Source organism: Lentzea sp. (assembly GCF_035525475.1).
Taxonomy (GTDB): domain Bacteria; phylum Actinomycetota; class Actinomycetes; order Mycobacteriales; family Pseudonocardiaceae; genus Lentzea.
In genome coordinates, this window is the sequence record NZ_DATLEC010000045.1 from 57,672 (window position 1) to 113,798 (window position 56,127).

The 56,127-nt window shown below is 69.7% G+C and carries 57 protein-coding genes (2 of these 57 running past the window's edge); 18 read left to right on the top strand and 39 right to left on the bottom strand.

Annotation, left to right across the window (positions count from 1 at the left end; translation table 11 throughout):
• Together gltB and dctA are read right to left on the bottom strand one after the other, a co-directional pair.
• Positions 1–3,090 carry the 5' portion of a glutamate synthase large subunit gene (gltB, locus tag VM306_RS07425; protein WP_325512313.1) on the bottom strand. 1,434 nt of this gene lie to the left of the window's left edge, so only the first 3,090 of its 4,524 coding nucleotides appear in the window; its start codon is at positions 3,088–3,090; its stop codon lies off the left edge, out of view.
• 537 nt (positions 3,091–3,627) lie between these two features.
• Positions 3,628–4,980 (bottom strand): C4-dicarboxylate transporter DctA, encoded by a 1,353-nt coding sequence (dctA, locus tag VM306_RS07430; RefSeq protein ID WP_325512315.1) that lies wholly within the window; start codon positions 4,978–4,980, stop codon positions 3,628–3,630.
• Between the two features lie 110 nt (positions 4,981–5,090).
• On the opposite strand from dctA, the gene VM306_RS07435 reads away from it, so the two are divergent.
• Positions 5,091–5,990, top strand: coding sequence for a TAXI family TRAP transporter solute-binding subunit (locus tag VM306_RS07435; RefSeq protein WP_325512317.1), 900 nt, complete (start codon positions 5,091–5,093; stop codon positions 5,988–5,990).
• Here the strand turns inward: VM306_RS07435 and VM306_RS07440 are convergent.
• Genes VM306_RS07440 through lgt form a run of 3 tightly spaced genes read right to left on the bottom strand, consistent with a single transcriptional unit; the run spans position 5,959 to position 9,040 of the window.
• Positions 5,959–7,332, bottom strand: a complete 1,374-nt coding sequence (locus VM306_RS07440) for a HAMP domain-containing sensor histidine kinase (RefSeq protein WP_325512319.1) — start codon at positions 7,330–7,332, stop codon at positions 5,959–5,961. The genes VM306_RS07435 and VM306_RS07440 overlap by 32 nt on opposite strands.
• 49 nt (positions 7,333–7,381) lie before the next feature.
• Positions 7,382–8,044, bottom strand: coding sequence for a response regulator transcription factor (locus VM306_RS07445; protein ID WP_325512321.1), 663 nt, complete (start codon positions 8,042–8,044; stop codon positions 7,382–7,384).
• A 3-nt stretch (positions 8,045–8,047) separates the two neighbouring features.
• A complete protein-coding gene (lgt, locus tag VM306_RS07450; protein ID WP_414672342.1) occupies positions 8,048–9,040 on the bottom strand; it encodes a prolipoprotein diacylglyceryl transferase in 993 nt (330 codons plus the stop codon).
• A gap of 177 nt (positions 9,041–9,217) precedes the next feature.
• Between lgt and VM306_RS07455 the strand changes: the two genes are divergently transcribed.
• Positions 9,218–10,366, top strand: coding sequence for an FAD-dependent monooxygenase (locus VM306_RS07455; protein ID WP_325512325.1), 1,149 nt, complete (start codon positions 9,218–9,220; stop codon positions 10,364–10,366).
• Here the strand turns inward: VM306_RS07455 and VM306_RS07460 are convergent.
• The 6 genes from VM306_RS07460 to VM306_RS07485 form a co-directional block, all read right to left on the bottom strand.
• Complete coding sequence (locus VM306_RS07460; RefSeq protein ID WP_325512327.1) at positions 10,363–10,923, bottom strand: Uma2 family endonuclease; 561 nt, start codon at positions 10,921–10,923, stop codon at positions 10,363–10,365. The genes VM306_RS07455 and VM306_RS07460 overlap by 4 nt on opposite strands.
• A gap of 249 nt (positions 10,924–11,172) precedes the next feature.
• Positions 11,173–11,961 carry a tryptophan synthase subunit alpha gene (gene trpA, locus VM306_RS07465; protein WP_414672343.1) on the bottom strand — a complete coding sequence of 263 codons (789 nt, stop codon included), beginning with the start codon at positions 11,959–11,961 and terminating at the stop codon, positions 11,173–11,175.
• A complete protein-coding gene (gene trpB, locus VM306_RS07470) occupies positions 11,961–13,181 on the bottom strand; it encodes a tryptophan synthase subunit beta (protein ID WP_325512330.1) in 1,221 nt (406 codons plus the stop codon). Before trpB ends, trpA begins: the two co-directional genes overlap by 1 nt.
• A 35-nt stretch (positions 13,182–13,216) precedes the next feature.
• A complete protein-coding gene (trpC, locus tag VM306_RS07475; RefSeq protein ID WP_325512332.1) occupies positions 13,217–14,026 on the bottom strand; it encodes an indole-3-glycerol phosphate synthase TrpC in 810 nt (269 codons plus the stop codon).
• 132 nt (positions 14,027–14,158) lie between these two features.
• On the bottom strand, positions 14,159–14,560 hold the full coding sequence (locus VM306_RS07480) for a hypothetical protein (protein ID WP_325512334.1): 402 nt from the start codon (positions 14,558–14,560) through the stop codon (positions 14,159–14,161).
• The gene (locus VM306_RS07485) at positions 14,550–16,088 is read right to left on the bottom strand and encodes an anthranilate synthase component I (protein ID WP_325512336.1); all 1,539 of its coding nucleotides are present in this window, start codon (positions 16,086–16,088) and stop codon (positions 14,550–14,552) included. The genes VM306_RS07480 and VM306_RS07485 overlap by 11 nt, the downstream gene beginning before the upstream one ends.
• Before the next feature lie 38 nt (positions 16,089–16,126).
• Here VM306_RS07485 and VM306_RS07490 point away from each other — a divergent pair, with 38 nt between their 5' ends.
• Positions 16,127–16,738 (top strand): TetR/AcrR family transcriptional regulator, encoded by a 612-nt coding sequence (locus tag VM306_RS07490; RefSeq protein ID WP_325512338.1) that lies wholly within the window; start codon positions 16,127–16,129, stop codon positions 16,736–16,738.
• Between the two features lie 3 nt (positions 16,739–16,741).
• On the opposite strand, the gene hisI is transcribed toward VM306_RS07490, so the two are convergent.
• The 3 genes from hisI to hisF are packed head-to-tail and all read right to left on the bottom strand — an operon-like array spanning position 16,742 to position 18,203.
• Positions 16,742–17,092, bottom strand: a complete 351-nt coding sequence (gene hisI / locus VM306_RS07495; protein ID WP_325512340.1) for a phosphoribosyl-AMP cyclohydrolase — start codon at positions 17,090–17,092, stop codon at positions 16,742–16,744.
• Positions 17,089–17,448: a hypothetical protein gene (locus VM306_RS07500; RefSeq protein ID WP_325512342.1), complete on the bottom strand. Its 360-nt coding sequence runs from the start codon at positions 17,446–17,448 to the stop codon at positions 17,089–17,091. The genes hisI and VM306_RS07500 overlap by 4 nt, the downstream gene beginning before the upstream one ends.
• Positions 17,445–18,203 carry an imidazole glycerol phosphate synthase subunit HisF gene (gene hisF / locus VM306_RS07505; RefSeq protein WP_325512344.1) on the bottom strand — a complete coding sequence of 253 codons (759 nt, stop codon included), beginning with the start codon at positions 18,201–18,203 and terminating at the stop codon, positions 17,445–17,447. The genes VM306_RS07500 and hisF overlap by 4 nt, the downstream gene beginning before the upstream one ends.
• A 45-nt stretch (positions 18,204–18,248) precedes the next feature.
• Between hisF and VM306_RS07510 the strand changes: the two genes are divergently transcribed.
• Together VM306_RS07510 and VM306_RS07515 are read left to right on the top strand one after the other, a co-directional pair.
• Entirely contained in the window at positions 18,249–18,629 is a 381-nt protein-coding gene (locus VM306_RS07510) for a PPOX class F420-dependent oxidoreductase (protein WP_325512346.1), read from the top strand.
• 313 nt (positions 18,630–18,942) lie between these two features.
• On the top strand, positions 18,943–19,644 hold the full coding sequence (locus VM306_RS07515) for a Clp protease N-terminal domain-containing protein (RefSeq protein ID WP_325512348.1): 702 nt from the start codon (positions 18,943–18,945) through the stop codon (positions 19,642–19,644).
• Here VM306_RS07515 and priA read toward each other — a convergent pair.
• The 5 genes from priA to VM306_RS07540 form a co-directional block, all read right to left on the bottom strand.
• Complete coding sequence (priA, locus tag VM306_RS07520) at positions 19,610–20,341, bottom strand: bifunctional 1-(5-phosphoribosyl)-5-((5-phosphoribosylamino)methylideneamino)imidazole-4-carboxamide isomerase/phosphoribosylanthranilate isomerase PriA (RefSeq protein ID WP_325512350.1); 732 nt, start codon at positions 20,339–20,341, stop codon at positions 19,610–19,612. The genes VM306_RS07515 and priA overlap by 35 nt on opposite strands.
• Positions 20,342–20,513: 172 nt before the next feature.
• The gene (hisH, locus tag VM306_RS07525) at positions 20,514–21,149 is read right to left on the bottom strand and encodes an imidazole glycerol phosphate synthase subunit HisH (RefSeq protein ID WP_325512352.1); all 636 of its coding nucleotides are present in this window, start codon (positions 21,147–21,149) and stop codon (positions 20,514–20,516) included.
• Between the two features lie 10 nt (positions 21,150–21,159).
• Complete coding sequence (locus VM306_RS07530; protein WP_325512354.1) at positions 21,160–21,972, bottom strand: hypothetical protein; 813 nt, start codon at positions 21,970–21,972, stop codon at positions 21,160–21,162.
• A gap of 194 nt (positions 21,973–22,166) precedes the next feature.
• Complete coding sequence (locus VM306_RS07535) at positions 22,167–23,060, bottom strand: transketolase family protein (protein WP_325512357.1); 894 nt, start codon at positions 23,058–23,060, stop codon at positions 22,167–22,169.
• 1 nt (position 23,061) lies between these two features.
• On the bottom strand, positions 23,062–23,721 hold the full coding sequence (locus VM306_RS07540; RefSeq protein WP_325512359.1) for a thiamine pyrophosphate-dependent enzyme: 660 nt from the start codon (positions 23,719–23,721) through the stop codon (positions 23,062–23,064).
• 73 nt (positions 23,722–23,794) lie between these two features.
• Here VM306_RS07540 and soxR point away from each other — a divergent pair, with 73 nt between their 5' ends.
• Positions 23,795–24,241, top strand: a complete 447-nt coding sequence (gene soxR, locus VM306_RS07545; protein WP_414672345.1) for a redox-sensitive transcriptional activator SoxR — start codon at positions 23,795–23,797, stop codon at positions 24,239–24,241.
• Here soxR and VM306_RS07550 read toward each other — a convergent pair.
• The gene (locus tag VM306_RS07550; RefSeq protein ID WP_325512363.1) at positions 24,185–25,060 is read right to left on the bottom strand and encodes an alpha/beta hydrolase; all 876 of its coding nucleotides are present in this window, start codon (positions 25,058–25,060) and stop codon (positions 24,185–24,187) included. The genes soxR and VM306_RS07550 overlap by 57 nt on opposite strands.
• A gap of 511 nt (positions 25,061–25,571) precedes the next feature.
• On the opposite strand from VM306_RS07550, the gene VM306_RS07555 reads away from it, so the two are divergent.
• Positions 25,572–26,093: an RNA 2'-phosphotransferase gene (locus VM306_RS07555; protein ID WP_325512433.1), complete on the top strand. Its 522-nt coding sequence runs from the start codon at positions 25,572–25,574 to the stop codon at positions 26,091–26,093.
• On the opposite strand, the gene VM306_RS07560 is transcribed toward VM306_RS07555, so the two are convergent.
• From VM306_RS07560 to hisD, 5 genes are read right to left on the bottom strand one after another with little or no spacing between them, the layout of a single operon-like run.
• Positions 26,090–28,714, bottom strand: coding sequence for a WD40 repeat domain-containing protein (locus tag VM306_RS07560; RefSeq protein WP_325512365.1), 2,625 nt, complete (start codon positions 28,712–28,714; stop codon positions 26,090–26,092). The two genes, VM306_RS07555 and VM306_RS07560, sit on opposite strands and share 4 nt — an antisense overlap.
• Before the next feature lie 24 nt (positions 28,715–28,738).
• On the bottom strand, positions 28,739–28,894 hold the full coding sequence (locus VM306_RS07565; protein ID WP_325512367.1) for a hypothetical protein: 156 nt from the start codon (positions 28,892–28,894) through the stop codon (positions 28,739–28,741).
• On the bottom strand, positions 28,895–29,494 hold the full coding sequence (gene hisB, locus VM306_RS07570) for an imidazoleglycerol-phosphate dehydratase HisB (RefSeq protein WP_325512369.1): 600 nt from the start codon (positions 29,492–29,494) through the stop codon (positions 28,895–28,897). It lies immediately after the preceding gene.
• Entirely contained in the window at positions 29,491–30,597 is a 1,107-nt protein-coding gene (locus VM306_RS07575) for a histidinol-phosphate transaminase (RefSeq protein ID WP_325512371.1), read from the bottom strand. The genes hisB and VM306_RS07575 overlap by 4 nt, the downstream gene beginning before the upstream one ends.
• Entirely contained in the window at positions 30,594–31,910 is a 1,317-nt protein-coding gene (hisD, locus tag VM306_RS07580; protein WP_325512373.1) for a histidinol dehydrogenase, read from the bottom strand. Before hisD ends, VM306_RS07575 begins: the two co-directional genes overlap by 4 nt.
• 131 nt (positions 31,911–32,041) lie before the next feature.
• Between hisD and VM306_RS07585 the strand changes: the two genes are divergently transcribed.
• Positions 32,042–33,337 (top strand): M14 family metallopeptidase, encoded by a 1,296-nt coding sequence (locus tag VM306_RS07585; protein ID WP_414672344.1) that lies wholly within the window; start codon positions 32,042–32,044, stop codon positions 33,335–33,337.
• Here the strand turns inward: VM306_RS07585 and VM306_RS07590 are convergent.
• On the bottom strand, positions 33,321–34,442 hold the full coding sequence (locus VM306_RS07590; protein ID WP_325512375.1) for an aminotransferase class V-fold PLP-dependent enzyme: 1,122 nt from the start codon (positions 34,440–34,442) through the stop codon (positions 33,321–33,323). The genes VM306_RS07585 and VM306_RS07590 overlap by 17 nt on opposite strands.
• 34 nt (positions 34,443–34,476) lie before the next feature.
• Between VM306_RS07590 and VM306_RS07595 the strand changes: the two genes are divergently transcribed.
• Positions 34,477–34,968, top strand: coding sequence for a hypothetical protein (locus VM306_RS07595; RefSeq protein WP_325512377.1), 492 nt, complete (start codon positions 34,477–34,479; stop codon positions 34,966–34,968).
• 4 nt (positions 34,969–34,972) lie between these two features.
• Here VM306_RS07595 and VM306_RS07600 read toward each other — a convergent pair whose 3' ends face one another.
• On the bottom strand, positions 34,973–36,475 hold the full coding sequence (locus VM306_RS07600; RefSeq protein ID WP_325512379.1) for an ABC transporter substrate-binding protein: 1,503 nt from the start codon (positions 36,473–36,475) through the stop codon (positions 34,973–34,975).
• Positions 36,476–36,500: 25 nt separating this feature from the next.
• On the opposite strand from VM306_RS07600, the gene VM306_RS07605 reads away from it, so the two are divergent.
• Entirely contained in the window at positions 36,501–37,280 is a 780-nt protein-coding gene (locus VM306_RS07605; protein WP_325512381.1) for a carbon-nitrogen hydrolase family protein, read from the top strand.
• A gap of 23 nt (positions 37,281–37,303) precedes the next feature.
• Entirely contained in the window at positions 37,304–37,732 is a 429-nt protein-coding gene (locus tag VM306_RS07610) for a hypothetical protein (RefSeq protein ID WP_325512383.1), read from the top strand.
• Here VM306_RS07610 and nadC read toward each other — a convergent pair.
• Genes nadC through nadA form a run of 3 tightly spaced genes read right to left on the bottom strand, consistent with a single transcriptional unit; the run spans position 37,703 to position 41,171 of the window.
• Positions 37,703–38,542, bottom strand: coding sequence for a carboxylating nicotinate-nucleotide diphosphorylase (gene nadC, locus VM306_RS07615; protein ID WP_325512385.1), 840 nt, complete (start codon positions 38,540–38,542; stop codon positions 37,703–37,705). The genes VM306_RS07610 and nadC overlap by 30 nt on opposite strands.
• Complete coding sequence (locus VM306_RS07620) at positions 38,539–40,152, bottom strand: L-aspartate oxidase (protein WP_325512387.1); 1,614 nt, start codon at positions 40,150–40,152, stop codon at positions 38,539–38,541. Before VM306_RS07620 ends, nadC begins: the two co-directional genes overlap by 4 nt.
• Entirely contained in the window at positions 40,152–41,171 is a 1,020-nt protein-coding gene (gene nadA, locus VM306_RS07625; protein ID WP_325512389.1) for a quinolinate synthase NadA, read from the bottom strand. Before nadA ends, VM306_RS07620 begins: the two co-directional genes overlap by 1 nt.
• Before the next feature lie 64 nt (positions 41,172–41,235).
• Between nadA and VM306_RS07630 the strand changes: the two genes are divergently transcribed.
• The 4 genes from VM306_RS07630 (at position 41,236) to VM306_RS07645 (ending at position 44,926) form a co-directional block, all read left to right on the top strand.
• Entirely contained in the window at positions 41,236–41,940 is a 705-nt protein-coding gene (locus VM306_RS07630) for an NUDIX hydrolase (protein ID WP_325512391.1), read from the top strand.
• A gap of 10 nt (positions 41,941–41,950) precedes the next feature.
• Positions 41,951–42,631: an LON peptidase substrate-binding domain-containing protein gene (locus VM306_RS07635; protein ID WP_325512393.1), complete on the top strand. Its 681-nt coding sequence runs from the start codon at positions 41,951–41,953 to the stop codon at positions 42,629–42,631.
• Positions 42,632–42,962: 331 nt separating this feature from the next.
• Positions 42,963–44,207: an MFS transporter gene (locus VM306_RS07640; RefSeq protein ID WP_325512395.1), complete on the top strand. Its 1,245-nt coding sequence runs from the start codon at positions 42,963–42,965 to the stop codon at positions 44,205–44,207.
• Positions 44,204–44,926 (top strand): putative hydro-lyase, encoded by a 723-nt coding sequence (locus VM306_RS07645; RefSeq protein WP_325512397.1) that lies wholly within the window; start codon positions 44,204–44,206, stop codon positions 44,924–44,926. Before VM306_RS07640 ends, VM306_RS07645 begins: the two co-directional genes overlap by 4 nt.
• A gap of 33 nt (positions 44,927–44,959) precedes the next feature.
• On the opposite strand, the gene VM306_RS07650 is transcribed toward VM306_RS07645, so the two are convergent.
• The 4 genes from VM306_RS07650 to bioD all read right to left on the bottom strand — a co-directional run bounded on the left by VM306_RS07650 (position 44,960) and on the right by bioD (position 47,570).
• Complete coding sequence (locus VM306_RS07650) at positions 44,960–45,550, bottom strand: DUF2567 domain-containing protein (RefSeq protein ID WP_325512399.1); 591 nt, start codon at positions 45,548–45,550, stop codon at positions 44,960–44,962.
• 13 nt (positions 45,551–45,563) lie between these two features.
• Entirely contained in the window at positions 45,564–45,752 is a 189-nt protein-coding gene (locus VM306_RS07655) for a hypothetical protein (RefSeq protein ID WP_325512401.1), read from the bottom strand.
• A gap of 11 nt (positions 45,753–45,763) precedes the next feature.
• Positions 45,764–46,780, bottom strand: a complete 1,017-nt coding sequence (gene bioB, locus VM306_RS07660; protein ID WP_325512403.1) for a biotin synthase BioB — start codon at positions 46,778–46,780, stop codon at positions 45,764–45,766.
• 70 nt (positions 46,781–46,850) lie between these two features.
• The gene (gene bioD / locus VM306_RS07665) at positions 46,851–47,570 is read right to left on the bottom strand and encodes a dethiobiotin synthase (RefSeq protein WP_325512405.1); all 720 of its coding nucleotides are present in this window, start codon (positions 47,568–47,570) and stop codon (positions 46,851–46,853) included.
• 36 nt (positions 47,571–47,606) lie between these two features.
• On the opposite strand from bioD, the gene VM306_RS07670 reads away from it, so the two are divergent.
• Positions 47,607–47,849 carry a glutaredoxin family protein gene (locus VM306_RS07670; protein ID WP_325512407.1) on the top strand — a complete coding sequence of 81 codons (243 nt, stop codon included), beginning with the start codon at positions 47,607–47,609 and terminating at the stop codon, positions 47,847–47,849.
• On the opposite strand, the gene VM306_RS07675 is transcribed toward VM306_RS07670, so the two are convergent.
• From VM306_RS07675 to VM306_RS07685, 3 genes are all read right to left on the bottom strand, one after another.
• On the bottom strand, positions 47,822–49,024 hold the full coding sequence (locus VM306_RS07675) for an adenosylmethionine--8-amino-7-oxononanoate transaminase (RefSeq protein WP_325512437.1): 1,203 nt from the start codon (positions 49,022–49,024) through the stop codon (positions 47,822–47,824). The two genes, VM306_RS07670 and VM306_RS07675, sit on opposite strands and share 28 nt — an antisense overlap.
• 64 nt (positions 49,025–49,088) lie before the next feature.
• Entirely contained in the window at positions 49,089–50,294 is a 1,206-nt protein-coding gene (locus tag VM306_RS07680; RefSeq protein WP_325512409.1) for a cytochrome P450, read from the bottom strand.
• Entirely contained in the window at positions 50,291–50,848 is a 558-nt protein-coding gene (locus VM306_RS07685; RefSeq protein ID WP_325512411.1) for a hypothetical protein, read from the bottom strand. Before VM306_RS07685 ends, VM306_RS07680 begins: the two co-directional genes overlap by 4 nt.
• On the opposite strand from VM306_RS07685, the gene VM306_RS07690 reads away from it, so the two are divergent.
• Entirely contained in the window at positions 50,835–50,945 is a 111-nt protein-coding gene (locus VM306_RS07690; protein WP_325512414.1) for a hypothetical protein, read from the top strand. The genes VM306_RS07685 and VM306_RS07690 overlap by 14 nt on opposite strands.
• Here VM306_RS07690 and dnaE read toward each other — a convergent pair.
• Positions 50,942–54,454 carry a DNA polymerase III subunit alpha gene (gene dnaE, locus VM306_RS07695; RefSeq protein ID WP_414672346.1) on the bottom strand — a complete coding sequence of 1,171 codons (3,513 nt, stop codon included), beginning with the start codon at positions 54,452–54,454 and terminating at the stop codon, positions 50,942–50,944. The two genes, VM306_RS07690 and dnaE, sit on opposite strands and share 4 nt — an antisense overlap.
• A 258-nt stretch (positions 54,455–54,712) precedes the next feature.
• On the opposite strand from dnaE, the gene VM306_RS07700 reads away from it, so the two are divergent.
• On the top strand, positions 54,713–55,555 hold the full coding sequence (locus tag VM306_RS07700; protein WP_325512418.1) for an AsnC family protein: 843 nt from the start codon (positions 54,713–54,715) through the stop codon (positions 55,553–55,555).
• Here VM306_RS07700 and VM306_RS07705 read toward each other — a convergent pair.
• On the bottom strand, positions 55,542–56,127 hold the 3' portion of the coding sequence (locus VM306_RS07705) for an inositol monophosphatase family protein (protein WP_325512420.1). The gene runs 185 nt beyond the window's last position; 586 of the gene's 771 nt are visible here — the last part of the coding sequence; the start codon falls outside the window, past its right edge; its stop codon occupies positions 55,542–55,544. The genes VM306_RS07700 and VM306_RS07705 overlap by 14 nt on opposite strands.

The window sequence follows — 56,127 nt, forward strand, 5'->3', positions numbered from 1 at the left end:
CGCGACCGTGCCGACACCGATCGACGAGACGAGCTTCACGTGAACCCGCGCCTGCTCGTTCGCGTTCTTCAGATCGTGGATGAGCTGCGCCAGGTCCTCGATCGAGTAGATGTCGTGGTGCGGCGGCGGCGAGATCAGGCCGACGCCCGGCGTGGAGTGCCGGGTGCGCGCGACCCACGGGTAGACCTTGAAGCCGGGCAGCTGGCCGCCCTCGCCGGGCTTCGCGCCCTGCGCCATCTTGATCTGGATGTCCGTGGAGTTCACGAGGTACTCGCTCGTGACGCCGAACCGTCCACTCGCGACCTGCTTGACCGCGGAACGCCGTTCCGGGTCGTACAGGCGCTCGCGGTCCTCGCCGCCCTCACCGCTGTTGGAACGACCGCCCAGGCGGTTCATCGCGATGGCGAGCGTCTCGTGCGCCTCGGCCGAGATCGAGCCGTACGACATGGCGCCGGTGTTGAAGCGCTTGACGATCGAGCTCACGGGCTCGACCTCGTCGATCGGGATCGGCGTGCGGCCCTCGGTGCGGAACTTGAACAGGCCGCGCAGCGTGCCGCCCTGCCGCGCGATGCGCTCGACCTCCGCCGTGTACTGGCGGAAGACGTCCTCCTTGCGCGTCTTCGTGGCGTGCTGCAGCAGGAACACCGTCTCCGGCGTGAACAGGTGCAGCTCGCCCTCGCGGCGGTAGGAGTACTCGCCACCGACCTCGAGACGGCGGTGCGCGCGGTCGGTCGGGTTGTCCGGGAACGCGCGGCGGTGGCGCAGCGCGACCTCCTCGGCCAGCACGTCCAGGTGCACGCCGCCGAGCTTGGACTGCGTGCCGGTGAAGTACTCGTCGAGCAGGTCGTTCGACAGGCCGACCGCCTCGAAGATCTGCGCCGCGGTGTAGGCGCCGACCGTCGAGATGCCCATCTTGGACATGATCTTCAGGACGCCCTTGACGAGCGCCTTGACGTAGTTGCGGATCGCCTTGTGCGCGGGGACGCCGGTGATGGCGCCCTGGCTGATCAGGTCCTCGATCGTCTCGAACGCGAGGTACGGGTTCACCGCGGCGGCGCCGTAGCTCAGCAGTGCGGCGACGTGGTGGACCTCGCGGCAGTCGCCGGACTCGACGACGAGCGCGACGCGCAGGCGTTCCTTGGTGCGCACCAGGTGGTGATGCACCGCGGAGACCAGCAGCAGCGACGGGATCGGCGCCATCCGGTGGTCGGAGTCGCGGTCGCTCAGCACCAGCGTGCGAGCGCCGTTCGCGATGGCCTCCGACGCCTCGCGGCGCACGCGCTCGATCGCGGCGGTGAGCGCCTCGCCGCCACCGTCCACCTCGTACAGTCCGGACAGGACGGTGCAGGCGAAGCCCGGCAGGTCGCCGTCGTCGTTGATGTGGATGAGCTTGGCGAGCTCGTCGTTGTCGATGACCGGGTAGTCGAGCGTCACGTGGCGGCACGAGACGGGGCCTGGGTCGAGCAGGTTCTGCTCAGGGCCCATCACGCGCTTGACGGACGTGACGATCTCCTCGCGGATCGCGTCCAGCGGCGGGTTCGTGACCTGCGCGAAGTTCTGCACGAAGTAGTCGTAGAGCAGCCGGGAGCGCTGGCTGAGCGCCGCGACCGGGGTGTCCGTGCCCATGGACGCGAGCGGCTCCATGCCCGAGATCGACATGGGCGTGAGCAGGATCCGCAGCTCCTCCTCGGTGTAGCCGAAGGTGAGCTGGCGGCGCACGACCGACTCGTGGCTCTGCACGACGTGCTCGCGGTCCTGCAGGTCGGCCAGGTCGAGCAGGCCGGCGTGCAGCCACTCGTCGTAGGGCTGCTCCGACGCGAGGGTCGACTTGAACTCCTCGTCGTCGATGATCCGGCCCTCGGTGGTGTCCACCAGGAACATGCGGCCGGGCTGCAGACGGCCCTTCGCGACCACCTGGTCGGACGGCACGTCGAGCACACCGGTCTCGGACGCCAGCACGACGCGGCCGTCGGCGGTCTGCCACCAGCGGGCGGGCCGCAGGCCGTTGCGGTCGAGCACCGCGCCCACGATCTCGCCGTCGGTGAACGTGACGCAGGCCGGGCCGTCCCACGGCTCCATCAGCGAGGCGTGGAACTGGTAGAACGCACGGCGCTTCGGGTCCATCGTGGCGTGGTTCTCCCACGCCTCCGGGATCATCATCAGCACCGCGTGCGGCAGGCTGCGGCCGCCGAGGTGCAGCAGCTCCAGCACCTCGTCGAACGACGCCGAGTCCGAGCCGTCCGGGTTGCAGATCGGGAACAGCCGGGCGAGGTCGCCGGAGATGACCTCGCTGTCCAGCAACGCCTCGCGGGCCCGCATGCGGTTGCGGTTGCCGCGGACGGTGTTGATCTCACCGTTGTGCGCGACGAAGCGGAACGGGTGCGCGAGCGGCCACGACGGGAACGTGTTCGTCGAGAAACGGCTGTGCACCAACGCGATCGCCGTGTAGAGGCGCTCGTCGTGCAGGTCGGGGAAGAACGCCGGCAGCTGCTCGGTCGTCAGCATTCCCTTGTAGACGATCGTGCGCGCCGACAGGGACGGGAAGTAGACGCTGCCCTCGTGCTCCACCCGCTTGCGCAGGCAGAAGGCCAGGCGGTCCAGGGCGATCCCCGCCTCGTCACGCGTGCCCTTCACGAACAGCTGTGCGAAGTGCGGCGCCACCGACATCGCGGTCGGGCCGACGCCGGCCTTCTCCGGCTCGACCGGGACGTCGCGCCAGCCCAGCACGACGAGGTCCTCCTCCTCGGCGATGCGCTCGATCTGCCGCATCGCGTCAGCGCGTTCCTCGTCCTCGTACGGCAGGAAGGCGATGCCCGCCGCGTACTGCCCGCGCTCGGGCAGGTCGAACTCGACCACAGCCCGCAGGAACTCGTCCGGCAGCTGCAGGAGGATGCCCGCGCCGTCACCCGACGTGGGCTCGGCACCGGCGGCACCCCGGTGTTCCAGGTTCGCCAGTGCTGTCAACGCATCGCTCACGATGCCGTGGGAACGCCTGCCCTGGATGTCGGCCACCATGGCGACACCACAGGCGTCGCGCTCGTCAGCGGGGTCGTACAGACCCTGGGGGCCGGGGATGGCGGAGAAGATCACTGCGCAGACCTCCTTCGTCGTCCTCGCGTAAAGAACTGATGTCCCTCGTGCTCAGACCTCGTACCAACAGGTGGGAGCACGGGACGACGATGGCCCGCGTGTTGACGCGACTTTAACAGCCGCGAAACCCAGGTACACCCGCCAATGGGTGATCTAGGTCATGGATGTGTAACGATTCCGGGCCGCGGAACGACATTGCAGCCAACGTCGGCGTTCGTTACGTCCGAGTTAGCGTAACCGAACGTTCAACTTCCGCCAGTCCGATGAGAGTTGCGCGACACTCGCGCCTTCCCACTGGTTTCGCCGGACTACCCCTCATTTTACCTGGTCAAAGCCTTGCCGTCCCAGTTAGCGGACGCTCACTCGCCTGCCCGCGGCCCTGCGCGCACCGTCCACTCGACCCGGATTCGAGTTTGTTCCCCACCAAACGAGTCCGAGGTCCCGTTCACCCCTCACCGCGTGCGGGGGAACGGGACCTCGGGATACGTGGAGGTCGCGTGGCCGGAGGCGGGAAGACCGCCTCCGGCCACGGACGTCTCAGTGAGCCGTCGCGAGCTTGTCCGACTCGGCGGCGTGCTGCTTCTCCAGCAGGTCGTCGACGTCGACCAGGTCGGGGTTGTCCAGCACCTCGTTCAGGCGCTCCTTGTCGAGCCCCTTCTGCCACGCGGCGACCACGAGCGACCCGACGCCGTTGCCGATCACGTTGGTGATGGCGCGGGCCTCCGACATGAAGCGGTCGATGCCGACGATCAGCGCGATGCCGACCGCGGGGATGGCCGAGTGGGCCTCGAAGGCCTGCAGCGAGGCGGCCAGGGTGACGAGGCCGGCGCCGGTGACGCCCGCCGCGCCCTTCGACGCGATCAGCATGAACAGCAGCAGGCCGATCTGCACGCCGATCGACACGTCGTGACCGGTGGCCTGGGCGATGAAGATCGCGCCCATGGTCAGGTAGATGCAGGTGCCGTCGAGGTTGAACGAGTACCCGGTCGGGATGGTGAGGCCGACGACCGACTTCTGCGCGCCCGCCGCCTCCAGCTTGACCATCATGCGCGGCAGCACCGACTCGGACGACGACGTGCCGAGCACGATCAGGATCTCGTCCTTGATGTAGCGCAGGAACTTCAGCAGGTTGAAGCCCGCGATCCGCGCCACGATGCCGAGCACGACGAGGACGAACAGCAGGCACGTGACGTAGAAGGACCCCATCAGCCAGAGCAGCTTGCTGAGGATGCCGCCGCCGAACTTGCCGACCGTGTAGGCGATGCCGCCGAACGCGCCGATCGGGGCCGCGTACATGACGATCTTGATGATGCCGAACATGACCTTGGACAGGGTCTCCATCGCGGAGACGACCTTCGCGCCGCGCTCTCCCATGCCCGCCACGGCGACGGCCACCAGGATCGCGACGACGAGCACCTGGATCAGCTGGCCGTCCGTGAACGCGCTGACGAACGACTTCGGCACCAGGCTCAGGATGAAGCCGGTGACACCGGTCTCCGCCGTCGACGCCGACTTCAGCGTGTCCTTGGCCGCGGCCTCGTTCAGCGCGATGTCACCACCGTGGTGGCCCGGCGCGACGACGTTCACGACGATCAGACCGATGGCGAGCGCCACCGTGGTCATCGCGGTGAAGTAGAGGATCGTCCGCAGTGCGAGCCCGCCCGCCTTGGCGAGGTTCCCGAGGCCCGCGATGCCGACGATGATCGTCGCGAAGATGGTCGGCGCGATGACGACCTTGACGAGGTTCACGAACAGGTCGGCGAGCCACTTCATCTCGGACGCCTGTTTGGGGAACAGGAAGCCGACGGCGGCGCCCAGCACGATGGAGACAAGCACCCAGAAGTAGAGGTGCTTGTAGATCGGTTTGCGGCCTGTGGTGGTGGTCGCCACGGTTCCTCCTTGAACTTCGCGTTGGGGAGAGGGTGAGCCGCGCCACCCCACGCGACAAGCGGGCGTCCGGAAACTTCAGACAGCCCTGACGTAACAGCTAGGCTTCATCGGTGTCACTCCGCCGTCGCACGCTTCTGCTGGGGGCCGGTCTGGCTCTTGCCGGGTGCACCCCGCGCAGGGTCGAGGCGCCCGCTGAGCTGGTGCTCGCGACCGGTCCGGAGGGGGCGGTCTTCCGCGAGGTCGGCGGCGCCCTGGCCGCCGCGGTGGCCGAGCGGCTGCCCGGCACGAAGGTCACCGCGATCCCGACCGCCGCGTCGGTGGAGAACCTGGCGCTGCTGCGTTCCGGCGAAGCCCAGCTCGCACTGTCCTCTTTGGATCCGATCGACGACCCGCAGAGCGTCCGCGCGGTCGGGCGGCTCTACGACAGCTTCATGCAGATCGCCGTGCCGATCGCGTCGCCGATCCAGACCTTCTCCGACCTCGCGGGCAAGCGGATCTCCTTGGGCCCCAGGGGTTCCGGCACCGAGTTCACCGCCATGCGGATGCTGGAGTCCTTCCGCGTGTCCGCAGTGGACGAACGCATGGCGCACTCGGAGGCCTCCCGCCGGGTCGCGGAGGGCTCGCTCGACGCGATGCTGGCGCTGACGGGCATCCCGACGCCCGCGATCACCGACCTCGAGGGCAGGATCCGGCTGATCGACATCACGCCGGAGGCCGTCCGGCTCGCGGACACCTACAAGGGGCCGTACATCCCGGCGACCATCCCCACCACCACCTACGAGGGCGTGGCGGCGAATCACACGTTCGCCGTGCCGAACCTGCTGCTGGCGCGCGAGTCGCTGAGCGCGGACGTGGTCGAGGTCGTGACGCGCACGGTGTTCACCGAGACGGCGCGGATCGTCGAGGGGCACCCGGAGGCGTCGCGGATCAACGTCCGCACCGGGATAGCGACGGGTCTCGTGCCGCTGCACGACGGCGCTATGCGCTGGTTCCGTTCCGTGAAGCGCTGAGGGCGACCCGCACGTCCAGGCCGGGGCCCGCGTCGTGCAGGGTGAGCGTGCCGCCAGCCGACTCGATGAGCTCGGCGCAGATGGCGAGCCCCATCCCGGTGCCCGCGACGTTCTGGTGCTTGGTGGCGCGCCAGAACCGCTGCGGCGCCAGCTCCCGTTCCTCGTCGCTCAGCCCGTCGCCGTTGTCGACGACGTGCAGCTCACCGGGCTTGCCGATGACGCGGACCTCGGTGGCGTTGGACAGCCGGATGGCGTTGCTGACCAGCTCGTCCAGCACGCTGCCGAGCCCGCCGGGCGGCTCCTGCATGGTGAGCCCGGCCGGCATGTCGATCGTGAGGGTGACGTCGGCCCTGCTCGCGAGCGCCTGCCACGCCGGCCGGTGGGTCGCGAGGAGCTGGTCGATCTCGACGGGCTCGGTCTGACGGGCGCTGTCGAGCCGGGTGGCCGCGAGCAGCGTGTCCAGCACGCGGCCCATCTCCTCGGCCTCCTCGACGGCGATCTGGTGCGCCTCCCTGGCGTGCTCGCCCTCGACGTGCGGCTCGAGGTTGTCGACGGCGAGCCGCAGACTCGCCAGCGGGTTGCGCAGCTGGTGCGACGCGTCGGCGACGAACGCCCGCTGCCTGTTCAGAGCCCTGCCGACGACGTCGACCATGGTGTTGAAGCTGCGCGCCAGCCGCCGGAGCTCCGGCGGCCCGCCGACCTCGTCCGCCCGCACGTCGAGGTTGCCCTGCGCGACGGCGGCGGTGGCCTCGTCGAGCCGGCTGACCGGCCTGAGCACCCACCGCGACATCGGCCACGCCGCAGCGACCACGGCCAGCATCGGCGCGAGTCCCGCCAGCGCCATCAGCCCCCACTGCCGCAGCACCTCGGTCCGCAGCCCGCTCGTCTGCGAGATCGTGACGACCGCGGCCACCACCTCGCTGTCGCGCCCGACCGGTTCGACGACGACCAGCGGCCCGGTGCGCCACGGCCAGCCCGTGTAGTCGGGCTCGGGCCGGATGCCGCCGTTCAACGCGGTGTGGAGCGCCTTGGTGACCTCGGGGTCGGCGGTGGGGTCGAACCCCAGCCGGGAGGCCAGCAGGATCCGCTTGTCCGCGCTGACCAGGGCGACCGGGACGGCGTAGAGGGCGTCGTAGCGCTGGATCTCCTGGCTCAGCGCCTCCAGCCGGTCCGACTGCAGCGCGCTCTCGGCGAGCGAGGCGAACCTGCTGGCGTCACCGAGGCGGTCGAGGTAGGTGGTCTGCGTCTCGCGCTGCACCACCGCGGACGCCAAGGGGATGCCGAGCGCCGCGACCAGGGCGACGAGCAGCGGAACGGTGATGACGAGCAGTCGGCGGAGCATCGGGTGAGATTGTTCCGCACAGCGGGTGCGGCTGTCTCTCGGAGACTCGTCACGTGGCCAGGCGGTAGCCCACGCCGCGGACCGTCTCGATCCTGACGTGCCCGCCGAGCTTCCCGCGCAACGCCGCGATGTGCGTGTCCAGGGTCCGCGACGGCGCCTCCCAGTGCGCCTGCCACACCTGGTCGACGATGAAGTCGCGGCTGACGACCTCGCCCTTGCGGGTCGCGAGAAGGGCGAGCAGGTCGAACTCCTTGCGGGTCAGCGACAGCTGCTCCCCGGCGAGCGTGACCGTGCGCGTCGAGGTGAGGATGTGGAGCGGGCCGACCTCGACGGGCGCTTCGCTCTCCGGCCCGGCGCGGTGCGTGCGGGTCCTCCTGAGCACGGCCTCGATGCGGGCGAGGAGCTCGGACGTGCCGAACGGCTTCACCACGTAGTCGTCGGCACCCGCACGCAGGCCCAGGACCCGTTCGCGTTCCTCGCCGCGTGCGGTCACCGTGATGACGGCGGTGCCCGGACGGTGCCGCAGCTCGCGCAGCACGTCCAGGCCGTCACCATCGGGCAGGCCCAGGTCGAGCAGCACCACGTCGGCAGGCGCGGCACGCAGCGCGTCGGCGGCCGTGGCCACCCGATGCACCTCGTAGCCGGCGTGCCGCAACGCGGTCAGCAGGCCCCTGGCCACCCGGTCGTCATCCTCGACGACGAGCACGCGCACAGCTCACTCCGGTTTGACGGACTCCGGGGAGCCCTTCTTGTCCTTCACGTCGGCGTCGGCGTCCGCGGTGGTCTCGACGACCGTCTCTTCGGTCACGGGTGCCTCGTCACCGGGCTTGTCCGCGGCTCGCAACGCCGCGACGTCCTCGCGTTCACCGCGGGACTTCGCGAGGACGAAGTACGCGACCGCGCCGAGGAACACCAGCGCCGACACGAACACGTTGACGCGCGTGCCGAGGATCAGCGTCGCCTCGTCGGTGCGCATCAGCTCGATCCAGAACCGCCCGGCCGTGTAGCCCGCGACGTAGAGCGCGAACACCCGCCCGTGACCGAGCCGGAACTTCCGGTCCGCCCACACGACCAGCAGGGCGACACCGAGGTTCCACAGCAGCTCGTAGAGGAACGTCGGGTGCACGACCTGGATCGGCGTGTGGTCGACGGCGATGCCGGCCAGGGCGTCCTCGCGCCCCTCCGGCGTGATGCGGCGGTAGATCTCCAGACCCCACGGCAACGTCGTGTCGCCACCGTAGAGCTCCTGGTTGAAGTAGTTGCCGAGCCGTCCGATGGCCTGCGCCACCACGATGCCGGGCGCCAGCGCGTCCGCCATGGCGGGCAGCGGGATGCCCCTGCGGCGGCACCCGATCCACGCGCCGACCGCACCGAGGGCGATGGCGCCCCAGATGCCGAGGCCACCGTTCCAGATCTCCAGCGCCGCGAGCGGGTCCTTGCCCGGCCCGAAGTACTTCTGGTTGTCGGTGATGACGTGGTAGAGCCGGCCGCCGACCAGGCCGAACGGCACCGCCCACACGGCGATGTCGGTCACCTCGCCCTTGATGCCACCGCGTTCGACCCAGCGGCGCTCACCCCACCAGATGGCGACGATGATGCCGGCGATGATGCACAGCGCGTAGGCCCTGATGGGGAGCGGACCGAGGTACCAAACACCACGGTCTGGGCTCGGGATCGTGGCCAGGACGGCGTTCAACCCGTTCAACACGTCGCCCACCGTACCGGTGGCCCTGTGTGCGCCTCGTTCGGACGCTCGATCGTTACCGAGCCCGAACCCCCGCTCGCGCGAAAGTCGATCCGGACGGCATCACCTCCCTGGGTGGTTCGTGATCGTCGAGGCGACATACTCGGACGCGGTCTGCGGCGGACGCGCGAAAGGTCGGGCATGACGGTCCTGGTGGTCGGCGGCGGCATCGGTGGCCTGGCGGCGGCGCTCGGTCTCGCACGGGCCGGGCAGGGCGTGACGGTGCTCGAGGCCGCGCCGGTGTTCGCGGAGATCGGCGCGGGCATCCAGGTGGGGCCCAACGGGTTCCGCATGCTCGACTCCCTTGGTGTCGGGGCTGTGGTGCGCTCTCGTGCCGTGCACGTCGACGAGTGGCGGCTGCGGTGCGGGGTCTCGGGGAAGCTGATCGCCGGATTGCCGATCGACGCGGGCTTCCACGAGCGGTTCGGCACCTACGCGGTCGTGCACCGCAACGACCTGCTCGCGCCGCTGCTCGACGCGTGCCGCGGCCACGAGCTCGTAGACCTCCGGCCTGACAGCGCCGTGCAGGCCTACACGCAGGACGCCGGCGGGGTCACCGTGGCGTTGCGGTCGGGCGACCTCGTGCACGGCGAGGCGTTGGTCGGTGCGGACGGGTTGCGGTCGGCGGTGCGGCGGCAGCTCGTCGGTGACGGCAATCCGCCAGTGTCCGGGCACACGGCGTTCCGCGCGGTCATCCCCGCTCAGAACGTGCCCCGGTCGTTGAAGGAGAACGTCGTCACGCTGTGGGCAGGGCCGCGCTTCCACGTCGTCTGGTACGTGATCGCCGGAGGCCGGTTCGTGAACCTCGTGGCCACGACGGACAACGGCGCCACGGAACCCATGACCGGCAAGCCCGTCGAGCACGCCGAGGTGGTGTGGCACTTCACGCCGTTGTGCGACGACGCGAAGCAGGTCATGGAGCTCGCCGGGGAGTGGCGGGCGTGGGTGCTCTGCGACCGCGAGCCCATCACGAACTGGCAGGACTCACGCGTCGTGCTGCTCGGCGACGCCGCCCATCCCGTGCTGCAGTACGCCGCCCAGGGCGCCTGTCAGGCGTTGGAGGACGCCGTCTGCCTGGCCTCGGTGTTCGATCCCCGTGACGTGACCGGCTCGTTCGCCCGGTACGCGTCGCGACGCCAGCTGCGCACAGCGCGCGTCCACCACGCTTCACGGTTCATGGGCAGGGAGATCTTCCACGTCACCGGCGGGGCAGCACAGGCCCGTGACGCCATGTTCGCGTCGTGGACCGCCACTGATCTGCACGAGCAGCTGGACTGGCTCTACACCTAGAACTTGATGGTGACGGGGAACGGCCGCTCGACTTCCAGCACGCCGTTCGCGCTGGTCGCGATCTCGACGTACTGCTCGCCCTGGAGCTCCAGCAGCGTGGCCTCGACGACGCCCGGTTCAGGGTCGATCATCAGGTAGTACTGGATGCCCGCCCTGGCGTACAGCCCGCGCTTCAGGCCCTGGTCGTTCAGCCGGGTGCTGGGTGAGAACACCTCACCGACGAGCACCACGTCGGAGACGGGGAACATCACACCGGCTTCCCTCGGTCTCACGACCGTGAAGTCCGGGATCACCAGGCGGCCGCTGGAGAGCAGCACGTTCAGCTCGATCGTCGTCTGGAGATAGTCCGGGCAGGCGGCACGCAGAGCGGCCGCCGCATCGAACACCAGGTTCTGGTGCCGATAGGACCCGAGGGGGCTCACGAGAAGCATCCCGTCGACGAGTTCGATGCGCTGGCTGTTGTCCTCGGGCAACGACAGGACGTCGTCGAGCGACCAGGGGCCCACGTGCCTCGGCAACAGGTAGTCGGCTGGCGCCGCTTCCGCTGGAGCTGCCACAGGGCATCACCTCCGAAAATCGCCCGGCGAGTACCAGTGTGGCACGCCGGGCGGATGGCTGGCTTGTGCATGGAGCCACGATGGCAGGCCAGACCGACGGTGAAGTGGGGTTTTGTCCTATACCAGCAGAGATTCACTCGATCAGGTGTTCGAGTCCATGTAATGCTGGTGGAGGAAATCCATCGCCTTGAAAGGAGCACGAGAAAGCCGCCCGGCCCGAAGGCCGAGCGGCTCCTCACAACAGCGACGTCAGACGGTCGCGGCAGCCGACCGCACGCCCTTGGCGAGATCCGAGGCCAGCGCACGCACAGCACCGTCGCCCTCGGCCACGGCCGACACGAACGCCGAACCGACGATCACGCCGTCCGCGAACCCGGCGATCTCCGCGGCCTGCGCACCGGACCGCACGCCCAGGCCGACGCCGATCGGCAGCGAGGTGTGCTCGCGCACCCGCGCGACGAGCTCGGGAGCAGCGGACGACACCACGTCACGGGCACCGGTCACGCCCATGACGGCGGTGGCGTACAGGAAGCCGGAGGACGCACGCGCGGTCATCGCGATGCGCTCCTCGGTCGACGACGGCGCCACCAGGAAGGTCCGGTCGAGGCCGTGCGCCTCGGACGCGGCCATCCAGTCGTCGGCCTCGTCCGGCACGAGGTCCGGCGTGATCAGCCCGAGACCGCCCGCGGCGGCGAGGTCGCGTGCGAACGCGTCCACGCCGTACCGCAGCACGGGGTTCCAGTACGTCATGACGACCGCACGCCCGCCGGCGTCGGCCACGGAGGCCACCACGTCGAACAGGTCGCGCACCTTGAAACCGGCGGACAGCGCCTGCTCGGCCGCGGCCTGGATCGTCGGGCCGTCCATCACGGGGTCGGAGAACGGCAGGCCGACCTCGACGAGATCGCACCCCGACTCGACCATGGAACGGAGGTGGTCCTTGGATCCGGCGATCGTCGGGAAACCCGCCGGCAGGTAGCCGATCAGCGCGGCACGCGACTCGGCGCGCGCGGTGGCGAACACGTCGGACAACGACATCAGGCCTGTCCCCCGTCAGCGAGGCCGAAGTACTTCACGGCCGTGTCCATGTCCTTGTCGCCGCGGCCGGAGAGGTTCACGACCAGCAGGCCGTCCGGGCCGAGCGACGGGCCGAGCTTGAGCGCGCCCGCGAGGGCGTGCGACGACTCGATCGCCGGGATGATGCCCTCGGTGCGGGAGAGCAGCGCGAACGCCTCCATGGCCTCGGCGTCGGTCACCGGGAAGTACTCGGCGCGGCCGATGTCCTTGAGGTGCGAGTGCTCGGGCCCCACGCCGGGGTAGTCGAGACCGGCGGAGATCGAGTGCGCCTCGGTGATCTGGCCGTCCTCGTCCTGCATGACGTACGACATCGCGCCGTGCAGCGACCCGGGCGTGCCCGCGGTCAGCGTGGCGCCGTGGCTGCCGCTGTCCAGGCCGGACCCGCCGGGCTCGACACCGACGAGGCGGACCTCGGGGTCGTCGATGAAGCCGTGGAAGATGCCGATCGCGTTCGAGCCGCCGCCGACGCAGGCGACGACCGCGTCGGGAAGGCGGCCGGCCTTCTCGAGGATCTGCTCGCGCGCCTCGATGCCGATCACGCGGTGGAAGTCGCGTACCAGCAGCGGGAACGGGTGCGGGCCCGCCGCCGTGCCGAGCAGGTAGTGCGTCTCGTCGACATTGGTGACCCAGTCGCGCAACGCCTCGTTGATCGCGTCCTTGAGGGTGCGCGAGCCGGACTTCACCGGGATGACCTCGGCGCCGAGCAGCCGCATGCGGGCGACGTTCAGCGCCTGCCGCTCGGTGTCGACCTCGCCCATGTAGACGACGCAGTCGAGACCCAGCAGCGCGCAGGCCGTCGCGGTCGCGACACCGTGCTGACCGGCGCCGGTCTCGGCGATCACGCGCTTCTTGCCCATGCGCTTGGCCAGCAGCGCCTGGCCCAGCACGTTGTTGATCTTGTGTGAACCGGTGTGGTTGAGGTCCTCGCGCTTGAGGAACACGCGCGTCCCGGCGTGCTCGGCGAACTTCGCGGCCTCGGTCAGCAGGGACGGACGGCCCGCGAAGTCCTTCAGCAGCCGCTGGAACTCGTTCACGAACTCCGGGTCGAGCCGCGCCTTGTCGTACTCGGCGGCCAGCTCGTCCACCGCCGCGATCAGGGCCTCTGGAACGAATCGGCCACCCCACGGGCCGAAGTGGCCCCGTGCGTCGGGATCGTGCGGCGTGGGCGTGAACTGGCCCATCGGGTAACTCCTCCAGCGCTGTTATCCGCAGCGCTTCATCGACTGGGCCGCGGGCACGCGGGGTGCGAGCCGGCGGTCACGAGCTTGTTCACGGCGGCCTTCGGGTCGCCGCTGGTCACGAGGCTCTCACCGACGAGCACCGCGTCAGCGCCCGCGCCGGCGTAAGCCATCAGGTCGCCGGGGCCGGTCACACCCGACTCGGCGATCTTGATCGTCTCGAAGGGTAGTCCCGGCGCGATCCTGCCGAAAACGTCCTTGTCGACCTCCAGCGTGTGGAGGTTGCGCGCGTTCACCCCGATGACCGACGACCCCGCCTCCAGGGCGCGGTCCGCCTCCTCGGCCGTGTGCACCTCGACCAGCGCCGTCATGCCGAGCGACTCCACGCGGTCGAGCAGCGACACCAGCGCGTTCTGCTCCAGCGCGGCCACGATCAGCAGCACCAGGTCGGCGCCGTGCATGCGCGCCTCGTGCACCTGGTACGGCGACACGATGAAGTCCTTGCGCAGCAAGGGGATCCTCACCGCTCTCCGCACCGCGTCGAAGTCCGCCAGCGACCCGCCGAAGCGGCGCTGCTCGGTCAGCACGCTGATCACCGACGCGCCACCCGCCTCGTAGGAGGCCGCGAGCTCGGCAGGCTCGGGGATCTCCGCCAGCGCGCCCTTGGAGGGGCTGCGGCGCTTGACCTCGGCGATGACACCCACGTTCGGCCCGCGCAGCACCGACATCACATCGAGCGGAGGGGCAGCCTTGGCCGCGCGCTCCTTGACGACGTCGAAGGACAACTGAGCCTCACGAGCGGCGAGATCCTCACGCACACCTTCGAGGATCGACTCGAGAACCGTCACAGTCTTGCTCCCCTTCCCGCTACGGGGATGCTAACCCCGGCGGAGTAACGCCTCAGCCACCGGGGGTTCGGTGTCCACGCAGCTAACCAAGGTCGTGCACGTGTCACATGCGTGAATGCGTATGGATGATCTTCACTCGTTCGAGGACTGACCGCCACGGTCCTTATCGTCGGTCGGATCGTCTCCGCGCTCCAGCGCGCGCCACATGTCGGTCTCCGGGTCGTGCACGCGGGTCTTCTGGCCGCCGACGCCGATCTTCGGCATGCGGGCCCCGAAGGCCGCCAGGAGCACGCCGGAGCCCACCACGAGGACACCGCCGATGATCGCCGGCCAGTTCCCGGAGAACGCGGCCGCGACGCCCACGACGACCAGCAGCGCTCCGAGGACCCGCCGGACGACCCCGCTCAGCGCGACGACCGCCGCGACGGACGCGAGGCTCAGCAGCGCGACCGGCACCGAGCCCGCGCCCCAGAAGGCCCCCGCCGCGCCCACCAGCAGGAGCGCGGCGATCCACAGTGGACGGCTACCGTTCAACGGCCGGGGCCATCGTCTGCGCGGTGGCGATCGCGGCCAGCACCGCGCCCGCCTTGTTCAGGCACTCGTTGTCCTCGGCCAGCGGGTCCGAGTCGGCCACGATGCCGCCGCCTGCCTGCACGTACGCCACCCCGTCGCGCACGAGAGCCGTGCGGATGGCGATGGCGGTGTCGGCGTCCCCTGCGAAGTCGAAGTAGCCGACGACGCCGCCGTAGAGACCGCGGCGGGTGGGCTCCAGCTCCTCGATCAGCTCCATCGCGCGGGGCTTCGGCGCGCCGGACAGCGTGCCGGCGGGGAAGCACGCGGCGACGGCGTCGTAGGCCGTCCTGCCCTCGGCCAGCTCACCGGTCACGGTCGACACGATGTGCATGACGTGGCTGTACCGCTCGACCTTGAAGAAGTCGACGACGTGCACGGAGCCCGGCTTGCAGACGCGGCCCAGGTCGTTGCGGCCGAGGTCGACGAGCATCAGGTGCTCGGCGCGTTCCTTGTGGTCGGCCAGCAGGTCCTTCTCGAGCAGCGCGTCCTCTTCGGGGTCCTCCGCACGCCAGCGGGTGCCCGCGATGGGGTGAGTGGTGGCCTTGCCGTCGCGCACGGTGACCAGCGACTCGGGGCTGGACCCGACGATGTCGAACCCGTCGAGGCGCAGCAGGTACATGTACGGGCTGGGGTTCGTCGCGCGCAGGACCCGGTAGATGTCGAGGGCGTCGGCGTCCGTGTCGATCTCGAACCGCTGCGACACCACGACCTGGAACGCCTCACCCGCGCGGATGGCCTCCTTGGCCTTCTCGACGGCCGCGAAGTGCTCCGCCTGCGAGCGGCGGCGGCGGAACTGCGGCTTGGGCCGCGAGAACACCGCGGCCGTCGGCGGCGCGGGCGTGTGCAGAGCCGTGGTCATCTCGTCCAGGCGGCGCACCGCGTCGTCGTACGCGGCGTCCACCCGCTCGGCCGAGTCGTCCCAGTTGATCGCGTTCGCGATGAGCGTGACGGTGCCCTCGTGGTGGTCGAGCGCGGCCAGGTCGGTCGCGAGCAACATGACCATCTCGGGGAGCTTCAGGTCGTCCTCCGCGATGCTGGGCAGCCGTTCCAGGCGCCTCACCGCGTCGTAGCCGATGTAGCCGACCATGCCACCGGTCAGGGGCGGCAGACCAGGCAACGGGTCCGTGCGCAGCACCTCGATGGTCTCGCGCAACGCCTGCATCGGGTCGCCGCCGTCGGGCAGGCCGACGGGCCGCGTGCCCGTCCAGAACGCCTCACCGCCGGTCGCCGTGAGAGCAGCGGTCGACCGCACGCCGATGAACGACCACCGCGACCACGAGCGCCCGTTCTCCGCCGACTCGAAGAGGAACGTGCCGGGCTGATCAGCCCCGAGCTTGCGGTACAGGCCGACCGGCGTTTCCGCGTCGGCGAGCAGCTTGCGCACCACCGGGATGACCCGGCGGTTGACCGCCAGCTCGCGGAACTCCTCACGCGTGGGACTCACGGCCCCCAGACCAGCGGCGGCCACAGCCCCGATGACGCTCACCATGACGACGATTGTTGCATAAATTCAACATTTGTTGAAATATGACCCGCGTGGAGCAAGTGAACCAGAAACGCCGAGGCCGCCGCGCCGCGGGCGAGGACACGAGGTCCGCGCTTCTCGCCGCGGCACGCGAGGTGTTCGTCGAGAAGGGCTACGACGGCGCCACAGTCCGCGCGATCGCGGCCAAGGCGGGCGTGGACGCGGCCATGGTCAACCACTGGTTCGGTGGCAAGGAGGGCCTGTTCGCCCAGGCCGTGCTGCAGCTCCCGTTCGACCCGTCCGAGATCCTCAAGCGCCTGCTCGACGGCCCGGTGGACGAGGCGGGCGTCCGCATCGCCCGCACCTTCGTCACGGTCTGGGACGCGACCGGCGGCGGCACGTTCGCCGCGCTGATCCGCAGCGTCACGAGCCAGCCGGAGGTCGCGAACGCGCTGAAGTCGTTCTTCGTCAACGCGATCTTCAAGAACGTGCTCGCCGAGATCGGCGCCGAGCAGCGCGAACTGCGCGCCACGCTCTGCGCGACGCAGATGGTCGGGCTGGGCATCGTCCGGTACGTCGTGCGCTTCGAGCCGCTGGCGTCGGCCGACATCGACACCGTGGTCAGGGCGATCGGCCCGACCTTGCAGCGCTACCTCACCGGCGACCTGGACTGAGCCTCACGCGTCGGCGAGCAGCACCGTGGCGTCGAAGCACGTGCGGTCGCCCGTGTGGCAGGCGGCGCCGACCTGGTCGACGGTCAGCAGCACCGTGTCCCCGTCGCAGTCGAGCCTGACCTCGTGCACGTACTGGGTGTGGCCGGAGGTCTCACCCTTCACCCACAGCTGCTGACGGCTGCGCGAGTAGTAGGTCGCGCGGCGTGTGGTGAGCGTGCGGTGCAGCGCCTCGTCGTTCATCCACGCGACCATGAGCACCTCACCGGTGCCGCGCTGCTGCGCGACGGCGCAGACCAGGCCGTCCGGAGTGCGCTTGAGCCGCTGGGACACGGCGGGATCGAGCGGGCTGCTCAAGGGGAACCTCCCAGGTGTTCACGAGCGGGTCCGGTGTTGAGCAGGACCACTCCGTAGATGTGCACAGCGGACAGCACGCCGGACGCGACGCGCGCCCACACCGGCCCGTCGGCCAGCGCGATCACGAGGTGCAGCAGGGCGATGAGGACGAACACGATCATCGCCGGGTAGTGCACGAACCTCAGCCCCAGCAGTAACGCCACCGCGACCAGCAGTTCGACCACCACGACGAACGACGGCACCTTCAGCACGACCGCGTCCCCCGTCGAGCGCCACAAGATCAGCCCGACCACGAAGAACACCAGCGCCCCGCCGAATGCAACCGCCGAGGCCACCCGCACCTCGACGGGCTTCACCGCACCACGACACCCGCCTGGCGCAGGCCGTCCTTGACCTCGCCGATGCGCAGCTGCCCGAAGTGGAAGACGCTCGCGGCCAGCACCGCGTCCGCACCCGCGGCGACCGCCGGCGGGAAGTGGTCGACCGCGCCCGCGCCACCGCTCGCGATGAGCGGCACGTCGACCTCGCGCCGGACCAGCTCGATCAACTCGATGTCGAAGCCCGCCTTGGTGCCGTCGGCGTCCATCGAGTTCAGCAGGATCTCGCCGACGCCCAGCTCCTGACCGCGCGCGGCCCACTCGACGGCGTCGATGCCCGTGCCGGTGCGACCGCCGTGCGTGGTGACCTCGAACCCGGTGCCGCCCGGCACGCGCCGCGCGTCGACCGACAGCACGATGCACTGCGCGCCGTACCGCTCGGAGCACTCCTTGAGCAGCTCGGGACGCGCGATCGCGGCGGTGTTGAGGCTGACCTTGTCCGCGCCGGCGCGGAGCAGCTTGTTGACGTCCTCGGGGCTGCGCACGCCGCCACCGACCGTGAGGGGGATGAACACCTGCTCGGCCGTGCGCCGGACCACGTCGTACGTCGTCTCGCGGTCGCCACTGCTGGCCGTCACGTCGAGGAACGTCAGCTCGTCGGCACCCTCGGCGTCGTACGCCCTGGCCAGCTCGACCGGATCGCCCGCGTCGACGAGGTTCGTGAAGTTGACGCCCTTCACCACCCGGCCCCGGTCGACGTCGAGACAGGGGATGACACGGACCGCGACTGACATGCGGGAAAGCCTACAAGGACCCTTTCCGGACTACGCTGCGGCGCCATGATCACCGAACTGGGCCGGGGCGACTACCTGCTGCTGACGACGTTCCGCAAGGACGGCACCCCGGTGCCCACGCCGGTCTGGGTCGCGCCCGGCCCCGCCGACGGCGTGATCTACGCCTGGAGTGCCAGGGAGACCGGCAAGGTCAAGCGGATCCGGCGCAGCGGTGACGTGGAGATCGGCCCGTGCGACTTCCGCGGCAACCCCAAGGGGCCGTCGGTCAAGGCCAGGGCACGACTACTCGACGACTCCGCCAGCGACGACGTCCGCGCCCGGATCGTGAAGAAGTACGGGTTCATGGGGTGGCTGACGATGACCGGCAGCAAGCTGCGCCGCGGGCGGACCGGGACGGTCGGCATCGAGATCACGGCTGCGGACTGACCCGTCCACATTGATTCGGCCAATCAACGTTGACGACCCGCAGTCAACATCGACTCAACGTTGACGCCGTCAAATCAACATGCACCGCCCCGTGGTCGACCCGCGCGTCCACCTTCAATGCAGTTCGTCGGGTCGATGACAACGTTGTCACTTTTCCACATCGACTGGAACTGTCCACGTTGATCAGCAACGTCAACGTTGATTGGCACCCGTCGACATCGAGTCAACATGGACATGGCGCGTCAATGTCGAGGCGATGCCAAGCGTCAACCCGACGTTGACCGGACGTGCATCGTCAACCTAGAGTTGACGCATGATCCAGTTGACCGATCTCATCGTCACGGTCGCCCAGGAGGCCGACGACTCCCTCGTGCGCTTGGCGAAGGCCGTCGAGATGAGCGCTCAGCTGAACGAGCTCGGCGACCACCTCATCGGCCACTTCGTCGACGAGGCGCGGCGCGGCGGGGCCAGTTGGGCCGAGATCGGCGAGAGCCTCGGCGTCACCAAGCAGGCCGCGCAGAAGCGGTTCGTGCCCAGGGAGTCACCCGAGCTCAGCAAACCGTCGATGGACCGCTACACCCAGCGGTCGCGCAGGGTCATCGCGCTGGCACGCCACCACGCGCGGTTCAGCGAGCGCATCGGCACCGAGCACCTGCTGCTGGGGCTGCTCGACGAGTCGGGCGGGCTCGCGGCCAAGACCATCGCGAAGCTGGAGTCGGGCGAGGGCAGCACGCGCATCGCCGTGCTGAACCGCCTGGACAACGAGGCCAAGCAGCGTCCGGAGAAGCAGCCGTACACGACGCATTGCAAGAAGGCCCTTGAACTGACCGTGCGCGAGGCGCTGCGGATGGGCCACATGTTCATCGGCACCGAGCACATCCTGCTCGGCGTGCTGCTGGAGAAAGAAGGGACCGCGGCCGACGTGCTGCACAACACCGGTGTCACGCACGCGGCCGCGGCCGCTCACATCGAGAAGGTGGTCAACGCACCGCAGCAAGTGCTTCCGGGAGCGTGAACGCGCCGGCGTACAGGGCCTTGCCGATGATCGAGCCCTCGACGCCGTCGCGCGACAGCTTCGACAGCGCGACCAGGTCATCCACAGTGGACACGCCGCCGGAGGCGATCACCGGGGCGTCGGTGCGGGCACAGACCTCGCTCAGCAGCTCCAGGTTCGGGCCGGTCAGCGTGCCGTCCTTCGACACGTCCGTCACGACGTAACGCGCGCAGCCGTCGCGGTCGAGCCGGTCGAGGACCTCCCAGAGGTCGCCGCCGTCCGACGTCCAGCCGCGGCCCTTGACCCGGTGGCCCTGCTCGGTGATGCGGACGTCGAGGCCCACGGCGATCTTCTCGCCGTGCGCGGCGATCGCCTTCGCGCACCACTCCGGGTCTTCCAGCGCGGCCGTGCCCAGGTTCACGCGGGCGCAGCCGGTGGCCAGGGCGGCCTCCAGCGACGCGTCGTCGCGGATGCCTCCGGACAGCTCCACCTTGACGTCCAGCTCGCGGACGACGCGGGCGATGAGCTCGCGGTTCGAACCGCGCCCGAACGCCGCGTCGAGGTCGACGAGATGGATCCACTCCGCTCCGTCGCGCTGCCACTGCAAGGCCGCGTCGAGCGGCTCGCCGTAGTTCGTCTCGGTACCGGCTTCGCCCTGCACGAGCCGGACGGCACGACCGTCGGCCACGTCAACAGCGGGGAGGAGTGTGAACGTCACCGGGGAAGCCTAGCGTCCCCCGGCACGAGGGCGGTCATGCGCTCCTGAGCGCCGGTGGTCAGCGGGAACGGTGTGCCCGACCACCGCGGGCGCGCACAGGAAAGCCGGGGTCGGCGTCCTCAGTGGACACACGACCGAGTCGACGGTCCGGCTACCGTCCGCGGTCGTGCGATCACGACAAGCTGGTCAGCCAGTTCTTCAGCAGGTGCGCTCCGGCGTCGCCGGACTTCTCCGGGTGGAACTGGGTGGCCCACAGCGGCCCGTTCTCGACGGCCGCCACGAACTCGTCGCCCGCGTGGTCCGCCCATGTCACGAGCGGCGGCTTGATGTGGTCGGCCGGCTCCAGCTCCCACTTGCGCACGCCGTAGGAGTGCACGAAGTAGAACCGCGTGTCCTCGTCGAGGCCGTCGAACAGCTTCGAGCCCTCGGGTGTGCGGACCGTGTTCCAGCCCATGTGCGGCACGATCGGCGCGTCGAGGCGCTCGACGGTGCCGGGCCACTCACCGCAGCCCTCCGTCAGCACGCCGTGCTCGATGCCGCGGTCGAACAGGATCTGCATGCCCACGCAGATGCCGAGCACCGGACGGCCGCCGGCGAGGCGCTCACCGATGATCCGGGCGCCGCGCACCGAGTTCAGGCCCTCCATGCACGCCGCGTACGCGCCGACGCCGGGCACCACCAGGCCGTCGGCCTCGCGGGCTGCCTTCGGGTCGGACGTCACCTCGACATGGGCGCCGACCCGCTGGAGCGCGCGCTCGGCGGAGCGCAGGTTGCCGGAGCCATAGTCAAGTACGACGACACGTGCCACGACCACCAGTTTAGTCGGTCGGGACGGCACCCTGCGTCACCGGGATGACCGGCAACACGGTGTTGACCGGTTTCCCGCGCACGAGCCGCCGCCGGAGTGAGACCATCAGCCCTGCCGTCAGCACCAGGAGCAGACCGGCGATGAGGTAGTACACGACCATCGAGGCGTTGAGCAGTACCGTCACCAGCGCCGTCACCACGATCAGCGGGAAGATCAGCGCGAGCGGCCACTTCTGCGTGGTCGGCGGCTCCAGCGTCTCCAGGACGAAGTCCGCCCTGCCCTGCTCGGTGAGCTCGGCGACCTTCGCGACCTCGGGCAGCCCCGCCGCGCGGAAGAACTCGGGGATCGCCCCCTCGGCGGCGTGGAAGTCGCGGATGCGTTCGAGAGCGCCCTTGCGGCTGGCCGCCGGGTACAGCGCGGTGAGCTTGTCGATCGCGTCGGCCTGCCACCCCTCCCTCTCGCGCAGGTTGATCAGGCCCGCGGTCGAGCGGTCGAACAACCTCCCCGCCGGACCCGACTGCTTCGCCTGCTCCGACAACCGCAGCACCGCCTCGCGCGTGCCCCACATCGAGGCGCGGCCGAGCGTCGTGGTGAAGAGGTAGAGCAGGGCGGCGTCGTCGTTCCACACGGCGAGCGCGGCGCCGTTCCCGATCTTGCGCACCCTGTTCGTCATGTACGCGGCTTCGTTGAGCTTGGTGGCCGCAGGGGGCAGCAGCACCGTGCCGGACTGCACCGGGACGAGCGCCGCGGGGCCCGCGTTGCCGCTGTGCATCGCCTTCTGCAGCTCGGCGGCGTTCAGCGGGGTCCAGATCAGCATTCTCACGACCAACATCATTCCTGGTCCGTCCCACGGGCATGTGCGCACATGCCAAGGTCTTCGCGTTCCGGAACGGACGGACGTGCCGGGAAGCGGTGCGCGACCGGACATCCGGCCCGGTCGCGCCACCTCTTCACCTCTTACGCGGCGCGGGAAGGCGCGCCGGTCCAGTCATCCCCCATGACTGCGAACATGTTTCTTCACCCCCTGAAGAAACTCCGCACAGCGCTCCCCAGCCCGACCACGTCCAGGTCGTGCGCGGCGTCGTGGTCCTCCGCCGTGCCGTAGTTGCGGAGCTCTGCGTGTCGTTTGACTCCTATAGAACGCACACGGTGCGGAATTTGTTGCAGTGACTCGGACACAAGATGAGATGAAGTTCCTTCGAGGTACGGCTCCACCACCATGACGTCGGCGTGGTCCGTCTCCCGCACCGCCTTGCGCAGTCCGTCCGAGTCGAACGGTCGGACCGTGGCCGCGTACAGCACCGTGACGTCGGCGTTCTCCGAGTCGACTGCCTTGAGCACACGGTCGAGCATCGGCCCGACGGCGAGCACGACGCCGCGCTTTCCGTGACGCAGCGCGGTGAATCCTTCACCGACCGGATGAGCCTGCGTGTTCTCGTGCAACGAAAGCCTGACGTAGACCCGGTTGTCGTCCTTCAGTGCTTGACGCAGCAACGGTGTGACCTCGTCTGGATGCCCCGGCACGTGCACAGTCCAGCCGGGAAGCGTGTCGAACAACGCCACGTCACCCGGCGACTGGTGCGTACGCCCCCAAGCCGGGTCGTCGTAGGAAGCGCCGATGCTCACGAATACCGCACCCACGTCCTGATGGCCGATGTCGAGCTTGATCTGCTCGTAGGGCCGTTCGACGAGGAACGGCGCGTAGCTGTGCACGACAGGCCGTAGCCCCGCGAGCGCCAGACCGCTCGCCACGCCGACCATGGTCTGCTCGCGGATCCCGACGTCGACGACGCGTTCGTTCTCCTGCGGGAACTCGTTGCTGGAGATCACCGCGGTAACCACGGCGATCCGCGGGTCGTGCCCGATCTCCTCGTTGACCGTCCTGACGAAGGCTTGGCGCATCGTGGTCATCTCAGCTCCTCTCGATCTTGGCGACGACCGCGTACGGGCGGTCGTGCGGCGCGGTCAGTGCCGTGAAGATGGCTTCGTGGTCGCGACCGTCGACCTCGGCGGTGTCCCAGCCCTCGACGGCGAAGCGCCGGGCGATGCCGCCGGGCCAGCCGTGCATGGCGGACCGGTTGTCGACCACGATGGCGGTGAGGTCGGCGACGTTCAGCCTGGACGCCACCGCGATCGCCTCGTGGTTGCTGCCCTCGTCGAGCTCACCGTCGCCGACCAGCACGAACGTGCGCCCCCGGCTCTTGCCGATCCGCTGCCCGATCGCCGTCCCGACCGCGATCGGCAGCCCGTGACCGAGCGACCCGCTGCTGATCTCCGCACCCCGGACGAGCACCCGGTCGGGGTGCTGGCCGAGCGGGCTGTCCCACGACGTCCAGTCGTCCAAAGTGGACTCGTCGATGAACCCCTTCTCCGCCAGAACCGCGTAGTAGGCCATCGGCCCGTGCCCCTTGGACAGCAGGAACCGGTCGCGGTCAGGATCGTCGACTGTGTCGGGCGTGACGTTGAGAACCCGGTCGTACAGGACCCAGAGCACGTCGATCGTGGAGGCCGCCGCCCACTCGTGCTTCTCGTCCCCTGCCATTCTCGCGAAGAGCTCTGGTATCCGTTGCATGGCACCAACTGTTCAACCTCGACTATGCTGGAGGTCAAGCGGTTACGATGATCCGGTGAGCAAGTTGCCGGAAATGCTGACCATCGGCCAAGTCGCCGAGCGCAGCGGCGTCCCCCACACCGCGCTGCGCTTCTACGAGGACAGGGGCCTGATCGGCTCCGTCCGCACCGCGGGCAACCAACGGCGCTACCAACGCTCGGTGCTGCGCCGCCTGGCCTTCATCCGCACAGCACAACGCGTGGGCCTCAGCCTGGAGGACGTCCGCGACGCCCTGGCGCAGCTCCCGGACAACCGCACGCCGACGAAGTCAGACTGGGAACGCCTCTCCCGCTCGTGGAAGGCCGAACTCGACGCACGAATCGACGCCCTCTTCCGCCTGCGCGACAGGCTGACGGGTTGCATCGGCTGCGGCTGCCTGTCGCTGCGCAGCTGCTCACTGCAGAACATCGACGACGAGCAGGCCTCACACGGCCCCGGCGCCCCCAAGCTCAAGCCCGTCCTGGAGGGCGGCACCCTCTAGGAACTCCTCCACCGCTTTCACATAGCCGTCGGGCTCATCGACGTGCAGCATGTGCCCGGCGTCTTCCAGCACGACCGCCCGCGCCCGCGGGATCAGCTCGAGCGTCGGCGCGACCAGGCCGACCGGGAACGTCATGTCCTGACGCCCGTGCAGCAACAGGACGGGGATGCCGGTCTCCGCGATCCGTTGCGCCGCATCGGGAAACCGCGGCGACACCAGGTTTCCGGCCTCGAGCTGCCGCACCCACTCCGCGCCGAACCTGACCTCCTCCAGCCTCTTCAGGTAGCCGGGCATGGCCTCGGTGCGCCAGATGTTGGCGGGCGCCGCCGCGAACGCCTCGGCGCGCACGCACTCTTCCGACGTCAGGTCTTCTCGCTGCCACGGGTCGTCCTGGCGCGCCAGGATCTCGTCGCGCTCCGTCCACCCGTCGAAGGCGTCCGGCGGCACGGGCAGGACACTGCTGCCCGACACGATCAGACTGCGCACCCGCGACGGATGGCTGATCGCGAACCGCTGCGCCACCATGCCGCCGTACGAATGGCCCAGCAGGTCCGCGCGCTCCACGTCGAATGCGTCGAGCACACGCACGAGGTCTTGCACGACGCCGTCGGGGTGATACTCGGAAACGCGGCCCGACCGGCCGCACCCGCGCAAGTCGGGCATCAGGAGGCGGTAGGACAGGCGGTGGAGGGGGTCGCGGAGGTAGCTGTGGTCCCAGTCCGGGCCGCCGTGGATGGCCAGCAGCGTGCGGTCGCCGGATCCTTCCTGCCAGGCCACGAAGATCTCGGTCTCGCCCCGCACCATTCGCTCACGCCACACGGCAGCTATCCAAGCGCACACGGGATGCGGCAGCCCTGCTTTTGCGCACGCACGATAGGGCTCATTGGCCTCAGGTGCGGGACGCCCGGCTAGGCGCCGGGTGGGGCTGGCGCGAGGTGATCAGCGCAGGACGGGTGCGAGGTGATCGGCACGGGCGCCCTCGACAGCGAGCCGCCCAACTTCACACCCCACAAGCCCATCCGGTCCCCCGATGCGTTGCCCTCCGTCCCCCGCGCGCGACGCGAGCTCGTCCGTCCACCTGCTGGCCACCCCAGTCGGTGCCACCCAACCGGCGTTTCACCTGACCCCATCACCTGACCTCCGCCCCGACATCCGTCGTCCGCAGCCCCGCGCTCCTCATCCTTGCGGGAGGCGGTTGATCATCAGTTCCGGACATCTACTAGACGAGCCCAGGCGCGGATCAGGACGAATACCACCCGTTCGAGTGAGTCCTGAGCCGACACAGCCGGGGCCAAAACGGGTGGACACGCTGTGGTTTCCTGAGGGGCAAATGGAACAAGACAGAATGATCCGCCTCTCCAAGCGGATGTCCAAAGCGCTCCGGCACCAGCCCGAGCGCGTCGGCCTCACCCTCGACGCGGCCGGCTGGGTGCCTGTGGCCGACCTGCTGGACGCCCTTGGCATCTCTGCCGAGGACATGCGTGAGGTTGTTGAGCGCAACGACAAGAAGCGCTTCACGATCGATGGTGATCGCATCCGGGCCAACCAAGGGCACAGCGTCGAGGTGGACCTCGGGTTGCCTACTGCTACGCCGCCGGACGTGTTGTTCCACGGCACGGTGGCTCACTACCTCGACGACATCATGCGGGACGGGCTCAGGCCCATGTCGCGGCACGACGTGCATCTCTCCCCTGATCTCGAGACCGCGCGTCGGGTTGGGGCTCGGCGTGGGCGGCCGTTGATTCTCACCGTTGCTGCGAAGGCTATGCATGCTGATGGGCACGAGTTTCGGCTCAGTGCCAACGGGGTGTGGCTGGCGCGGCACGTTCCTGCGCGGTATCTGGCCGTTTAGTCGCAGGTCAGGTCTGACGGTGGCTCGGTGCCCACGTGGCGTCGCCACTCTTCGGCGGTCAGGGTGCGGGCGGCTGAGGCGCAGGCTGTGCGGACCCAGTTCTCCTCGGAGAGATCCCAGGCGGTCAGCCGGGAGTGGGGGATCGCTGTGATCAGGCGTTCGGGGCCGTCGAAGGCGGTGCCTATGCGGCCGAAGCGGGCGCGTGGGGAGACCAGGGGTACCTGGCCCACTCGTTCGCCGGTGGTCAGGTCGGTGAGGACCATGACGTGGTCGCGGCGCAGCTGGACGGCCAGGTCTGCGGCGGCGGTGATTCCTGGCAGGTGGTTGGGGTCGCTTTGGATCTTGCGGTGTGAGGTGGCGGAAGAATCCCAGATTTCGATGAAACCAGAGCGTTGGATCAGCAGGTTGTTGTCGGTGAACGTGACCGCTTCGGCTGGGCCGTCCAGTGAGCGGCGGGTGCCGGAGGTGGTGTCGATCAGTTCTACCGAGTTGGCGGTCACCACCGCGGCGGTTGAGGTGTCTGCGCTGATCGCGGCCAGGCCGGCCGCCGGGGGCCAACCCGCGTGGTCGAGGCGACGGCCTAGCGGGATCGTGCGTTCCTGTGTGAAGTCGGGGGCTGAGAAGACCTGCACGTCGCCCTGTTCGTTCACGGTGACCAGCCGGCTGTCGTCGGGCGCGGCGCGCATCGCCACCAGGTGCTCTGCCGTCACGTCGCCCTTCCAGCGCGACTCGCGTCGCAGGACCGGCTGGGTTTGCCAGGTTTCGCCGATGCCTTCCGGCAGGGTCACCAGGTAGAGCTTGTCGCCGGTGGAGTTCCACGCGGGCGGGCCGAAGTCGCTGTCCGGGCCCACTGACTCGGAGGACGGGCCGAGCGTCACCTCCGCGCCGGCGGTGACGGCGGTCCTGCCGTGTGAGGTCGCCAGCCACGGGGCCGGGCAGGCGTTGCAGGACAACGGGGAGCGGGTCGGCAACGTCGAGCTCAGGCGGGTGTTCCTGGTCAGGTCCCACAGCACGAGGTGGTCGCGCGAGGCGGACACCAGGCGGTCGCTGGAGCCGAGGAACTCCACGAACGGCGTCTCGCTGTTGCCGTCGAGCCGCGCCAGCTCGCCTGTGGTGGACCCCGTCATGTCGTAGAGGTAGATCGTGCCGGTGTCGGCCACCGCGGTGCGGGTGCCGTCGTTGGTGATCGCCACGGAGGACGGGGTGGGGCGGCCGTACCGGACCTCGGCGTCCTGGGTGTTGTAGCCGAACGTCGGGGTGGTGGTGTGCCACAGCCTGGTCAGGCCGTCGGTGGACCAGCCGAAGTGCGCGCCGTTCGCGGAGGCGCCGAACCAGTAACCGGTGGCGGGCAGCACCTCTCCCCTCGATGTGGACAGGACCTCCTGGGAGATCGGCGAGCGGCGCGCCCACTCGGTGTCGGACAGCTCCAGCACCGTCTCGTCGTCGGGCATCCTCAGCACGAGCAACGGGAACGCGGACCCGTCGCGCTGTGCACGGTGGTCGTTCTGTCCATCGTGGACGATCGACAGGAAGCGGCCGTCACCATCGGCGTGGAGGGCGGTGAAACGGCCGGACGGCGACACCGCGACCAGGCCGGACTTCAGGTCGGACGGCACCTCGAACCGTTGCACGGCGGAGGCACCGTCCCAGCGCACCGCCGTACCAGTGGAGAACGCGGCGATCACGCCACCGTTGGCGCTCGTCGCCACCGCGGTCACCGGGGACGGGCCGATCCGCGTCTCGGAGCGCGAGGACGTCGTGAGGTCCAGCCGCACCACGCGGCCGTCGGAGGTGCCGGCGACCGCGACCTTGCCGTCGGCCGACGCGGCCAGCGCGGTCACCTCGCCGCCGACCTGCACGTACCGGTCGAGCTGCGGCGATGCGGTCAGGGACGCGAACAGGGCGGAACGGGTCTGGGCGTTCGGCTCGACGCGGTAGGCCTCGGCGGCGAGCACCTGCGACAGCGCGAGATCGGTGCGCAGGTTCGCGACGGCCGCCGACGCCAGGCTGCGGGCCGTGACGGTGCGGGTCTGCGAGACGGCGTCGTTGCGTTGCACCACGGCGATCAACGCCGCGAGCAGCACGATCACCGTCAGCGCCGCGGCCGCGCCACGGGCCAGCCGGGTGGTGCGGCGGTGCTGGCGGACGTGCTCGCCCACCAGGTCGTCTTTCGGCACACCGCGCACCGCGCTCGCGATGTCCGCCACGCACTCGCGGAAGCGCGGGTTCGCGTCGTCGACGTGCGACGCCGACCGCAACCACCTCAGGTCGACCCAGCGCGGGTCCTCGCCGAGTGCCTTCCGCACGGCGGCGGGCACCGACCGCGCGTACTCGCCGGAGGTCAAAACGACGAGGATCTGCTGCGCAGAACGGTGTTCCAGCCACCACTCGACTCGCTCCGCTCCCGCGTTCTCCTGCGAGGCCATCAGGATCAGCCACCGCGAACGGGACAGGGCGTCCTCGGACGGCGTGCCTTGGCCGTCGTCGAGGAACACCTTCAGGGAACGCGACCGGTACCAGGGCTTCGCGAACCGCTGCACGCCGCGCCGCAACGCCGGCGCGAGCGTGCCGTCCAGAGCATCACTGGACGAGAGGAACGCGTCGTACTCGAACTCGGTCACCCACGTGATCTTGTCGGTTCTGAGCTAGATGAGCCAGAGCACCGCGCCGCCGACCGCGACGGCGGTCAGCACGAGGAGGATGACCGCCAGGGTCTTGGCGGTCTTCCACGTCGCGTACACGCCACCGCCCAGGAAGCCCGCGAGGGCCAGCAGGCCGATGACGACGACTTCCTTCGGCATCTACAGCACGCCCTTGGTCGACGGGACGCCGCCGACGCGCGGGTCGGGCTCCACGGCCGCACGCAGGGCGCGCGCGATCGCCTTGTACTCGGCTTCCGCGATGTGGTGCGGGTCGCGGCCGTACTCGACGCGCACGTGCAGCGCGATCTGGGCGTGGAAGGCCAGCGACTCGAACACGTGGCGGTTCAGCACGAACGGGTAGTTGCCGCCGATGACGAACGAGTTGAACTGCTCCGGCTCGCCGCGGTGCACGGTGTAGGGGCGGCCCGAGACGTCGACCGACGCGTGCGCGAGGGTTTCGTCCATCGGGATCCAGCAGTCGCCGAACCGGCGGATGCCCTTCTTGTCCCCCAACGCTTCCCGCAGCGCCTGACCGAGCACGATCGCGATGTCCTCGACCGAGTGGTGGGCGTCGATGTGCGTGTCACCGGTGGCGCGGACGATCAGGTCGAAGCAGCCGTGCACTCCGAACGCGGTGAGCATGTGGTCGTAGAACGGCACACCGGTGCTGATCTCGACCTGTCCGGTGCCGTCGAGGTCGATCTCGACGTAGACGGACGACTCCCTGGTGGTGCGCTCGACCTTGCCGACACGACTCACCGGCTGACCTCCTTGCTGGCCGCGAGGAAAGCGTCGTTCTCCTCGGGAGTTCCGATGGTCACCCGCAGGTGACCCGCGATTCCGACGTCCCTGATGAGCACGCCGTGGTCCAGGTAGGACTTCCAGGTCTCGCGCGCGTTCTCGAACCAGCCGAACAGCACGAAGTTCGCGTCCGAGGGCACGACCCGGAAACCCAGCTCCGTCAACGAAGCCATCACGCGGTCGCGTTCGGCGGCCAGCAGGGCCACCGACCCGAGCGTCTCCGCGGCGTGCCGCAACGACGCCCGCGCCGCCGCCTGCGTCAGCTGCGAGAGGTGGTACGGCAGGCGCACCAGCTGCAACGCGTCGACCACGGCCGGAGCCGCCGCCAGGTAGCCGAGGCGTCCGCCCGCGAAGGCGAACGCCTTCGACATCGTGCGCGAGACGATGAGCCGCGACCCGTACTCGTCGAGGAGCTTGATCGCGCTCTCCTGCGGCGAGAACTCCGCGTACGCCTCGTCGACGATGATCATGCCGGTGGTGGACGCGATGAGCAGGCGCAGGTCGTCGAGCGGGATCGACTGGCCCGTCGGGTTGTTCGGCGACGTCACGAAGACGACGTCCGGCCGCGTCTCGGTGATCACCGCGGCCGCCTTCTCCACGTCGAGCGAGAAGTCGGGACGGCGGGGCGTCGGCGACCACTCGGTGCGCGTGCCGGCGGCGATGATCGGGTGCATCGAGTACGACGGCTCGAAGCCCAGTGCCACGCGCCCCGGACCGCCGAACGCCTGCAGGATCTGCTGGAGGATCTCGTTGGACCCGTTGGCGGCCCAGACGTTCTCCGACGTCAGCGTGACCGAGGTCGCCGACGTCAGGTACGCCGCCAGGTCCTCGCGCAACGCCACCGCGTCGCGGTCCGGGTACCGGTGCAGGTCGCCCGCGATCTCCGCGACGGCCGCCACGACGTCGGCGGCCAGCGCGTCCGTCGGAGCGTACGGGTTCTCGTTGGTGTTCAACCGGTACGGCACGTCGAGCTGCGGCGCGCCGTAGGGCGTGCGGCCGCGCAAGTCCTCGCGCAGGGGCAGGTCGGACAGCTCCACGCGCGCGCCGACGACGGGCTTCATCGGGGGAACCTCGCCGTGACGGCCTGCCCGTGCGCGGGCAGGTCCTCCGCGTTGGCCAGCGCGACGACCTTGTCCGCGACCTCTCGCAGGGCTTGTTCGGAGTAGTCGATCACGTGGATGCCGCGCAGGAACGTCTGCACGGACAGCCCGGACGAGTGCCGCGCGCAGCCACCGGTCGGCAGCACGTGGTTCGAGCCGGCGCAGTAGTCGCCCAGGGACACCGGCGCGTACGGGCCGACGAAGATCGCGCCGGCGGAACGGATCCGCGCCGCGACCTCGCGCGCGTCGCGCGTCTGGATCTCCAGGTGTTCGGCGGCGTAGGCGTCGACGACCCGGACGCCCTCGTCCACGGAGGACACCAGCACGACACCGGACTGCTTGCCGTTCAACGCCGTGCGCACGCGCTCGCTGTGCTTGGTGGCGGGGACGCGCTGGTCCAGCTCGGCGTCCACCGCGTCCGCCAGCTCCTCGGAGTCCGTCACGAGGACGGAGGCGGCCAGCGGGTCGTGCTCGGCCTGGCTGATCAGGTCGGCGGCCACGTGCACGGGGTCGGCGGACGAGTCGGCGAGGATCGCGATCTCGGTCGGCCCGGCCTCGGAGTCGATGCCGATCAGGCCGCGCAGCAGGCGCTTGGCCGCCGTCACGTAGATGTTGCCGGGGCCGGTGATCATGTCGACCGGTGCCAGCTCGGCGCCGTCGGTGTCCACGCCGCCGTGCGCCATCAGCGCGATGGCCTGCGCGCCACCCGCGGCCCACACCTCGTCGACGCCGAGCAGCGCGGCGGCGGCCAGGATCGTCGGGTGCGGCAGGCCGCCGAACTCCGCCTGCGGCGGCGAGACCACGACCAGCGTCTCGACGCCGGCGATCTGGGCGGGCACGACGTTCATGACCACGGTCGACGGGTAGACGGCGAGACCACCGGGCGCGTACAGGCCGACGCGCGCGACCGGTACCCACTTCTCCGTCACGGTGCCGCCGGGCACGACCTGCGTGGTCGTCTCGGTGCGGCGCTGGTCGGCGTGCACGCGCCTGGTGCGCGCGATCACCTCTTCCAGCGCCTCGCGCACGGACGGGTCGAGCGAGGACAGGGCGGACGAGATCTCCGAGGCGGGCACGCGGACCGAAGCCGGTCGCACGCGGTCGAACTTCTCGGTGTACTCGAGCACGGCCTCGACACCGCGTTCCGCGACCGCGGCCACCATCGGACGCACGTGATGCAGAACCGCGTCCACGTCCATCTCGGCGCGCGGCACGATGGCGCGCAACTGAGCGGGGGTCGTGGTGCGACCTCGCAGGTCGATGCGGTTCAGCATGTCCTACAGCCTAGTTCCCGCCGAAATCTGTCAACGGTCACCCCGCTATCGGCGCTACTGCGCCTGTGACGGCCCGGCCACGCTCGGTGGGCACCACTCCGTCGCAAACCCCTGCTGATGATGGAGGAACGATGTTCAGCAAGAGCCGCGGCAAGATCGCCGCAGTGCTCGCCGTCTGCCTGCCCGTGCTGGTCGCGGGCATGGCGTCACCCAGCACGGCCGACTCCGGCCGTTATCTGCTGGAGGTCACGGCGAACACGTCCGCAGAACGCACGCAGGTCGCCCAGATCGGCGTCGACGTGCTCGGCGCGACCAAGCTCACCACGGTTTCCGTCGTCGCGGACAAGGCGCAGTACCAGGCCCTGAAGGCGACCGGGCTGCCGATCAGGTACGTCGGCGACTTCGAGCAGCAGCTCAAGAGCCTCGGGAAGGTGGACTTCTCCGACCCGCGACCGGATCAGGTCGGCACGCAGGACTTCCCGTCCGGCTACACCGGCTACCACAACTACGCGGAGATGACCGCGGAGCTGCAGCAGACCGTCGCCGACCACCCGGCGCTGGCGAGCCTGCGCAGCATCGGCAAGAGCTACCAGAACCGGGACATCTGGGCGCTCAAGGTCAGCGACAACGTCGCGACCGACGAGAGCGAGCCGGAGGTGCTGTTCACCTGCAACCAGCACGCCCGCGAGCACCTGACGGTCGAGCAGTGCCTGCAGATCATCAAGCGCTACACCGACAACTACGCCAACTCGGCGATCAAGAACCTGGTGGACAGCCGCGAGGTGTGGTTCGTCCCGATGGTCAACCCGGACGGCGTCGAGTACGACATCGCGACCGGGTCGTTCCGCGGCTGGCGCAAGAACCGCCAGGGCAACGGCACCGACCTCAACCGCAACTGGGGCTACAAGTGGGGCTGCTGCGGCGGTTCCAGCGGCAGCAGCACGTCCGACACCTACCGCGGCACCGCGGCGTTCTCCGCCCCGGAGACCACCGTCGTCCGCAACTTCGTGAACTCCCGCGTCGTCGGCGGCGTCCAGCAGATCAAGACGAACATCGACTTCCACACGTTCTCGGAGCTCGTGCTGTGGCCGTTCGGCTACACCACGGCGAACACCGCGCCGGGCCTGGACGCGACGGAGGAACGCGCGTTCCGCACGCTCGGTCAGCAGATGGCCGCCACCAACGGCTACACGCCGGAACAGGCGAGCGACCTGTACATCACCGACGGCAGCATCGACGACTGGATGTGGGGCCAGCACAAGATCTGGTCGTACACCTTCGAGATGTACCCGAGCGGCGGTGGCCTCGACAGCTTCTACCCGCGTGACACCGTCATCGCGGCGCAGACGTCGCGCAACGACCGGGCCGTCGACATGTTCGTCGGCTACTCGGACTGCGTGAAGCGGGTCATCAACGTGTCCTGCTGATCCTTTCCAACGCCTGGTCGATCTCTTCGCGGGTGACGAAGTAGTGCGGGGAGGCCCGCACTACTTCGTCCAGGCCCCGCTTCGTCATGTCGATCAGCGTCGACCCGCTCTGCGAGACCGTGACGGCGACGTTCTCGGCCCAGAGCCGGTCCTTCAGCTGCGTGGCCGGCACGCGGTCGCTCGTGAACGTGACGATGCCGGACTGCCGTTCGCCGAGGTCGCGCACGGTGATGCCGGGCAGGTTCGCGAGACCTTCCCGCAAGCGCCTGGCGCGGTCCCGCACCTCGGCCTCGATCACGTCCAGGCCCTTGGCCAGCGCGAACCGGGCGGCGGCGATCAGGCCGAGCCGGTCGGCGACGTTGAACTCCCACAGCTCGAACACCCGTGCGTCGTCGCGCGGCTCGTACCGGTCGACCGCGGTCCACTCGGCGGCGCTGTGGTCCATCAGACGAGGCCTGAGCCTGCGCCGCACGTCGTTCCTGACGACCAGCGCACCCGTGCCGCGCGGTCCCCGCAGCCACTTGCGCCCGGTGCAGACGAGCATGTCGTAGTCGACGGCGCTGAGATCGAGCTGGCCCGTGGACTGGCAGGCGTCGAGCAGCACCAGCGCGCCGGCCTCGCGGGCCTTGGCGGTGACCTCGGTGACCGGGTTGACCAGGCCGCCGTTGGTGGGGACGTGCACCAGCGAGATCAGCTTGACCCGTTCGTCCAGGTCCAGTGCGTCGACGTCGAGCTGCCCGTGGCGGTCGGACGGCATGACCTCGATGGTCGCGCCGGTCTCCTCCGCGCGGCGCAGCATCGGCACGGCGTTGCCGCCGTACTCGACCTCCGTGACGAGGACGCGGTCGCCCTTCGCGAGCGGGACGGCGTCGAACGCGGTGAGCCACGAGCGGGTCGCGCTGTCGGTGAAGGCGACCTCCGACGGCTCGCAGCCGAAGAGCTCGGCCAGCACGCCGTAGCCCGCTTCGAGGTCGTCACGGCGTTCCGCGGCGGCGCGGTAGCCGCCGATCTCGGTCTCCCTGCGGAGGTGCCCGACGACCTCGTCGACGACCTCGGCGGGCGGGATCGAGGAACCGGCGCTGTCCAGGAAGATCAGGTCGCTCACGTCCCGCACTCTGCCACGAAATAGGCTCCACGCCATGGTGGAGATCCCCTACGGCAAGCGCATGCGGCCGCGCTACTGGCGGTTCCTGATCATCACGGCGGTCGGGATCGCCCTGGTCGCGTTTGCCCTGGACATCCCGTGGCTGCTGATCACGCTGAGCGTGCTCGGCGTGCTGAACGCCGTCGTGTGCGTGGGCGCGCTCTACGTCCTGCACAAGCAGCCGCACACCATCTCCGCCGACGAGCTGCGGTTGCGGCAGCTGGGGTTCTTCGACTGGCGCATCCCCACCGAGGACATCGGCACGGCCCAGGTCGCCGAGCGCTCGCACAAGGGGCAGCGCAGCGTCGAGGTGATCGGCGACGCGCTGGTCATCCAGTCGCTGACCAGGACGAACGTGTCCGTGCCGTTCCACGAACCGCAGCTCGTGGACCTGGGCAAGACGGGCGTGCAGCGGGTCGAACGGGTCGAGTTCTGGGCGGACGACCCGCAAGCGGCCGTCCGCGAGATCAACGCCCGGACCACGTGACCGCCTACTTGGGCTCCCACTTGTCCAGGTTCCACCACGGACCCCAGGCCAGCGCGCCGTAGGAGTTCGGGTCGACCACGGGCTCGTAGCCGTTCCACGAGTCGCGCATCACGTACGCGTGCTCCGGGAAGACCAGCACCACCATCGACGGCGCCGCGATGAACGCCTGCTGGAAGAGCTTGTACGCCACCGCGCGCTGAGCGGGGTCGATGAGCTTGCGGCCGTTCTCCAGCGCGGCGTCGGCGGCGGGGCTGCCCTGGCCGCGCAGGCCGTAGAGCATCAGGTCCGGGTCGAACGGCGAGCCCTCGCCGTAGAGGAGCGCGTCGGTGCCCATGCGCGGGCGGATCGCCTCCCACGACAGGCCGGCCAGCTGCACGTCCACGCCCACGGCCTTGGCGTCGGCCGCGAACGCCGTCGCGAGGTCGGCGCGCAGGTCGTCGCCCAGCGGGTACATCAGCGTGAAACGGGCCGCGACGCCCTCGCGGGCCCGGATGCCGTCGGCTCCCGCGACCCAGCCCCCCGCCTCGAGCAGGCGGACGGCCTCCGCCTTGTCGAAGCGGAACTTCGCGCTCGGGTCGAACTCCTCTGCCAGCGCGTCCGGCACCGGCGTGTACGCGATGGTGCCCTTGCCCTCCAGCAGGCTGTCGATCATGCCCTGGCGGTTGGCGGCGTAGTTCAGCGCGAGGCGGATGGCGGCGTTACCGGTGACCGGGTGGCCTGCGGGCAGCGTGACGGACCGGTAGTCGGCGCTGCGGTGGTGCTGCACGAGCAGGGTCGACCTGCCCGTGAACGCCTCCGCGATCTTGGGCGGCAGCACCGTGCCGTCGAACTCGCCGGCCTGCATGCGGCCTGCGCGCTGGTTGTCGTCGGTGATGAAGACGACCGTCAGCTTCTTGACCTTGGGCGCGCCGTCGAAGTAGCTCTCGTTGGCGTCCAGCAGCAGCCGGTCGCCCTTGCGCCACTCGGTGACCTTGTACGGACCGGTGCCGATCGGCTGCCCGTCCGGGTTCGCCTGCTCGCTGGGCAGGACGCCGAGCACGAGCAGGTGCGGGAACGCCGCCTGCGTCTGCGTGAGGGTGAAGCGGACCGTCGACGGGTCGACCTGCTCGACGCTCTTCAGCGTGCTGAACCGCTCCTTGACCGGGCTCCGCAACGCGGCGGTGTAGGTGGCGACGACGTCCTCCGCGCCGAACGCGCTGCCGTCGGTGAACTTCACGTCACCGCGCAGCTTCACCGTCCAGCTCAGCCCGTCCGCGGCCGGTTCCGGCAGGTCGGCGGCGAGCTGGGGCCGCAGCGAGCCGTCCTGGCGGTGCTCGACGAGGCCGTCGTAGATCTTCGACACGCCCTGCGCGCCGTAGCCGAGCAACGGGTTCAGCGTCGTCGGCTCGTCGCGGTCGGCGAGCACGATCGACGTGCCGTTCGTGCCACCGTCCGGGCGGGGTGTGGCGGTCTCGGTACAGCCCGCGACGGCCAGCAACACGACGAGGAGCAGTGGGGAACGGCGCACGGTCTGGGACCCTACAGTGATCCCCATGCGCATCGCCGTGAGTCAGATCAGCTCCACCGCGGACCCCAGGTCGAACCTGGAACTGGTCCGCGACGCGGTGCGCAGGGCCGACGGCGCGCGGGTCGTGCTGCTGCCCGAGGCGACGATGTGCCGCTTCGGCGTGCCGCTCGGACCGGTCGCGGAGCCCCTGGACGGGCCGTGGGCGTCGGCGGTGCGCGAGATCGCGGTCGCGCACGACGTCGTGGTGGTGGCGGGGATGTTCACGCCGTCCGGTGACCGGGTGACGAACACCATGCTGGTGACCGGGCCGGACGTGCACCTCGGCTACGACAAGATCCACCTGTTCGACGCGTTCGGGTTCCAGGAGTCGCGGACGGTCGCGCCGGGTTCGGACGTGGTGACGTTCGAGGTCGACGGGGTGACCCTGGGCGTGGCGACCTGCTACGACGTCCGCTTCCCCGAGCTGTTCCGCGCGCTGGCCGACAGGGGCGCGTCCGCCGTGCTGGTCGGGGCGTCGTGGGGTGCGGGGCCCGGTAAGAAGGAGCAGTGGGAACTGCTGGTGCGGGCGCGCGCACTGGACTGCACGTCGTTCGTCGTGGCGTGTGGTCAGGCTTATCCCGGTGACCTGGGGTCGTCCGCGCCGACCGGGATCGGGTACTCGACGGTCGCCGATCCGTTCGGGAACGTCGTCCTGCAGCTTTCGGACCAGCCCGGGGTGTCGGTGGCCGACCTCGACCTCGCGGCGGTGGAGAAGGCGCGTGAGGTGCTGCCCGTGCTGGCCAACCGGCGCTTGACCTCCAGTTAGGTCGAGCCCACAGGATCGGGGGCATGACTCTTCCCGCACTGCCCTCGTTCGTCCGGAGCCGCACCGAGCTCGACGGTTACCGGCTCTACCGCACCGGCGGGATGGCCGGCAGCGACAAGACCGTGGGGTGCGTCGTCCTGGTCACCATCGACACCGACGACGAGGTGACCGCGAAGGCGTGGGTCGACTCGGTGTTCGTGGCGCTCGCGAGCGACCCGAAGTCGCACCCCGGTGGCATCTCCGCCGCCTTCCACATCCGGGACGACGGCAGGCAGGTGATCAACTACGCCGAGTGGCGCGGCGCGCAGGACCACGTCGACGCGCTGTCGGACGGCAACGGCGTCGGCTCCCCCACCTCTGACTGGCGCCGGGTGCAGAGCTTTCCCGGCGTCCGTCAGGGTGGTTTCGTGCGGTACCAGCCGCTAGCGAAGGTCCAGGCCGAGGTCGAGTGACGGGCTGGAGTGCGTGAGACCGCCGACCGCGAGGTAGTCGACGCCGGTCTCGGCGTAGCGGCGGGCCACGTCCAGCGTGAGCCCGCCGGACGCCTCCAGCTTCACGTTCGCCGGCCTCCTGGCCACGGCCTCCGCGCACTGCTCGGGCGTGAAGTTGTCCAGCAACACCAGTTCCGCGCCCTCGGCGATCGCCTCGCCGAGCTGCTCCAGGCTGTCGACCTCGACCTCCATCAGCAGCTCCGGGGCGTGCGCGCGGGCCGCGCGGATCGCGGCACCCACCGACCCGGCCGCGGCGACGTGGTTGTCCTTGATCAGGATCGCGTCACCGACACCCATGCGGTGGTTGACGCCGCCGCCGCACCGGACCGCGTACTTCTGCAGCAAGCGCAGGCCTGGCAACGTCTTGCGGCTGTCGCGCACCTGCGCGCCGGTGCCCTCGACCGCGTCGACCCAGCGGGCGGTCTGCGTGGCGATGCCGGACAGGTGGCAGATCAGGTTCAGCGCCGTGCGTTCGACGGTGAGCAGGGCGCGGGTCGGACCGGTCAGCACGAGCGCGGGCTCGCCGGGCACCGCCTTGTCGCCGTCGCGGGCCTCGTGCAGCACCTCGACCTCGGGCAGGTAGCGCTGGAAAGCCGTGCGTGCCACGGAGACGCCGCACAGCACGCCGGGTGAGCGCGGTGTGATCTCCGCGGTGGCGACGGCCTTCTCCGGCACCGTCGCCAGCGTCGTGGCGTCGAGGCCGTAGCGGAGGTCCTCTTCCAGGGCGAGCTGGATGACGCGGTTCGCGTCGTCCCAGTCGATTTCGGTCATGCGACACCCTCTGCCAGTACTGGATCGGCCAGCACGGGCTGGCCGGTCGGGGTGAGCCGGACGAGCTGGCTGCGCTGCCACGCCTGCGAACGCTCGGTGAAGTCCGTGCGCACGTGGCAACCGCGCGACTCGGTGCGTTCCTGGGCCGCGGCGATCAGGGCGCGGGCGGCCATGGTCAGCGCCGCGTCCTCGACCAGTTCGCGCGACTCCAGCTGCTTGTCCACGGTGGACACGTCGAGCACCGAGCCGACGACGGCGAGACCCTCCGCGTCGCGGCCGATCGCGGCGTAGCGGGACATCACGCGCTGGAGCAGGTCGCGGTCCGCCACCGGTGCCGTCGGCAGAACCGGGTCGACGGCGCGGGCGGGTGCGATCAGGCCGACGGCGAGGTCGGCGGCCACGGCCTCGGCGGCACGGGTGCCGCAGACCAGGCCCTCCAGCAAGCTGTTGGACGCCAGGCGGTTCGCACCGTGCAGACCCGTGCGGGCCACCTCGCCGATGGCGTACAGGCCGGTCACGCCCGTGCGGCCGTCGACGGAGGACACCACGCCACCGCAGGCGAAGTGCGCCGCCGGTGCGACGGGGATCGGGTCGACGGCCGGGTCGATCCCGACGGACACGCAGGCCGAGTGCACCGTCGGGAAGCGGGTCGCCATGTCGTGCAACGCCGTCGCGTCCAGGAAGACGTGGTCGTCGACACCGCCGGGTTCGAGCGCCATGTGCCGGGTGATCGCGGCCGCCACGACGTCGCGCGGGGCGAGGTCTTCCAGCGGGTGCACGCCCTTCATGACACGGGCGCCGGTCGCGTCGACCAGCACGGCACCCTCGCCGCGCACCGCTTCCGTGACGAGCGGGCACCGGCCGCGGGCACCGCGACCGGTGTAGAGCACGGTCGGGTGGAACTGGATGAACTCGACGTCCGCGGCCAGCGCACCGGCCCGCAGCGCGAGCGCGAGGCCGTCACCCGTCGCGACGGACGGGTTCGACGTCGCCTGGTACATCTGGCCGATGCCGCCGGTCGCGAGCAGTACGGCGGGCGCGGTGAGCACGCCGGGCACGCCGTTGCCGTCGAGCACCAGCAGGCCGCCGACCGCACCGAGCGGCGTCTTGACGGCGTCGACCGCGACGTGGTTCTCCAGCAGGGGAACCCGTCCGTCCACAGTGGCCTTGAGCAGTGCGCGCTCGACCTCGGCGCCGGTCGCGTCACCGCCGGCGTGCACGACGCGGAACGCGCTGTGGCCGCCTTCGCGGGTGCGTTCGAGCAGGCCGTCCGGCTTGGCGTCGAACACGGCGCCCCGCTCGCGCAGCCTCGCGACGGCCCGCGGGCCGTCGCCGACGACCGTCGTGACCGCCGCCGGGTCGCAGAGGCCCGCGCCCGCCGTCAGCGTGTCCTCGACGTGCTTTCCAACCGTGTCACCGGGATCGTGCTGGTCCTCCATGACGACGGCGACGCCGCCCTGAGCCCAGCGCGTGTTGCCGTCGTCCCCCGCGGCCTTCGTGACGACCAGGACGCGCAGTCCCAGCTCACGAGCCCGCAGCGCGGCGGTGAGACCCGCCACGCCCGTGCCGACCACGATCAGGTCGGCTCGCGCCTCCCAGCGCGCGGCCATCACTCACCGCCGCCGGGCTGGCCGATCTCGATCATGCGCTGCACGGCGCCCTGGGCGCGCTTGGCGGTCTCCAGGTCGACGTGCACCTCGTCCAGGCCCTCGCGCACGCACCGCAGCAGCGCGGCCGGCGTGATCATCTTCATGTAGGCGCAGGACGCGCGGTCGTTGACGGCGCGGAAGTCGATCTCCGGGGCGGCCTTGCGCAGCTGGTGCAGCATGCCGACCTCGGTCGCGACGAGCACCTTGGTGGCCTTCGTGGTACGGGCCGCGGTGATCATGTCGCCGGTCGAGAGGATCTTGACCTTCTCCGCCGGGACGATGCCCTCGCCGCTGAGGTAGAGCGCGCTCGTGGCGCAGCCGCACTCGGGGTGGATGAACAGGTCCGCGTCCGGGTTCGCGGCGGCGCGCTCGGCCAGCTCCGGACCGTTGATGCCGGCGTGGACGTGGCACTCGCCCGCCCAGATGTGCAGGTTCTCGCGGCCGGTCTCGCGCTTGACGTGCGCGCCCAGGAACTGGTCCGGGCAGAACAGCACCTCGCGGTCGGCCGGGATGGAGCGCACCACGTCGACGGCGTTCGACGACGTGCAGCAGATGTCCGTCTCGGCCTTGACCTCGGCGGTGGTGTTCACATAGGACACGACGACCGCGCCGGGGTGCTCCGCCTTCCACTCGCGCAGCTGCGCGCCGGTGATGGAGTCGGCGAGCGAGCAGCCCGCGCGCTCGTCCGGGATGAGCACGGTCTTCTGGGGTGCGAGGATCTTCGCGGTCTCGGCCATGAAGTGCACGCCGCAGAAGATGATGGTCTGCGCGTCGGACTGCGCGGCGATCCGGCTGAGCGCCAGGGAGTCGCCGGTGTGGTGGGCGATGTCCTGGATCTCGGGCAGCTGGTAGTTGTGCGCCAGGATGACGGCGTCCCGCTCCTCCGCGAGGCGCAAGACCTCGTCCCGCCACGCGGTGTTCGGCTCGACTCCGCCGTACACACCCGACGCGGTTCGCTCCACGATTGCGGTAGCGACCATCACAGCCTCCTCGATCCGGGGTTTTCGCCTGTTGGTCGAAAACGTGGCCGATAGTATCAGCCAGATGGCAGGTGTGGGGCACGAAGTTCTGGCCGCTGTGTTGCGGGTGAGAGGTGCGTCACTCCAGGTCATGCTGTGGGAGCGCGCTCGGGAACCGCACGCTCACCGCTGGTCGTTGCCCGGCGGCGGACTGCGCGTGGACGAGGACGTGGAGACCTCCATCCGCCGTCAGCTGGCGGAGAAAGTCGACGTGCGACAGTTGTCACACGTCGAACAGCTGGCCGTCTTCAGCGCCCCGGACCGCGTTCCGCCGCCCCGCGTCGTGGCTACGGCGTTCCTGGGACTGGTCCCCTCGGACGTCGATCCGGAGGTCCCGTCCGACACCGCGTGGCACTGCGTGGAGAAACTGCCTCTGATGGCGTTCGACCACGCCTCCATCGTCGATCGAGCGCGGCACAGGCTCGGCTCGAAGCTGTCGTACACGAACCTCGGCTTCGCTTTGGCGCCACCGGAGTTCACCATCTCCCTGCTGCGCGACCACTACTCCGCGGCACTGGGCTACCGCGTCTCCGCGACGAACCTCCAGCGGGTGCTGTCCCGCCGCCTGCTGCTGGAACCCACAGGTGGGACCGCTCCCCCCGGCCCGTCAGGAGGCCGTCCCGCGGCTTTGTTCCGGTTCAGCGCCAAGGGAATCAAAGTCACCGATCCTTTCGCCGTGCTGAGGCCGCCCGGATCCGGCCGTCCAGCAGGCGGAGGTGCCACCCCGTAACGTTGCAGGCGTGGCAGAGACGCTTCCGTTGTTCCCGCTGGGCACCGTGCTGTTGCCCGGGGCGTCGTTGCCGTTGCACATCTTCGAACCGCGCTACCGCCAGCTCGTCGTCGACCTGATGACCGGCTCGCTGTTCGGGCGCACGTTCGGCGTGGTCTGCATCAAGGAGGGCTGGGAGGTGGGCGCCGACAACGTCCACTCCCTGAAGGACATCGGCTGCTCGGCCGACCTCCTGGACGCCCGGCCGCTGCCGGAGGGCCGCTTCGACATCGTGACGCGCGGCGTGAAGCGCTTCCGCCTGCTCGACGTGGACACGACCACCGCGCCGTACCTGCTGGCGCACGTCGAGTACCTGGACGACACACCGGTTCCTTCCGCCGCCCTGGAGGTCGTGCCGCTCTTGGAGCGCGGGGCTCGCGCGGCGCACGAGCGGTACTGCGGGGCCGCTTGGCACCAGGAGGACTGGTCTTCTCCTGCTGACGACGTGTCCGTCGGGGACCTGTCGTACCTGCTGGCCGCCGACTGCCTGTTGCCTGTGGATGATCGGCAGCGGTTGCTGGAGGAACGGTCGCCGGCCCGGCGGTTGCGGTTGGTGCGGCGGATGTTGCACCGGGAGACCGGGATTCTCAGCGCTTTGAAGGCCGTGCCGGTGCCGTTGACGGAGTTCGGGTACGTGCCCAGCCCGAACTAGGCCGCCTGGCGCGGTTTTTCAGCGCGGCCGGTGTGCGCGGGCCGGCGACAGCCGCCGCCGACCAGGCCTCGAGGGCGGCGCGGCCTGACGCGTTCGCGTCACGGATCCGCGGGTTCCAGCGGCTTCTGGTTGGCCTTGCCGTGCCCGCGCCTCCGCCGGCCCACCCTGGCCACCAAGTCCTGGCCGCCCCGTGCCCTTACCCGAACCAGCCCAGCCTCGCAGCGCCGATCGTTGGATCGTTGGATTGTGGCCTTGTAAGATTGTTGAACAATCCTTACTCTGAGGTCTCCGTCACAGTCCACCACTCCTCCACCACGCTGCGAGGTGTCCCATGAGCACGACCACGACCGAGGAGACAGGCCGTTTCGCCTGGTTCCGCAGTCTCGGGCAGAAGGGCCGACGCGCGTTCATCGGCGCGTTCGGCGGCTACGGGCTCGACTCGTACGACTACTGGGTCCTGCCGCTGAGCCTGGTCGCGATCACCGGCTACTTCGGCCTCACCAAGGCGGAAGCCGGCCTGCTGGGCACCAGCACCCTGCTGATGAGCGCCATCGGCGGCGCGGTGGCGGGTGTCATGGCCGACCGGTTCGGCCGTTCGAAGACACTCGTCATCACGGTCGCCGCCTACGCGTTCTTCACCGTGCTGTGCGGCTTCGCGACCAGCTACGAGACGTTGCTGGTCTTCCGCGCGCTGCAGGGACTGGGTTTCGGCGGTGAGTGGGCGGCCGGGGCGATCCTCGTGGCCGAGTACTGCAAGCCGAAGTACCGCGGGCGCACGGTCGCGTTCGTCCAGAGCGCGTGGGCGGTCGGCTGGGGGCTCGCGGTCGTCGTCAACACGCTGGTCGCGTCGCTCGCGGACCCGGCCATCAGCTGGCGCATCATGTTCTGGACGGGCGCGCTGCCCGCGATCCTCATCTTCTACGTGCGCCGCAACGTCGACGACGCCCCGGAAACCAAGTCACAGCCCAGGGAACGCGGCACGTTCGCCAAGATCTTCAAGCCGGGAATCCTCAAGACCACGCTCTTCGCCGCGCTGCTCGCGACCGGTGTCCAGGGCGGTTACTACACGCTCGCCACGTGGCTGCCCGCGTTCCTGCAGACCGGGCGCGGCCTCACGATCATCGGCACGGGCGGGTACCTCGCGTTCCTCATCACCGGCGCGTTCACCGGGTACGTCAGCGGCGGCTACCTCACGGACTACCTGGGGCGTAAGAAGACCTTCACGCTGTTCGCCGTCGCCAGCGCGTTGCTGATCGTCGCCTACACGCAGATCCCCAACGGCGCCAACACGTTGGTCATGTTCCTCGGCTTCCCGCTCGGGTTCTGCATGTCGGCCATCTTCAGCGGTTTCGGCAGCTATCTCAGCGAGCTCTACCCCACGCGGCTGCGGGGAACGGGGCAGGGCTTCACCTACAACTTCGGACGCGCGTTCGGCGCGGTGTTCCCCGGTCTCGTGGGCTTCATGGCCGACCGGCTCGGCATCGGCGGTGCCATGCTGTTCGGGGCGGCGGCGTACGGGATCGCGGTCATCGCACTGTTCTGGCTGCCGGAGACGGTCAGCAAGGAGCTCGAATGACGACAGCGGGCCAAGCGCCGGGACGAGCCCAGGCGAACCTGATCGCCATCCCGAAGGACTGGGCGTACGACTTCCTCCTCTTCACCCACCGCAACCCCAAACCGTGCCCGGTGCTCGACGTGCTGGACGCCGGCGAGACGGTCAGCGCTCTAAAGCAGGACGCGGACGTGCGCACCCACGCGCCGCGCTACCGCGTCTGGGAGAACGGCGAACTGACCGCGGAACCGGAGAACGCGACCGAGCACTGGCGCGACGACCTGGTCACGTTCCTGATCGGCTGCAGCTTCACGTTCGAGACCGCGCTCGTCAGCGCGGGTGTGCCGCTGCGGCACGTGGACCAGGGCCGGAACGTCTCCATGTTCGTCACCGACATCCAGTGCCGGCCCGCGGGACGGCTGCACGGGCCGATGGTCGTGTCGATGCGCTGGATCCCGGAGTCCCTTGTGGACATCGCGCACAAGGTCACCGCGCTCATGCCGTCGGTGCACGGAGCTCCGGTCGGCGCGGGAGACCCGAGGATGCTCGGGATCGGGAACATCGACGAACCGGACTTCGGCGACGCCGTGGAGCACGAACCCGGTGACGTGCCGGTGTTCTGGGCGTGCGGGGTGACGCCGCAGGCGGTGCTGATGAAGTCCAGGCCGCCGTTCGCGATCACGCACGCGCCCGGCCAGATGTTCGTGACCGACATGCCGGACTTCGCCTACCGAGTGGGGTAGGTCCCCGGAGGGCGGTGCCTCGGCCGGGCAGTCTCAGCCGAGGCGCCGCCCCAGGTCGTCCAGGCCGTTCCACGCCGTGCAGCAGCCGTAGGCCAGCGCGGCGGCCAGCGGCCACGCCAGGATCCCCCACCACGTCTCCAGGGCGGGGGCGACGAGCAGGGTGTCGTTAGGCTTGATCGACGCCGGCATCGGGTACGCGCCCGCGGCCAGCGACCCGCCCAGCCACTGCGCGAACCACGCCGCCGCGCACGATCCCGCCGTCATCGCCAGCATCACGACGGGCCCGCGCCGCTGCCGCAGCAGCCACACCGCCATGCCGGTGACCGCGCCCGCGCCGAGACCGATCAGCACGAACACCATCAGCGCGTCGAGCCGGTGGTAGCTCTCCACCCCGATCGGGTAGAACTTGCCGTCCTGCGGCGAGACGATCTTGAGCTGGGGCGGGGCGAGCCACGACCACACGTACGCGGCGGGCAGCCCGAACGCGAACGTCGTCAGCAGGACACCCAGGCCCGGCAACAGGTCCCGCTTCACCACGACCTTCGGCCGCGGCCGCACGTAGTGGTAGACGTACTGCGGCTCCGGCACGGGTTCGGTGCGGACCGGCGCTGCGTTCTCGTCCATTCGCGAGAGGTTACTACCGCGCCGAAGCGGTCTCCCCGTGACGGCTGCAGCGCGCCGTCCAGCCGTCCGGGGTCACCTGGACGACCATGCGGCGCGCGCACTCCGGGCAGTACCGCGGCGGGTCGATCACCGACAGGCGCTGACGGCAGACCGCGTGGTCGCCGTCAGCTTCCTCTTTGCCGCAGAAGGAGCAGTACGTCATCCGGGGAACCGTCACAGGGTCTGGCTCAGCGCCTTGATGGGCATCGACAGCTCGTCGAGCATGTCGAGGTCCTGCTGCGCCGGGCGGCCGAGGTTGGTCAGGTAGTTGCCGACGATGATCGCGTTGATGCCACCGAGCATGCCCTGCTTCGCGCCCAGGTCGCCGAACGTCAGCTCACGGCCGCCGGCGAACCGCAGGATCGTGCGCGGCAGCGCCAGCCGGAACGCGCCGACCGTGCGCAGCGCCTCGGCACCCTCGACGACCGGGTAGTTCTCGTACGGCGTGCCGGGGTTCGGGATGAGGAAGTTCAGCGGGACCTCGTCGGGCTCGAGCGCCGCGAGCTGCACGGCGAACTCGGCGCGCTGCGCCAGCGACTCGCCCATGCCGATGATGCCGCCGCAGCAGACCTCCATGCCGGCGTCGCGGATCATCTTCAACGTGTCCCAGCGCTCCTCCCAGGAGTGCGTGGTGACGACGTTCGGGAAATGCGAGCGGGCGGTCTCGAGGTTGTGGTTGTAGCGGTGCACACCCATCGCCACGAGCTCGTCGACCTGCTCCTGCGTGAGCATGCCGAGCGAGCAGGCGATCTGGATGTCGTTGCCGTCGTCGCGGATGGCCTTGATGCCGTCGCGGACCTGCGAGAGCAGCCGCTTGTCCGGACCGCGCACGGCGGCGACGATGCAGAACTCGGTGGCGCCGGTGTCGCGGGTCTGCCGCGCCGCGCGGACGAGACCGGGGATGTCCAGCCACGCCGACCGCACGGGCGAGGGGAACTGGCCGGACTGCGAGCAGAAGTGGCAGTCCTCCGGGCAGCCGCCGGTCTTCAGGGACACGATGCCCTCGACCTCGACCTCGGGGCCGCACCAGCGCTCGCGCACCTCGTGCGCCAGGGCCAGGAGGTCGGGGATCCGGTCGTCGGGGAGCTCCAGCACCTTCAGCACCTGAGCCTCGGTGAGCCCGGCTCCTCGTTCGAGCACCTGCTCACGAGCCTCGTCGAGCACGTCGATCTGTTCCGGTGCTGCGGTCACGGTCTCTCCTCCTCTGTGGCCTGGCGAGCCAGTGTGCCTCACTGAATCCTTCATCGTGCAGCGATGTAGGTCACTGGACCGCGAACTGAGCCGCGAACGTCTCCGGGTCGAACTCGCCCCCGAACCACGGTGAGAACGACCTCTTCGCGACCGCCAGGAAGTCGGTGGGACCGAGCTTCGTCACGCCCTGGGGCAGCGCGCCGAGCAACGGCGCGCCCGCCGCTTCCGGCAGGTCGGCGAGGTTCGTCAGCGACGCGAGGTCCGGGTGCAGCGGCCAGCTGCCGACCACGACGCCGATCGACTCGAGGCCGCGCCGTTGCAGCGCCTCCGCCGTCAACGCCGTCGTGTTCAACGTCCCGAGCCCCGCTCGAGCCACGATCAGGACCGGCGCGTTCACCGCCCACGCGATGTCGGCCAGCGTCGACCCGGCCTCGTCGAACCGCACCAGCAGCCCGCCCGCGCCCTCGACCAGCACCAGGTCGTGGGTCTCGTCGAGCGCGGTGACCCCGGCCGCGACGTCCTGGGGTCGCACGGTGGCCATGCCCGCGCGTCTGGCCGCGGTGGCGGGCGCCAGCGGGTCGGGGTATCTGACCAGCTCACGGGTCGTCACGTCGCCGGCCAGCCGCGCCACCTCCGCCACGTCGCCCGGCTCGCCGGGCAGCAGGCCGGTCTGGGCGGGCTTGAGCACCGCGACCCGTCTGCCCTCTGCCCTGGCCAGCGCCGCGATGCCCGCGGTGACGGCGGTCTTGCCGACCTCTGTCCCGGTTCCGGTGATCACCAGCACGCTCACGAATCCTCACCTTAGAGCGTGACCTACCGTGACCACATGACTGAGCAACCGATCGTGATGTACGGCGCCGAGTGGTGTGGTGACTGCCGCCGGGCCAAGGCCTGGCTGACCCGCAACAACGTGCCGTTCACCTACGTCGACGTCGAAAACGACGACGCAGCACGGGACAGGGCGGTCGAGATCTCCGGCCGCAAGCAGATCCCCGTCGTCGTGCTGCCCGGCGGCGAGTTCCTGGTCGAGCCGAGCGACGCTCAGCTCGCGGCCGCGATCACGCCCTGACAGATCGTCGCGATGTCGTCGTCCGTGCTGATGAACGGCGGCATCGTGTAGATCAGGTCGCGGAACGGCCGCAGCCACACACCGGCGTCCACGGCAGCACGAGTGGCCCGTGCCATGTCCACGGGCTCATGCAGTTGCACAACGCCGATAGCGCCCAGCACGCGCACATCCCGAACGCCGGGCAACGCGCGTGCGGGCGCGAGTCCCCTTTCGAGGCCCGCTGAGATGCGCGCGACCTCGCGCCTCCAGTCCTGGGACAGCAGCAGGTCGATCGAGGCCAGCGACACCGCCGACGCCAACGGGTTGCCCATGAACGTCGGCCCGTGCGCGAGCACCGGCACCTCGCCCTGGCTGATCCCGTCCGCCACCCGTGACGTGCACAGCGTGGCGGCCATCGACAGGTAGCCACCGGTCAGCGACTTGCCGACGCACATCACGTCCGGGCTGACGTTGGCGTGGTCGGCGGCGAACAGCTCGCCCGTGCGCCCGAACCCCGTGGCGATCTCGTCGAACACCAAGAGCACGTCGTGTGTGTACGCCAACTCACGCAACACGTGCAGGTAGCGCGGGTCGTGGAACCGCATGCCGCCCGCGCCCTGCACGACCGGCTCGACGATGATCGCGGCGAGCTCGTGGGCGTGCTGTTCCACCAGGTCGGCGAGGTGCTGGACGTACGCGGTGTCCATCTCGGCCGGCGGCGCGTCCGCGAAGACCTGCCGCGGCAGGATTCCACGCCACAGCGAATGCATCCCGCCCTCGGGATCGCACACGGACATCGGGGTGAACGTGTCGCCGTGGTAGCCGCCGCGCCACGTCAGCAGCCGGCTCTTCTCCGGCCGGTCGCGCGAACGCCAGTACTGCAGGCACATCTTGACCGCGACCTCGACCGACACCGAGCCGGAGTCGCACAGGAAGACGTGCTGCAGCTCGGAAGGCGTGATCTCGACGAGCTTGGCGCACAACCGGATGGCGGGCTCGTGCGTGAGCCCGCCGAACATCACGTGGCTCATCCGGCCGAGCTGCCCGGTGACGGCCGCGTCCAGCACCGGGTGCCGGTAGCCGTGGATCGCGGCCCACCAGGACGACATGCCGTCGACCAGCTCCCGGCCGTCGGCGAGGGTGAGCCGGACACCCGAGGCCTCGGTGACGAGCAGCGGTTCCTGGGTGCCCGGCATCGGGCCGTACGGGTGCCAGACGTGCGCCTGGTCGAGCTTCAGCAGGTCGTCCACCCGCCGAAGATTAGGCGAGGCGCACGGGCAGCGTGTGCAGACCGCGGATCAGCGTGCTGTCGCGCCACACCAACGTCTCCGGCTCCGCGGCGAGCTCCAGGTTCGGGAACCGGGCCAGCAGCTGCGTCAGCGCGACGTCGAACTCCAGCCTGGCCAGCGGCGCGCCCAGGCAGAAGTGGATGCCGTGGCCGAACGCGACGTGCCCCTGCGCGGACCGCGTCACGTCGAGCTGGTCGGGGTTCTCGTACTTCGCCGGGTCCCGGTTGGCCGCCACCAGCGACACCATCAGGATCTCGCCGGCCGGCACCGTGACACCGCCGAGGTCGATGTCCTCCTTGGTGAAGCGGAAGGTCGCGACGTTGATCGGGCCCTCCAGCCGCAGGAACTCCTCCGTGCTCGCCGGGATCAGCTCGGGCTTGTCCTTGAGGACCTGCAGCTGGTCCGGGTTCTGCAGCAGCGAGAACACCGCGTTGCCGATGAGGTTCACCGTCGTCTCGTGGCCCGCCACGAGCAGCAGGAACGCCATCGACACGAGCTCTTCGGTGCTCAGCCGGTCACCGGAATCGTTGGCGTGCACGAGCGCCGAGAAGAACGTGTCGTCGGGCTCGGCCGCCTGCACCTTGCCGACGTGCTGGAACAGGAAGGCCGCCATCGCCGCGCCGGCCGCCTGCACCTCGTCCGCCGTGCCGAAGGTCAGCAGCTGGTTGGACCACTCGCGGAACTCGTCGCGGTTGTCGATCGGGATGCCCAGCAGCTCGCAGATGACGGTGATCGGCAGCGGGAACGCGAAGACCTCCAGCAGGTCCACCACGTCGCCGTCGTTCAGCTTCGCGATCAGCTCGGCCGAGATCTCCTGCACGCGCGGGCGCATCAGCTCGACGCGGCGGGCGGTGAACGCCTTGGTCACGAGCTTGCGCAGCCGGGTGTGACCGGGCGGGTCCATGTTCAGCATGTGCACCGACAGCGCCTCTTCGATCGTGCGGCGCTCGGTCTGCTCGGGCGCGTGCACCTCCATGAGGTGGCGGCCCTCGTTGACGTCCTTGCTGACCCTGGGGTCGGTGAGGGCGATCTTCGCCTCGTCGTACCGAGTCACGAGCCAGACCTTGAGGCCGCGCGGAAGGCGGAGCTCCTGCACGGGCCCCTCGGCACGCAACCTGTCGTGGATTTCGTGCGGGTTCTGGACGTAGTCGTCGGGCAACTGGGTGAGTGTCGTCACCCAATCCAGTAAACCCCGTTTACTCGCCATCCGCCACTATTTCTCGGGCAATCCTCGACCTCACCGATTCCGGAATGGTCATCGGGCAGATAATCGACATCCGGCTCGATTCCGGCCATGAGGTCCGCGAGCTCGAACCGGGCCACGAGCTCGTCCACTTCTCGGACCACGGTCGCCTCAACCGCTCGGACCTCGCCGAACTGCCCGCGAACGCCAGCGCGTACCTGTGCGGCCCCGGCGCTTTCATGGCCGACATGCGTGACGCGCTGATCGACCTCGGCCTGGGCCCGTCCCGCATCCACACCGAGCTGTTCGGCACCCGTCCACCGGTCAACCCGGGCCTCGTCGGCACGAAGGTCGTGGCGCCGCACCAGCCGGAGGGCCCGGCGGGCACCGGTCCGAAGATCACGTTCGCCCGCAGCGGTCTCACGGTGGCGTGGCGCGACACCGACACCAGCGTGCTCGAACTGGCCGAGGCCGCCGACGTCCCGACCCGCTGGTCGTTGCCGGACCGCGGTCTGCCACACGTGCGCGACCCCGGTGCTGTCCGGCACCGTCCGCAACGATCCCGGCCCGCTCGAACCGCCGGCTCCCGGCAGTGCGCTGATCTGCTGCGCACGGCCGGAAACCGACCTGGGCCTCGATCTCTAGCGCTGGATGGTCACGCCGCGGATCGTCTTCAGGTCACCGAAGAGCGACGGCGTCGGCTGGACCCGGTAGTTCTCCACCACCAGCATCTCCTTGGACCTGTCGCGCTTCTGCACCTCCAGGTGCACGGCGACCTGACCCTCGTGGGACTTGAAGACGATCTTCAGTTCCTCGATCAGCTCCGGCGTCAGCGTCTTGGTCTGCAGCCCGAGGACGAGCGGCGGGTCCGCGCCGGGGTTCGCCTCCGCGTCGCTGATGTCGAGCGGGACGACTCCGTCGCCGAAGATCGCCATCTTGTCCTCGCGCCAGTTCACCCTGCCCTTCACGCACACCGCGGAGTCGAGTTCCAGGTCGTCGCGCAGCACCTCGTAGGACTTCGGGAAGAACAGCACCTCGATGGACGCGTCCAGGTCCTCGATCACCGTGATCGCCCACGGCAGGCCGTTCTTGTTCACCCGGCGCTCGATCGACGAGATCATGCCCGAGACGATCAGCTCGCCTTCCTTGGGCGGGTCGTCGAGCACGACCGCGATCGGCCTGGGCGCGTACTTGCGCAGGATGCGTTCGGCGCCGTCGAGCGGGTGCGAGGACACGTAGAGCCCCAGCATCTCCTTCTCGAGGCTCAGCATCTGCTTGCGCGGGTACTCGTCCGTGCCGAACTTGAGGTGCGCGAGCGGTGAGGTGCTGTCGTCCTGGTCGTCGGAGCTGTCGCCGCCGAACAGGTCGAACTGGCCCTCCGCCTCCTTGCGCTTGATCGGGACGACGGCGTCGACCGCGTCCTCGTGGATCTGGATCAGCGACAGGCGGGTGTGACCGAACGAGTCGAACGCGCCGGCCTTGATCAGCGACTCGATCACGCGCTTGTTGCAGGCGACGAGCTCGGACTTGTCCATGAAGTCCGTGAAGGACGTGTAGGCGCCCTTCTCCTTGCGGGTCTTGATGATCGACTCGACGACGTTCGCGCCGACGTTGCGGATCGCGCCCAGGCCGAAGCGGATGTCCGTGCCGACCGCGCTGAACCGCAGGGCCGACTCGTTGACGTCCGGCGGGAGGACCTTGATGCCCAGGCGGCGGCACTCGGCGAGGTAGACCGCCGACTTGTCCTTGTTGTCACCGACCGACGTGAGCAGGGCGGCCATGTACTCGGCGCGGAAGTTCGCCTTGAGGTAGGCCGTCCAGTACGAGATCAGGCCGTACGCGGCGGCGTGCGACTTGTTGAACGCATAGCCGGCGAACGGGAGGATCGTGTCCCACAGCGCCTGGATCGCCTCGTCGGAGAAGCCGCGCGGGTCGTTGCGCATGCCCTCCCGGAAGCCCTCGAACTCCTTGGCCAGGACCTCGGCCTTCTTCTTGCCCATCGCCTTGCGGAGCACGTCCGCGCGGCCCATGGAGTAGCCCGCGACCTCCTGGGCGATGAACATGATCTGCTCTTGGTAGACGATCAGGCCGTGCGTCTCGCCGAGGATCACCTTGAGCGGTTCCTCGAGCTGCGGGTGGATCGGCTTGACTTCCTGACGGCCGTTCTTGCGGTCCGCGTAGTCGTTGTGCGCGTTCACACCCATCGGGCCGGGGCGGTACAGCGCGCCGACCGCGACGATGTCCTCGAAGGTGGTCGGCTGCATCCTGCGCAGCAGGTCGCGCATCGGCCCGCCGTCCAGCTGGAACACGCCGAGCGTGTCACCGCGGCCGAGCAGCGCGTAGGTCTCCGGGTCGTCCAGCGAGAGCGTGTCGAAGTCCGGGACCGCGTCCTTGCCGCGGTTGGCCTCGATGTTCTCGATCGCGTCGCCCATCACCGTGAGGTTGCGCAGCCCGAGGAAGTCCATCTTCAGCAGGCCGATGTTCTCGCACGACGGGTAGTCCCAGCCGGTGATGAACGAGCCGTCGTCGCGGTACCAGAGCGGGATGGACTCCGTCAGCGGGTCCTTCGACATGATCACCGCGCAGGCGTGCACGCCTGCGTTGCGGATCAGGCCCTCCAGGCCGAGCGCGGTGTCGAAGATCTCCTTCACCTGCGAGTCGGTCTCGAGCAGCGAGCGGACCTCGGCCGCCTCGCCGTAGCGCGGGTGGCTCTTGTTGATGATGCCGTTGAGCGGGATGTCCTTCGCCATGATCGGCGGCGGCAGCGCCTTGGAGATCTTGTCGGCGATCGCGAAGCCCGGCTGACCGTGGTGGACGCGCGCCGAGTCCTTCAGCGCCGCCTTGGTTTTGATGGTGCCGAACGTGATCACCTGGGCGACCTTGTCGGTGCCGTACTTCTCGCTCGCGTACCGGATCATCTCGCCCCGGCGGCGGTCGTCGAAGTCGATGTCGATGTCGGGCATGGCGGTGCGCTCGGGGTTCAGGAACCGCTCGAACAGCAGACCGTGCGGGATCGGGTCGATGTTCGTGATGCCCAGCGCCCACGACACCGCGGCACCCGCGGCGGAACCACGGCCGGGACCGACGCGGATGCCGACGCTGCGGGCGTAGTTGATCAGGTCGGCGACGATGAGGAAGTACGCGGGGAAGCCCTTGTCGATGATGACCTGGGCCTCGAAGTCGCAGCGATTGGTGTACTCCTCTGGCACCTCGGAGCCGCGGAAGCGCCACTCGAGACCGCGCTTGATCTCCTTGCGGAACCAGGAGGCCTGGTCCTCGCCCTCGGGGACCTCGAAGTTCGGGATGCGGTCCTTGACGGTCCAGATGTCGTCGTAGGACTCGACCATCGACGCGACGAGCAGCGTGTTGTCGCACGCCTCCGGCAGGTCCTTCCAGACCTGGCGCATCTCCTCGGCGGACTTGAGGTAGTAGCCGTCACCGTCGAACTTGAAGCGGTTCGGGTCGGTCAGCATCTTGCCGGACTGCACGCACAGCAGTGCCGAGTGCGTGTCCGCCTGGTCCTTGGTGACGTAGTGGCTGTCGTTGGTCGCGAGCGGCGGGATGCCGAGCTTCTTGCTGATCTCCAGCAGGCCCTCGCGGACGCGGCGCTCGATGTCGAGGCCGTGGTCCATCAGCTCGAGGAAGAAGTTCTCCTTGCCGAAGATGTCCTGGTAGTCGGCGGCGGCCTTGACCGCCTCGTCGACCTGTCCCAGCCGCAGCCGGGTCTGCACCTCGCCGGACGGGCAGCCGGTCGTGGCGATGATGCCGTCGGCGTGGTCGGCGACGAGCTCGCGGTCCATGCGGGGCTTGTAGTAGTAGCCCGTCTTGCTGGCCTCGGTGTGCAGCCGGAACAGGTTCCGCAGGCCCGCCGCGTTCTTCGCCCACATCGTCATGTGCGTGTAGGCGCCGGCGCCGGAGATGTCGTCGCCGCGCTGACCGGGGTCGCCCCAGAACACCGGCTTCTTGTGCAGCCGGTTGTGCGGGGCGAGGTAGGCCTCGATGCCGATGATCGGCTTGATGCCGGTCTTCATCGCCGTTTGGTAGAACTCGTCCGACCCGTACATGTTGCCGTGGTCGCTCATGCCGACAGCGGTCATGCCGAGCCGCTCGGCCTCCTCGAACAACGGGGCCACTTTCGCCGCACCGTCGAGCATCGAGTACTCGGTGTGCACGTGCAGGTGCACAAACGAGTCCACCACGGGCAACCCCCTTGTGTAGCAAGCGTTTCTGCGCGAACAAGGGACTCTCACGTCCAGGCGCTGGTCAACCCTACAGGCCCCGCCGGGCACCGGTCGGCATTGCCCTCAGCGAGTTGCGAAGCGCCTGGCGGCACGCCTCGCGGGGAGCGCCGGTGATCTCCGACGCGCCGGGCGGTGACGCGACGGCCGGCACCGCCGGGTAGCGTTCTTTTCGTGGTGGCCCCCGATCCCGTAGACGCTCGCCTGCTCGCCGTGCTCGCTGAGTCGGGCCGCGCGGCCGTGCACGAGATCGCCCAGCGCCTGGGCATGGACCCCCGCGAAGCAGCCATGCGCCTGATCACGCTCTCCGGCAGCGGGCTGCCCCTGCTCGTGGGTGTCGAGTGCGATCCGAACGGCCTGCGCCGGGCCCTCGCGAACGCCGCCGCCTACGGCAACTACCTGGGCCCGCCGCCGTCCGGCTCATACGCCGTGCACCAGAGCGGCCCGCACCAGGTCCAGCAGCAGCAGTACCCGCCCCAGGGCCCCGTCAGCCAGCCGTTCCCCGCGCAGCCCCAGGCCCAGCCGCAGGCCACGTGGGGTCCGCCCCAGTCGGCCGGGTGGGTGCGCGCCGACCAGCCGCAGCCCAGGCCCGTCTCGCGCACCGGCAAGGTCGGCACGACGCTGGAGGCGGACAGCCTCGAAGGCGCGCACCTGCAGATCCAGCTGGTCGAGGTGGTCGACCCGGCGGACTTCCTGTTCACGGCGGCCGGCTACAAGCTCGCCGAGGGCGAACGGGCCGTCGTCGTGCACACCGAGGTGACGAACGCCTCGCAGGTCTCGTACACCTCGCTGCCCGACATGTACCTCGTGCTGGTCACCAAGACCGGTGAGACCGTCACGAAGGCGCCGGTGTCGCTGTCGTCGCGGCCCGCGCACAAGCTCGGCGTGCAGCCCGGCGAGACCGCCGGTGGTCACACGGTGTTCGTGCTGCCGGAGGAGACCCAGGTCATCCAGGTCCGCTGGAGCGTGCGCCCCGAGGTCGACCTCAGCACTCTCGTATGGACTATCGACGACTGAGCACGTCCAGTGCCGCGGCGTGCACGCCCGGCGCGGCGGCGAGGTACTCGGCGCTGTCCACCGTCCACGGCTTGCCGTCGAGACCGGTGACGACACCGCCCGCCTCCTGCACGAGCAGCACACCGGACGCGTGCGCGCGCACGTTGTCGTACTGCCAATGCACGTCCATCCGTCCGGCGGCGACCTGGGCGAGCTGGTGCGTCACCGGCACGGAGATCCGGACGTAGAGGGCTTCCTTCGCCATCGCGCTGTACGAGGCGCCGACCCGGTCTGCCATCTCCGGCCCCTGACCGGGCTGGGCCTGGCCGGTTCCGGCGAGCGCGCCGTCCAGTGAGGTCTTGCCCGAGACGTGCAGCTCCACGCCGTTCAGGAACGCACCGCCGCCCTCGGTGGCCGTGAACATCTCGTCGAACAGCGGGAAGTAGACGACGGCGAGCACCGGGCGGCCGTCGCGGACCAGGCTCACGCCGATGTTCCAGTCGGTCATGCCGTGGACCGCGTTCATGTTGCCGCCGACCGGGTCGACGAGCCACCACTCCCCCGCGCCCAGCGGGCCGGAGCCGTGCTCGTCG

Bases quoted from the DNA above. Each gene is read 5' to 3' on its own strand.
- VM306_RS07440 (WP_325512319.1), bottom strand. From the start codon at position 7,332: ATGCTCCGCCGACTGCTCGTCATCACCGTTCCGCTGCTCGTCGCCCTG.
- VM306_RS07455 (WP_325512325.1), top strand. From the start codon at position 9,218: ATGACGGTCCTGGTGGTCGGCGGCGGCATCGGTGGCCTGGCGGCGGCG.
- trpA (WP_414672343.1), bottom strand. From the start codon at position 11,961: ATGTCGTTGTCCGACGTGTTCGCCACCGCGCGCGCCGAGTCGCGTGCC.
- trpB (WP_325512330.1), bottom strand. From the start codon at position 13,181: ATGGGCCAGTTCACGCCCACGCCGCACGATCCCGACGCACGGGGCCAC.
- VM306_RS07485 (WP_325512336.1), bottom strand. From the start codon at position 16,088: ATGGTGAGCGTCATCGGGGCTGTGGCCGCCGCTGGTCTGGGGGCCGTG.
- VM306_RS07490 (WP_325512338.1), top strand. From the start codon at position 16,127: ATGACCCGCGTGGAGCAAGTGAACCAGAAACGCCGAGGCCGCCGCGCC.
- hisF (WP_325512344.1), bottom strand. From the start codon at position 18,203: ATGTCAGTCGCGGTCCGTGTCATCCCCTGTCTCGACGTCGACCGGGGC.
- VM306_RS07510 (WP_325512346.1), top strand. From the start codon at position 18,249: ATGATCACCGAACTGGGCCGGGGCGACTACCTGCTGCTGACGACGTTC.
- VM306_RS07515 (WP_325512348.1), top strand. From the start codon at position 18,943: ATGATCCAGTTGACCGATCTCATCGTCACGGTCGCCCAGGAGGCCGAC.
- VM306_RS07535 (WP_325512357.1), bottom strand. From the start codon at position 23,060: ATGACCACGATGCGCCAAGCCTTCGTCAGGACGGTCAACGAGGAGATC.
- VM306_RS07540 (WP_325512359.1), bottom strand. From the start codon at position 23,721: ATGCAACGGATACCAGAGCTCTTCGCGAGAATGGCAGGGGACGAGAAG.
- soxR (WP_414672345.1), top strand. From the start codon at position 23,795: ATGCTGACCATCGGCCAAGTCGCCGAGCGCAGCGGCGTCCCCCACACC.
- VM306_RS07555 (WP_325512433.1), top strand. From the start codon at position 25,572: ATGGAACAAGACAGAATGATCCGCCTCTCCAAGCGGATGTCCAAAGCG.
- VM306_RS07565 (WP_325512367.1), bottom strand. From the start codon at position 28,894: ATGCCGAAGGAAGTCGTCGTCATCGGCCTGCTGGCCCTCGCGGGCTTC.
- VM306_RS07575 (WP_325512371.1), bottom strand. From the start codon at position 30,597: ATGAAGCCCGTCGTCGGCGCGCGCGTGGAGCTGTCCGACCTGCCCCTG.
- hisD (WP_325512373.1), bottom strand. From the start codon at position 31,910: ATGCTGAACCGCATCGACCTGCGAGGTCGCACCACGACCCCCGCTCAG.
- VM306_RS07585 (WP_414672344.1), top strand. From the start codon at position 32,042: ATGTTCAGCAAGAGCCGCGGCAAGATCGCCGCAGTGCTCGCCGTCTGC.
- VM306_RS07595 (WP_325512377.1), top strand. From the start codon at position 34,477: ATGGTGGAGATCCCCTACGGCAAGCGCATGCGGCCGCGCTACTGGCGG.
- VM306_RS07605 (WP_325512381.1), top strand. From the start codon at position 36,501: ATGCGCATCGCCGTGAGTCAGATCAGCTCCACCGCGGACCCCAGGTCG.
- VM306_RS07610 (WP_325512383.1), top strand. From the start codon at position 37,304: ATGACTCTTCCCGCACTGCCCTCGTTCGTCCGGAGCCGCACCGAGCTC.
- nadC (WP_325512385.1), bottom strand. From the start codon at position 38,542: ATGACCGAAATCGACTGGGACGACGCGAACCGCGTCATCCAGCTCGCC.
- VM306_RS07620 (WP_325512387.1), bottom strand. From the start codon at position 40,152: ATGGCCGCGCGCTGGGAGGCGCGAGCCGACCTGATCGTGGTCGGCACG.
- nadA (WP_325512389.1), bottom strand. From the start codon at position 41,171: ATGGTCGCTACCGCAATCGTGGAGCGAACCGCGTCGGGTGTGTACGGC.
- VM306_RS07630 (WP_325512391.1), top strand. From the start codon at position 41,236: ATGGCAGGTGTGGGGCACGAAGTTCTGGCCGCTGTGTTGCGGGTGAGA.
- VM306_RS07640 (WP_325512395.1), top strand. From the start codon at position 42,963: ATGAGCACGACCACGACCGAGGAGACAGGCCGTTTCGCCTGGTTCCGC.
- VM306_RS07645 (WP_325512397.1), top strand. From the start codon at position 44,204: ATGACGACAGCGGGCCAAGCGCCGGGACGAGCCCAGGCGAACCTGATC.
- VM306_RS07650 (WP_325512399.1), bottom strand. From the start codon at position 45,550: ATGGACGAGAACGCAGCGCCGGTCCGCACCGAACCCGTGCCGGAGCCG.
- VM306_RS07655 (WP_325512401.1), bottom strand. From the start codon at position 45,752: ATGACGTACTGCTCCTTCTGCGGCAAAGAGGAAGCTGACGGCGACCAC.
- VM306_RS07670 (WP_325512407.1), top strand. From the start codon at position 47,607: ATGACTGAGCAACCGATCGTGATGTACGGCGCCGAGTGGTGTGGTGAC.
- VM306_RS07675 (WP_325512437.1), bottom strand. From the start codon at position 49,024: ATGCCGGGCACCCAGGAACCGCTGCTCGTCACCGAGGCCTCGGGTGTC.
- dnaE (WP_414672346.1), bottom strand. From the start codon at position 54,454: ATGCTCGACGGTGCGGCGAAAGTGGCCCCGTTGTTCGAGGAGGCCGAG.